Consider the following 43788-nt stretch of genomic DNA (forward strand, 5'->3'; position numbering starts at 1 on the left):
GACGGCACTTCGCCCGCCCGCCACATCTCGCTTCCCTCGCCGAGGTAGGTCAGTTGGTAGGGGAACTCGGCGCGGAGGCTGAGGGAATCGGCGACTGCATCCACCTGGGCAGCCGAGTAGAGGCGATGGAAGTCTTCGCGCGGGGTCACCGCATGCGGTTGTATACCCATGGCGGAGAGTAGATCGTCAGCCGTACGTGTCCGTCCAGCATGTGCTACGGCCTTTGGCTGAGTTCAACCGATCCACGGCCGGCCCCGTGGCACCCCCTGAACGGCCCCTGCGCGAGGCCGAACGCGACGCGCCAGCCCCCGTCCCCGCCTTCGCAAAGGGCCTACGCCTCGACTTTCAGGCCGTCACCGCCAGCCGCACCCTCCCCTGGAACTCAGACGTCCTGGAAGGGCACGTCAACCGCGTCAAGACCATCAAACGCGCCATATGCGGCCGGCGGCGGCCCCGGAGACCTCCGACCTGACGCTTCGGTCCGCGGCTGCCCGCCTGCGATCCTCCGCCCGCGGCAGGACCGCGCGGACGGTGCCGGACCTCGGTGGTTCCCGGGCCAGGCGCTCACCCGTCATGCAGCAGAGCGCGTAGCGGGTGGGCGGCAGCGTGCGCGGCCGGCCGCGACAGGTGCAGGGCGGTGTGGAAGCAGCCGTCGGTCTCCTTGCCTCGCGGGTCGTTGCCGGCTGCGTGCACGGCGGCGACGGCGCCCCGCTGTTCGTCGGCATCGGTGAAGCGCCGTTGTGGATAGGTGCGGCAGGTGTACTCCTGCGTGGTCAGACCGAACCGCCCCAAGCCCTCGGCGATCGCGCCGTAGGAGCCGGTGCGCAGGACGAAGGCGGCCACCCAAGGAGGGTCGAGCCTGCCCGCCAGCAGCGACTTGAAGGTCCGGGCAGACAGGAAGCTCGCCCCGCCGGTCACCGTGACCAGACGCACCCCGCGTGTGGCCCGGTACAGCGCCGGGCTCGGCGCACCGGTTTCCAGGTTCTCGGCGAACCCCGCCGCCAGCAGGCCGACGGCGCGCGCGTAGGCGAGGGCCGGAGCGGCGATGTCGAGGCCGACGACGCAGACGGCGTCCTCGCGGCGGCGTGCTGCGTAGTAGCGGCGGTCCGACTCGACCAGTTCCTCGGTCGTCATGCGGGCGACCGAGGGTGAGGTGTAGCGCTCGTGCAGCTCCTCCCACGTCACGTGGTGGTTGAGGAGGGCCGCGTTGATGCCGTACGAGCAACAGATGTCCAGGACCACGGCCTCGGTCTCATGATCCGTCGGGTGCTTGCGGTCGTCCGACGCGCCGGCGAACGGCAGAAGGCGGCGGAAGACACTCTGGGCGTGATGGGGCGTCTGATACCCCAGCGGCCCCAGAGCGACGAAGTACGACCGCGGATCCGGCCGAGTGTAGACCTCATCGAAACGCGTCATGCTCACTGGCACGTTGGGCCCGTGCCGACTGTCCTCAGCGCTCACTGGGGCTCCACCTCCAACAGAGGACACCTGCATACCGCACCACGCCACCGGCAAGAAGGGCGCCTCACGTTGACTCCGAGAACTTCTGGCCCACGGGGACGCCCTTGAGCTGGGTCACCACCTTCGTCCGCGACCAGCGGCGTCTTCGCTCGCGGCTCGGCGGCGAGTCGGGCATCGGTTACGTCACGACGGCTTCCCTGTGAGCGCGGTCCCGGCGTCTCGCCGCATTCGCCCACAGCGGCCTGCGGGGCTTCGACCAGGGCTTCGACCAGGGCCTCGACGAACCGACGGTGCGTGCCGTGGTCGACAAGCTCGTTACCATCAACACCGGGGATCCGTCTGGTGGTTGACGGCGAAGCGGACCGGACTTCAGCGCCGGGCCAGCGCCAGCACGCTCAGACCGAACATCAGCACGCCCAGCGGGAGATGGACCGACGGGACGTACGCGGTGCCGAGCGCGACCTGGGCCGAAGCGAGTACGAGGAAACCCGACGCGTGCCAGACGGGCCGGGGCGAGCCGCCGCCCGGCTTCCACGCCAGCACCGCCGCGAGCAGGTACAGCATCGACGCCCCGTACATCACGCGGGCTCCCACGCCGTGCAGCGTCTCGCCGTAGGAGGCGGTCAGCAGCAGTCCGGCGGAGACCGCCTGAAGGAAGATGGTCAGGGCCTGCAAGGCGAGCGCGACGTGCAGGAACGGGGTGCGGCGCGGTGCGTTCGACGTCGTCGTCCGGGTGGCCATGTCGTGGTCCCGCGCTGCACGGCCCGCCGGCGCCGCCCGCAGGCGAGCGCGTCCGAGACGAGACCCTGCTGGAGAGGGCCGAGCGCGCCGACAGCAGCTCGGAGCCGCTCCCGGACGCGCTGCACCGTTCCCTCTGTCGTTCCCTCTGCCGTTCCGGTTCAGTGGTGGTCTCCGCTCTGGTGTGGTTGAGGAGGGTCCGCAGGCGGGCGGGGCCTAGCTGCCGCCGGTGTCGTCCGTTTCTGGCCGCGAGGCATGACGGCACGCCAGGACATCAGCCGGTCGGTGGCGGACACCGACGGCCGCGTCCTGGACTTCGCCTCCGCCTGGCGGGCCGTGTGCTCTTTCTGGCCACCCCGACTGCCGGCCGTGCGGACGGTGCCCCATACCTCCGCCGCTGTACGGCGGGCGAAGGCCCCTTCGACGACATGGGGTTGATGCGCCGGCGGGAGGCGGGGATCCATGACGTGCAGATCGGGGGAGGGCGCGGCGGGTCTTCGGGCAGCCAGGAGAAGCGGAGCTGTAGGCACTGATGCCGGTGCTGCGAGTGGCGGTTGGTGCGGTGCGCGGCTCAGGCGAGGGGTCTTGTCGTACGTCCGCCGTAGGGTGGGAGGCGGCAGGATGTTTGGTTACCGTGACAAGGGAAACGCGAGGATCATGATGTCGTTCCTGAGCAAACTGAAGCGCCAGCGTGCCGAGTTGGTAGAACGGCGCCGTATGGAGGCCACCATGGCGGCGGGCTCTCGGGGTGCCGGCCTGGAGGAGGCCAAGCGCGCGGGCGACCGGGCGGCGCGGCGCAACTCCGACGCCGCGATCACCGCGTCGATCGCCTCCACCACGGCCTCGGGTGGCTGCTGACACCGGGCCCCTCACTCGCCCGTAGGGTTTCGTCCGTCGGACGCAGCGTCGATGCGAGCCAGTACCGCGGCGGTGCCGTCCTCAGTGGCGATGCGGCGCGCGAGTTCGGCCGCGCGCTGCCGGTGGGCCGGATCGGCCACGCAGGCGGTGATTGCCTCGGCGAGGGCTTCGGCGGTGAGCTCGTGGAACGGCAGCGGCCGCGGGGCGACTCCGAGCCGGTGCAGCCGGGCCGCCCAGAACGGTTGGTCGGCCATGACGGGTACCGGCACGGCGGGCACCCCGGCGCGCAGTCCGGCCGCGGTGGTGCCCGCCCCGGCGTGGTGGACGACGGCGGCCGTGCGGGGGAACAGCCAGTCGTGCGGGAGGTCGCCGATCGCCAGGACGTCATCGCCGACCGCGTTCAGGCTGGCCCACCCCGCCTGCACCACCGCGCGCACCCCCGCCCGGGCCACTGCCGCCGCCACCAGCTCGCCCAACCGTTCCCCCTGGCCCGGTGCCATGCTGCCGAACCCGATGAACACCGGGGGCGGACCGGCCTGGAGGAAGTCGACCAGCTCGGCCGGCGGCCGCCAACCGCGCGACCGGGCAGGCCACCAGTAACCCGTCACTTCGACCTCGGGCGGCCAGTCCGCCGGGCGCGGTACCACTCGTGGGCTGAACCCGTGGAAGACCGGCCGGATTCTTCCTGCCTGCGCCGACGCCGCGGCGTCGGGCAGCCCGAGCCGGGCGCGCAGCCGCGTCAGGACACCCTCCTGGAGCGCTCCGGCCTGCGCCAGCAGCGCCCGGCCCGTGGCGAGGTTGTCGTCCGGCCCCAGGTCGTCGGCGCTCGGCACGCCGGGCAGCGGGAACTCCCTCGTGGCAAAGGCCGGCGCGAGGTAGGTACCGATGACGGGGACTGCGAACGCCTCGCCGGCCGCCTGGCTGAGCGATGCGGGGCCGAACGCGGTGAGCACCAGGTCGGTGCCCTCCGCCACGGCCGCGACCACCCCCTCTGCCAACCGGTCCAAGAACGTCGAGGTCACCGTCCGCGCCTCCTCCGGTGACGTCGCCAGAGCGCGGGCGCGGATCAACTCCTGCGGATCTCCCGGCAGATGCCGGTGCTCGAGGCCGCACCCGGCTACGAGTCCGGCGAAGGGCGGGTGCGCGGCCACGGCGACCTGATGCCCGGCGTCCAGCAGACGCCGCCCCAGGCCCGTGAACGGTGCGACGTCCCCGCGCGAACCGGCGGTGACGATCAGAATCCGCATGTGATGATCCTCCTCGGCGAGTGCCGCCCCGGGCGGGCCGGAGGCGGCGGTCGCCGTGGACGCTAACGGCTCCTGCGCGGTGGAGGTTCAACCAACTGTGACGCACGGCACACAAGGTGAGGACACGGTGGGCATCGGCGAGTTGGCCGCACGCACCGGGCTGCCGGTGAAGACCATCCGCTACTACTCCGACATAGGGCTGCTGCCCGAGAGCGGACGCAGCCGAGGCGGCCACCGCAGGTACGCCGCGGACGCGCTGCCCCGGCTTCGACTGATTCAGCGCCTCCGCGCGCTCGACACCCCGATCGCCGCGATCGCCACGGTGATGACGGGAGAACACTCCCTGGCCGACCTCGTCACCCGCGAACTGGACACCGTCCAGGCACACCTGCGTGAGCTGACGTGGCGTCAGGGGATGCTGCGAACCCTGGACGACTGCCCCGAGCCGGAACGACTTCGCCGCCTCGCACTGCTCGCCGAGGTGGGCAAGCTCGACGAGGCCCACGACCGCCTGGTCCGATACTGGCACTGGGCGCTCCCAACCAGTTTGCCGCACCACTTGACCCAGGCAGTCATAGAAGGCGCGGTGCCCGTACCACCAGTCACCCCGAACAGCACGACCGCCCTCGCTTACGCCGAACTCCACGCCTTGACCAGCAAAGACGACCGGCGTCGCCAGCCGCAGAGCCACCAGGTCGGCGACGTCGCGTCGTTCTACTCCGGCATCATGGACGCCTGCACACTGGCCACCGAGGCCCTGGCCTCCGGCTGCCCGGCCCGACGCGCCGAGGCCATCGACCACTTCGTACGCACCTACGCCCGCATCAGCGGCCATGACGACACCCCGGCGTTCCGCGGACACCTCCGCAGCCAGTTCCGCCACGCAGCGCACGCCGGCTCGTTCCCGCTGCGCTACTGGCGACACGCCCTCGCCGTCACCAGTCACACCCCGCCTCAATCCAACGCCACCGGCCAAGGACACCTCGCCGCTTCCCTCGCCACCCTGCACCAGCAAGTCGCCGGCCTCCCCCTGGCCGCGGAGCACTGGGCCGACAACGACGGCAGCGCAGCAGCCCGGCCCGCCGAAGAGGCCGGAGGAACCGGGTGCCGTCACACCTCTGGTGGCGCCAGATCCGCACGTGGTGCCCGGTGAGCGATTCCAGTCTCCGCACACCGGCAGCACGTTGACGTTCGAAGGCCCGCGCTCATCTACGACGCTGGTTCCACGCGGGTGAGGTGGAGGCCGATGCCGTAGCCCTTGATCACCGTCAGGGTGTAGGCGTTGACGGGGACGTGGTCGGCGTCGTAGGCGATGCCGGTGATGGCCAGTGCGGGGTCACCGGGGGAGGCCCCGCAGCGTTCGGCGTCCTCGACGTCCAACAAGGCGGGTTCGACGCGTTGCAGGCTTTCGGCGACCCGTCTGCCTGCCAGCGTCAGCGCGTCGACGACGGTGGGGCTTGCCGCGAGCACGTCGGGAGTGATGCGGTCGGCCACGCCTTGGGGGACGATGTCCGTCGCAATGCCGTACGGAACGCTGCTGCGGAGCCTGGTGGCGCGGTAGCGCACCACGCGTGAGCCCACCGGGACCTTCAAGTGCGCGGCCAGAGCAGAGTCGGCGCGGAGCGTGTCTTGGACGCGATCGCGTTCGCGGACCTGGTGGGCTTCGTCGTCCAAGTCGTCGAGGAAGCCGGTGTAGACCGGCCCCGACTGTGGGGACAGCGGCTCTATGGGCAGCGGGTCGGCCACGTAGCTCCCCGAGCCACGGCGGCTGACGACGTACCCCGCGTCGCGCAGTTCGCTCAGTGCCTGGCGAACGGTGCTGCGGCTGGCTGCCATGGCCGCGGCGAGGTCGTCCTCGCTGGGCAGCCGCTGCCCGGGACGGTAGTGCCCGGCCAGAATACGGCCCTTGAGCGACATCGCGATGCGCACGTACAACGGGCGGTCCGGCCCTGGGGGGCGTGCCACGGTGAATTCCTCCTTCTAGGCAGTGCTGACCGCGCTCACATCGAAGTCGTTCACGGGCTGATCGCCTGGAGTTCACGGGCGATGGCGGTCTTGGTCGAGGCCGGGGCGTAGGAGGCACGCAGTGCGGTGGCCTGGGCGTCCAGCAATGCCTGGCGAGAGAACCCGTGCAGGTCATGAGCCGTCCGCAGCTCGTCGTTCAGCGTGGTCTGGAAGTAGGCGGGATCGTCGGTGTTGAGTGTCACCGCCAGCCCCGCGCGGGCCAGTTCGCCCAGCACGTGGCTCTCCGCGTCCTTCGCGATGCGCAGGGCCACGTTGGAGGTGGGTGCCACCTCCAGGGGGATCCGTCCCTCGGCAAGATGCGCGACGAGAGCCGGGTCGTCCAGGCAGCGGATGCCGTGCCCGATGCGATCTGCCTTGAGCACCCGCAAGGCACCCCAGATGCTCTCGGGGCCTGCGGTCTCTCCGGCGTGCGGGAGTGCAGCCAGTCCGTGGGCTTTGGCCTTGGCGAACGAGGAGGCGAACAGCTCGGGCGGAAAACCGTGTTCCACGCCGCCCAGCCCCAGTCCGACCACTGCTTCGGGAGCGGCCGGGCCCAGCAGGAAGTCGACCGTGCTGTGGGCGTCGGGGTCTTCGGCGTTGCGGACGATGTCGCAGATCCAGCCGATCTCCGCTCCGTGCTCGGCACGGGCGCGGCGACGTCCCTCGTCGAGCCCCGCGGCATACTCCGCCAACGCGATGCCGCGGTGCTGGTGCCCCATCGGGGAGGTGGTCACCTCCGCGTAGCGGACGTTCTGCGCCGCCAGTTCGGCGGCCAGCGCGACCGTGGCGTCCGCGAAGTCCTCCGCACTCCGCAACACCTTCAGCCCCGTCATGAAGAGCCGACCGAAGTCCTCGAAGCTGCCGAACTGGTACAGCTCGGTGAGCTCCTCGGCGCTGCCCGCCCGCAAAGTGACGCCGTTTCGCTCCGCCAGCGCGAACAGCGTCGCGGGCCGGAGCGAACCCTCGAGATGTACGTGCAGCTCCACCTTCGGCAGCTGCTGGATCCACTCGTTGATTTCCATGATCCCCCAATCTGTATGGCTCACGGTACAGATAATCTGTACCGTGAGCCATACAGATCGACGAACGGCGGCCTGCACGCCCACACCACGACGCCGCACGAAGCGCCAGCCATGTCGAGCACGCCTGCGTTACGCAACACAGAGCACCCGGTCCCGAACTGCGCGCCCCGTCGCCGTCTGAACAAGTGGCCTGGACGCCTCGCGGCAGCATGGGGGCTCGTGTTCGCGGTGCCCAGTTTCGTCTGGACGACGGGCAGCACCTTCGGTGCGCAGCCGACCGTACCTGTGGGGACCCTGGTTCATCGCCGGCGGCCTGGCGTTCGCCACGGCCACCGCGCTGTACGTTCGTCGGCATGACGACCGGCGCGAAGTGCGACTCTACGGTGCCACAGGCACGTTCGCGGCCCTGCTCCTGTCGCTGCTGTCGACAACCACCGGGATCGGTTAGGAACCATGGACCGACCACCGTCCGCCCTGCCATCGTCACGACGTTCATCAAGAAGTGGGCTGGCGCGGAGTGCGGAAGGAAGGCCGCGGACGGTTCGGGATCGAGGGCTGGGAAAGGGGTGGGCGCCGCGGTCGGCGCGGGTCCCTCCATCGCGCGGGCGGAACGAGCGGAGGCGCGGTACACCCACCTTCATTCCCGTCCACGGCCCCGGGAGCAACTCCTTCTACTCGGCAGCCCCTACCACGCGAACTGGGGCTGCGTAGCCACCGCGCCATCGCGGCCGACCTTCCAACGGGCGCACCACAACGGCCCCGTACTGCTGGTCGGCGGGAGCCTGGGCGGAACGCCCCTCAACGCGGTCGCCAACCCGGTGCCCGAACCGATCTCGCACCCGGTGGTCGGCGCGTAGGAACGTCAGCAATCCCTCCAACAAGGCAAGCCGTCGAGGCCGAACTGGTCGTCGATGAGCCGTCGGATCTGCTCGGTTTCGGGGTGAGGGGCGAGACGGCCCAGGTGAGTACAGACTCGGTGCTCTCACCCAGCTCCGCGTGGACGGCTTCGAGGGCCGCGATGAGGGCGTCGCCCGACTCCCACCGTTCCTGCGCCGCGACATCAACTTGTTGGGCCGCTAGGCCTTCCAACTTCCCGACCTGCCAGACCTGTCGGACCTACCCGGCGGCCTGCGGCCCCTGCGCGACAGGAACGCCACGGACGAGCCGCGACGGGGCGGTGCGAAGGCCGGCGTCGAACGGTGAGTCCGTGGCGCCGAGCGGATGGTCCACGTGGGCGGAAGATGCCGGGTGTCAGTGCGGGACGCCGAGGCCGTCCAGGACGATGCCCACAGCCCGGTCGAGTGCTTCGCCTTCGCTGAGGTCTGTGGCGTATGCGAGGGCGCGCAGGAGGAGGGAGATGTCGTCGCCCGTGACGTCGGGTCGCGCGGCGCCTGCGGCCTGGGCGCGGTGGAGCGCGCCGTCGAGGGCGGCACGGAAGGTGTCGGCAGCCTCGGTGACCGGCCGGGACAGGCCCTCTCCGTCGTCGTCGTGGGGTGGCAGCAGGTCCAGCAGGGTCATTTTCACCGGCCCGGCCGCCGCGAGGGTCTTCATCAGGGAGGCGAGGGCTTTGCCCGCGTCCGGGCTGTCGGCGAGCTGCAACGCCTCGACGGTCAGTTTCTCCAAGTGGCGCACCGCGGTGGCCTCGATCAGGTCCTGCTTGGTGGCGAAGTTCCGGAAGACGGTGGCGATGCTGACCCCGGCCCGCTGGGCGACCTCGTCGGTGGAGGCGGCGGCCCCCTTCTCGGCGAACACGTGCTCGGCGGCCAGCAGGACCTTCTCCCTGTTGGCGGCTCCATCGCGGCGCATACCGGACCCCTTGTGCAAACGTAGTGAGCACTACGTATGATGCGTAGTGAAGACTTCGCTTAAGGGTATGTCGCCACGCCCCCGTGCGCCAAACACGCCGAGCGGGCCGCCTCCGACGACCGTCACCGCGCGGCGCGGTGCGGCCGCGAGCACAAACCGCGGGCCTGCCCAGAACCTGCCCGGAACCAAAGCGCTAAGGAGCACCATCCATGTCCATAACGGACGAACACACCACCGTCGTGATCGTAGGCGCGGGTGTCGCCGGCCTCACTCTGGGCAACCTCCTCCTGCGCAGCGGGATCGACTGCGTCGTGTTGGAGAGGCGAAGCCGCGAGTACGTCGAGCAGCGCCAGCGCGCAGGGGTCATCGACTCCCGGGCCGCGCGCATGTTCCGCGAATGGGGCCTGGCGGACCGGGTTCTCGGAGGCGTCCCCTTCGAGCCGGCGCTGAACTTCCGCATCGACGGCGAGACGCGGCGCTTCACGTACGTGACGGACGACCACGGCGACGGACGCTTCTGCCCCCAACAGGTGCTCGTGCGCAACCTCATCGACGTGTTCGTCAGCGATGGCGGCGACCTCCGCTTCGAAGCCGACGACGTGGAGTTGGAGGACGTCACAGGCCCCCGACCGCGCGTGCGCTACCACGACAGCGCGGGCATGACACGCTCCATTACCTGCGACTTAATCGCCGGCTGCGACGGGGACCACGGTGTCACCCGGGCGAGCATCCCCGAGGAGGAGCTGACCCGCCACTCCCACGAGTACGGGTACGCCTGGCTGACCGTACTCGCCGAGGCCCCCGCCAACCACCAGTCCATGATGGCTATCCACGACCGAGGATTCGCCGGCCAGTTCGCCCGCGGCCCGCAGGCGAGCCGCTTCTACCTCCAGTGCCCCCTGGACACCTCCGTCGAGGAGTGGACGGACGGCCGTATCTGGGAGGAGATCGAGGCGCGCTTCGGCGAACCGGTCGCCGTGAAGGGACGGATCTCCAGCAAGACACTGGTGCCACTGCGCAGTGTCGTCCATGACCCGATGAGCCACGGCCGCCTGTACCTGCTCGGCGATGCCGCGCACATCGTGCCGCCCATGAGCGCCAAGGGCATGAACCTGGCCCTGCATGACGCCGACGTGTTCGCCGCGGCCGTCCTGAAGCAGGTCGAGGAGCAGGACGCGAGCCTGCTGGGGGCGTACTCCGCCACCTGTCTGAAGCATGTGTGGAACTACCAGGCGTTCGCCGCATGGTTCACCGACCTCATGCACGACGCGGGAGACGTCCTCTACCACGGTGAGTTCCGGCGTCGCCTGGCACGCGCCGAGTTCGAGCGCCTCTACGACTCGAAGACCGCCAACCGGTTCTTCGGCGAGTTCCTCACCGGCCTGAACTGAGACCGCCACCCTCGGAAGAGGGCAGGAACTGTGGGTCTGAGCAGTCGAAGTCTGCAGATCCTGCCGCCAGGGCCCGCAGGCCCGAACCGGTTTCCCCCCCGGCCCCCCCCGCGGGCTCTGCTCCCGAACACCGTGCCGTGACGGCTCGGCGCCGCCCGGCCCGCGCACCGCGGTGTGCTCGTCCAGAAGGGCACGGGCCTGGCCGTAGGAGAGGCGGGCCAGGCCGATGTCCTGCCACGCGTCGACCGGCAGTTCCTCCTCTATCAGCGCTGGTTGGCCGAACGGCTCGCCACCATTGAGGACCCCGAACACCGGCGGCTTCTCCAGCGCTTCGCAGCCTGGCACCAGATGCGGAGCCTACGGAGCAAGGCGGAGAAGGGACCGCTGGGAGGCTCCCAGACCAACCAGACCAACCAGACGAAGCGGAAGATCACTCAGGCCGGCGCCTTCCTCGCCCAACTCGCCGACCGGGGAGCAATGCTCAAGACCTGTGGATCGATTCTGGGAGGGACGCGGAGGGCGTACCTTCCCGAATGATCCTCTGAAGGTCATCGAGTGGGCCCGCGTTCGCAGCGCGGGTCGGGAAGGCGCGTCCATGCTCAGCGTAGTGACTGCCGATCGTTCTACCGAGTCCGGCTCCCTGATAGACGAGATCGTCCGCGAGGGAGCCCGGCGCCTGCTCGCCGCCGCGCTGGAGGCGGAAGTCAACCAGTACATAGCCGAGTTGACGGCCGAGACGGACGAACGGGGCCGCCGTCTGGTGGTCCGTAACGGTCACCACCGGCCCCGCACCGTGGTCACCGCCGCCGGACCGGTGGAGGTCACCGCGCCCCGGGTGAACGACCGCCGCGTGGACGAGGCGACCGGCGAGCGCATGCGTTTCTCCTCCAGGATCCTGGCGCCGTGGTGACGCAAGTCCCCGAAGGTCTCCGAGGTCCTGCCACTGCTCTATCTGCACGGACTGTCCTCCGGCGACTTCGTGCCCGCCCTGGAGCAGTTCCTCGGCGGCACCGCCGGCCTGTCCCCGGCGACCGTGACCCGGCTCACCAGGCAGTGGAGCGACGATCACGCCGCCTTCCAGGAGCGCGACCTGTCGGATCGCGACTTCGTCTACGTGTGGGCCGACGGGGTGCACCCCAAGGTCCGGCTCGGCCAGGCACACTCCTGTGTCCTGGTCCTGCTCGGGGTGCGGCTGGACGGCACCAAGGAGCTGATCGCCCTGGCCGAGGGGCTGCGGGAGAGCACCGAATCGTGGGCCGACCTGCTGCGCGACTGCCGCCGCCTGGGCATGCGCGACCCGGAGCTGGTCATCGGCGACGGCGCGATGGGCCTGTGGAAGGCCCCGGCCGAGGTGTTCCCCGCCACCCGACACCAGCGCTGCTGGGTCCATAAGGCCCGAAACGTCGCGAACTGCCTGCCGAAGTCCGCACAGCCGGGCGCGGCGAAGGCGCTGCAGGAGAGCTACAACGCCGAGGACCGCGCCCACGCGGAGAAAGCGATCGAGGCATTCGCGAGGACCTACGGGACGAAGTGGCCCAAGGCCGCCGCGAAGATCGTCGAGGACCAGGAGGAGCTGCTGGCGTTCTACGACTTCCCGGCCGAGCACTGGATCCACCTGCGGACCACGAACCCGATCGAGTCGACGTTCTCCACGGTCAAGCTAAGGACCAAAGGACCAAGGTCACCCGCGGGGCCGGAAAGCCCGGCAGCGGCACTGGCCATGGTGTTCAAGCTGGTGGAGTCCGCTCGGGCTCGATGGCGCGCGATCACCGGAGCCCACCTCGTCGCCTTGGTCCGCTCCGGCGCGAAGTTCGAGGGCGGCGTCCTGGTCGAGCGTTCTGAGAGAATCGCAGCATGACCGGCCAGCACCACGCCGCCGACGAATCCAGTCAGCCCGTTGCCGAACCGATCCGGCTCGACCTGTCCGATCCCGACACCGTGCGTCGTCTGTGGGACCTTCAGCGAGCCTCCTACACGGTTGAAGCCCGGCTCATCGGCTTCGACGGCATCCCGCCTCTGCACGAGTCCCTCGAACAGCTGCGTACATGCGGCGAATCCTTCCTCGGGGTTCACGAGGAGTCGGGGCTTGTCGGAGCAGTCGCCTGGGCCCGTCGGCCGGACGGTGCTCTGGAGATCTGCCGCCTCATGGTCCATCCCGTCGCGCATCGCCGGGGCGTCGCAACAGCACTGCTCGACTCCCTGGACCGGATCGAGCCCGCCGAACTGACCGTCGTCTCCACCGGAACCGCCAACCTGCCCGCAGTCGCGCTCTATCGTCGGCGTGGATTCATCCCTTTCGGCGAGCACCAGGTCGCGCCCGACGTCACGGTCACGCTGCTGGAACGCAAGAACACATCAGCATCTCAGCCAGCCCACAACTCTTGACATTTACTCCCGACCCCCGAGGCCCATCGAACACTGCCAACAAGCTGACCTCGACGCCTGGCACACCCAGCAACCAGTCCTGCCAGCACGTGCCCTACGCCAGCAGCAGAGGCTCCCAGTGGCTCTTCCCCGGCCGACAGCCCGGCCAGCCGATGAACCCGGTCAGTCTCCAAGTCCACCTGCGGGAGACCGGAGTCCCGCCGCAGCGCGGCAGGACCTCCGCGAGCCGCCAACTCGTCCTCCACGCCCCGGCCTCCGTCATCGGGTAGGCGCTCGGCTACCACGACAAGCCAGCCACTCGCCTGGTCACTGAAGCCGGAGGAACATGGAGCCGATACGCCCTGGCGACCACACACGGCGACACCAGGACCGACCTCGACGAGGAACAAGCTGAGCGTCGCCGTGCTGGCAGTGGACGCGGATGAGTACCGGGTGCTGGTCTCCTACGGCGAGATCGCCCCGGGTGCCGGCAACCGGGGCGCGGTCCTGGCCGTCGAGCAGGACGGGGCACCGCCGGCCCGACCCCAGCTGGTCGTGACCGGTGAGGTCAGCGGTGGGCGCGGCGTCAACGACGTCGTCGAGTTGGACGTCGTGTGCGTCGAGTCCACCGGCTAACTCCGAGCGACTTCAGCGGTGTGCGCGGGGGTGTAGCGCTCGCCCATGACCTGGTCGCTCAGCGGGTTCAGCGTGGCCAGCGCTTCGGCGTCCAGGGTGAGTTCCAGCGCGGCTGCGTTCTGTTCCAGCCGGGCCGGGCTGCGGGTGCCCGGGATGGTCGCCACCGCCACCCCGAGTCGCTCGGCCTGGGCGTACACCCAGGCCAGCGCCACCTGGGCCGGGGTGGCACCCAGCCGGTCGGCCACCTTGCGCACGGTCTGCGCGATCTTCTCGTTGGCCTCGCCCGCCTCGCCGGCGAAGCGGGGGTTGGTCCGCCGGAAGTCCTTCTCGCCCAGCGTGGAGCGGTCCAGGGCACCGGTCAGGAACCCCCGCCCCAGCGGCGAGTACGGCACCAGCCCGATCCCCAGCTCGGCCATCACCGGGGTGACCGCCTCGACGTCGCGGGTCCACAGCGAGTACTCGCTTTGCACCGCGGTGATCGGGTGCACCGCGTGCGCCCGGCGCAGCAGCTCGCCGTCGACCTCGGACAGGCCCAGATGGCGGACCTTGCCCGCCTCGACCAGCTCGGCCATCGCCCCGACGGTCTCCTCGATCTCCACGTCCTGGGGCGGGCGGTGGGCGTAGTACAGGTCGATCACCTCGACGCCCAGCCGCAGCAGCGAGGCGTCGCAGGAGCGCAGCACGTAGTCCCGGGCACCGCGGATGCGGCGTGCCCGGTCGCCGGCGCTGCGGTCGATGCCGAACTTGGTGGCCAGCTGCACCTGGTCCCGGCGGCCGTGGATGGCCCGGCCCACCAGCACCTCGTTGTGCCCGGTGCCGTAGGCGTCGGCGGTGTCCAGGAACGTGATGCCCAGCTCCAGGGCCCGGTCGATGGTGGCCAGGCCGCCGTCCCAGTCGGCGGCGCCGTAGCTCTCGCTCATCCCCATGCACCCCAGGCCCATCGCGCTGACGGTGAGACCGGGCGAGCCGAGCGTGGTTCGGGTGATCATGCGCGGATACTCCTCCTGCCCGGCGGACCGGGCGGTACCTCGAGGGCTGACGAACGCTTTCGAAACTAGGACTTGGAGCGCGCTCGAAGTCAAGCCGGAAGACCGGCCCCCGACGGCGGGTCAGGGTGAGAGTGAGGGGGAAACGGCCGACCGGCAACAGGTGGCCATAAGGCCCGGACACCGCGTAGACGGATCACTGATGTCCAGTTGCTCAGCCCGGTACTCCACCGGCTCCGGCGGCACCCCATCGAGCGGATCGTCGGAGAACCCGCCCGTGCAACGGACCGTTGCCAGCTGCACCGCGAACCCCGGCTTGTGACGTCCTGGACGACGGCCAGCAGGTCCACCTCCGGCTCGGAGACCCGCCCTCGCCCGTGCCCGAGCCCGTCGCTGATCTCGTTCGGGACTACCTTCGGTCACTCCCGGCCCACACACCCGCGGTGAACCTCTCCACCACCTGGCTCTTCCCCGGCCGCCGTCCGGGCCAGCCGATGAACCCGACCACCTTGCTCCGCCCCCTCCGCGACCTCGGTGTCCCGGCCCAACGAGCCCGCACCTCCGCCATCCGGCACCTCGTCCTCCAGGCCCCCGCGCCGGTCCTCGCCAAGGCCCTCGGCTACCACGACAAGACCGCCACCCGGCTCGTCACCGAGGCTGGTGGCACCTGGATCCGATACGCCCCCGGCGACCACGCACGGTGACACCACCATCGCCACCCATCAGGAATATGCGACACCTCAACCTGCGCGCCTACCAGTCTCAACCCCCGGGTACGCGAAGGTCCCTGCGCCGGCTGGCCGTTGCCGGCCCCAGACCAGCACTCGACGCCGCTCCTACCGACCGCGTCCGTCGCGTTGCCGGCCGCAGGGCCCGCCGCGACGGGCGTTGCGCCGCCTCGCTTCCAGTGAGCGTCAGCGTCGCGGTCCGGCGGGGGCTCGGGTTTCTGGGAGAGGCCGTGGTAGCTCGATCAAGCGAAGCGCGGGCCAAGTTGGTGGCCACCAACGTCAGATCGATCAAGAAAATCGCGCAAGGTGCCAGCGCGTCGCTGCCTGCCCGTCAGACGTCGAAACGGCCGCGTGCACTCTCGATGTGACCGAGGTGCTCGTGGGTCCAGCCGCAGAGGGCGTCGACCGCGGTGCGCAGGCCCCGGCCCGGCTCGGTGAGGGTGTACTCGACTCGCGGCGGCACGGTGGGGTGCACCTCACGGTCGACCAGGCCGTTGCGCTCCAGCATGCGCAGGTTCTGGGTGAGCATCTTGTGGCTGACGCCCTCGACCTCGTTCCGCAGCTCGCTGAAGCGCAGGGTGCGCTCGCCGAGCGCCTCGATGATCAGGAGCGCCCACTTGTTGGCGACGTCCGAGAAGATCTCCCGCGCCAGGGAGTCCGCGCGCCTCAGATCTGCGTCCTCGGGCAGACCCTTGAGCAGCTGCTTGGTCACCATGAGGTTCCCCAGTCACCGAAAAGTGCGTTCTTCCAGGTCAAGCGTCACTCTCCTACAGTTCCCGAGTAACTACAAGAGAGCAAACCGGAAGGGCGAGCACCGTGGCCACCATCGAAGTCTTCAACTACAACGTGCCGGCCGAGAGCGACTTCGGCTACTCACAGGCGATCAAGTCCGGCGAGCTGATCCACGTCTCTGGCCAGCTCTCGTTCGATGAGGCAGGCGAGTTCCGCTACGCGGGCGACTTCGTCGCCCAACTCAGGCAGACCTACGCCAACATGGACAAGGTCCTGGACCACTACGGCGCCACCCGGAACCAGGTCGTCTCGCAGACCCTGTACGTGGTGAACCTGCGGCAGAATGCCGGGGCGACGGCGGAGGGCAACCTGGGGTACTTCGGCGACCATCGCCCGGCCAGCACGGTCTTGGGCATCACCGAACTGACCCTGCCCGGCCAGGTCATCGAAATCAGCTTCGTCATCGACACGAAACTGCCCGCCTGACGTCTCCTCCTCGAACGTCCCACGGTCCCGAATGGCGGCAGCCTCTGCCGGAGATTCCGGTCATCCGGTAATGGATGCCGACCTCGCGAACTGAGCACGTTTATCCGGTGATTGGGCACGTTCACGTGCTCGGTGAGCCCCCCAAGATGGGCGGGTCAGCGGAAGGAGACGAAGCCCTTTGACTGGTCGAGATGGAATGGCGAGCCGGGGCTCTCAGGCAGCCATCCGTTGCGGCGAGCGGTGCGGATGCTGTCGGCCTTCCGCGAACCCTCCATCGGTAGGCGGTGTCGTCAACGGTGATGCGTCGCGACCCCTTCTTCACCAGTGCCATGCCCACGCCCTTTCTCAGGACGACGACAGTCAACAGCTCCTCGTCATGTCGCTCCGGTTTCCTCGGCTGTGTCGAGCCTCAGCATCTGCGCATCGGAGCCACGTCCGGGCGGGGCTGGCGGGGTAGTGCTGGGCACGAGCCTGGGGATCCGCGCCATTGTGTCGACCCGCGAGCGTCGGGACGCAACTTCGGGGAGGCGGACCCGGCGGCGCACGGCCCGCTGGTGGTGATCGGGCCCTGAGCGGCCGCTATTCGGCGATTCCGGCGGCTCGCAGGCTTTCCAGGTCCTTGAGGGCGTCCTTGAAGTACTTCGAGCGGGTCGGGGCCACAATCACGATCGTCGGGTACGGGGATGTGCGGGCCTTGGCGAGGTAGGAGCGCGCGCTGGGGGAGAAGCTCTGGGAGTCCGCTGCCTCTGCTCGGTCCCGGTGGAGGAGGAACTGGGTCTGGGGGTCGCGGCGGACCAGGTGGCCGGGGATGCCGGAGAACTCGGCATCGGAGAACTTCGCTGCGGTGATGTCCAGTGCCCAGTCGACCGTGGCGTAGAAGCGCTCGGCGCCCTCGCGGAAGGCTTCCTGGACCTTGGTCGGGAGGGCGGAGTGGGCATCGCGCACCATCAGCTGCGGGATGCGCCCGGAGAGCGTGACGTGTCGGAAGACGCAGCCGAACGGCGATATCCGGCGGCCGGATGCGAGGTTGTGCACCGAGACGTCGCTGAACTGCACGCCGTGCAGTACGCCGCCGGCCCGGCAGTCGCGCAGGGAGAGATCGTGCACTCTCAGCCCGAACTCCGGGTCCTCGTCCTGCGACAGAGTTCCGCCCTGGAAAGTGCAGCGGACGAGATCGGCACCGCCCAGCGAGCGCGGTGAGCCGATCAACTTCTCGTGGGGAAACACCTTGTCCATGATGACCGTGCGCGTCATAGCCCCGCCCCTCTGCCGCCTGTGCGCCTGCTCGTTGGTGTCACCGTACACAGGGGGTCCGACACCGGTAGTGCGGTGCGCGACCGCTCCTGGCCGCGCGCCTGCTCACCCGAACCTGGCGTGCCGGGACTCGGTCTCCGGGCCGTTGAAGTCGGCCTCGTTGCGCTGCCCTCGCCGGGTCGCAGTGCTCATGGGGTGGTACGGAACGGCCCGTCTGCACCCCGCGAGCACCGTCACCATCGACCTGATGCGTGTCCGCGGCGCCTCGTGCGTTACGGCTCGACGTGCTGCTCGTCGGTCGGGGACAGCTGTCACGCCGAGACGGCCGGCGGCGCGGGCCAGCAGGCGCTGGTTACGGTGCTGGGCTTGGCCGGCCGCGGCTACCCGAGGGCAGTCGGTAGTCGAGGAAGCAGCCGGCTGACCAATTGCCGCAGCTGTGGCTGTGACGCAACGGGCGGCTGCCGGGCCGCCGTTCACCCCGGCGAGCCCCGACCATCGCCGGGGTACGGCCACGGCCGGACGCCGCTGTGCTGGATGGGCGCCAACCACGAGACCAATTCAACGGGCTGTTGCGATGAGGCGTCGCAGTGCCGCGTGGGTGGGTGGGCCACTGCGGTAGGGGAGTTGAGGCTCGATGACCCTGCGCGGAGGAGCTGGAGTTCGCCGCCCTCTCCTACAACCGCTCCAGGTACGTGGGTGGCACTCAGCTGTGTCGTGCGCGCGGGAGTTGCCAGTTGCCGCCGCGGTCCTCCGTCGACCAGCGTGCGACGAGGTCGGGGATGTGCAGGAAGCAAGCCAGTGCGGTGATGGCCTGGAAGGCGTTAATGGCGCGTTGGGTCATCGGTATGCCCAGGCGCAACAGTCGCGGATTGACCTCGGCCTGGATGTGGTTGACGAAGGGGCGCAGCGCGTTGTCGTAGTTCGCCAGTGCGGTCGGCAGGTCGTCCGGGTGTCGATTGATCTCGTCGGCCAGGACGTGGGCGCCGACCAGTCCGCCGGAGGTGCCCATGCCGCTGTAGGGGGAGGGGCAGTGCGCGGCGTCCCCGGCCAGGACCACGCGGCCCTTGGACCAGGTGTCGGTGCGTACCTGAGCGATCTCCTGGGAGTAGAAGAAGGGGCTGGTCTTCATGCCCTCGATGAAGCGCTCGGTCCGCCATCCGGCATCGCGGAACCTGCTCGCCCAGAACTCCTGTTGACGCTCGACGGGTTCCCGGTGGATCGCCGAGGCTTCCTCGGATTCTTCTCGCATCACGAAGTAGACCTGGGTCTCGGTCGCATTGTGGCTGCGGCGCATGATCTGACGGCCGCCTGGGGCCATGTAGGTGTCGCGGATGTTGCTGTCGGAGTCGATGCGTGGGACGAACCAGTACGCCATGTGGATGCCGACCCGCCAATACGCCTCGAAGCCCTCCGGGAGGATCGCTCGGCGGATGCGTGATCCCTGTCCGTCCGCGCCGACCAGGAGGTCGAACGCGCCGGACGACCCGTCGGAGAAGTGCGCGACGACGTTGTGCTCGTCCTGCTCGAAACCGTCCACGCTCTTGCCGAAGACGTATTCGGTGTCGTGCTTGGTCGCATCGTTGAGGATGCGTACCAGGTCGCCGCGCATGATCTCGTACTCGGAGGTCAGTGCCTGGCGGCCCTGCCCGGAGGTGTTGGCCATGATCGTCGCTTTGGCCTTGCCGTGGGCGTCGACGAAGGCGACGCCCTTCTCGTCCACGAGCTTCGCCCGGACGTCGTCGAGGAGTCCCATGCGGCGGACGGCTTCGATGCCTTGACCTCGGAGGTCGACCTGGGCGCCGGTGGCCCGCAGCGCGGGGAAGCGTTCGGCGACGGTCACCCGGTGGCCGCCGCGCGTCAGCCAGAAGGCCAGTGCCTGCCCCGCGACTCCGCCGCCGGCGATGAGGACTCGTAAGGATCGCGGTCCCGAACCCTGTGTCATGTCCACCACCTCAAAATCTATCAGTGAATGATTTCATTTCAGAGTCATCTGTCAGCGATAGATTGTCAACGTGACGAAGATGAACCGCGAGACCGTGGTCGCCGAGGCGCTCAAGCTGCTCGACGAGGTCGGCCTGGATGCCGTCAGCACACGGAAACTGGCGAAGCGACTGGGCGTCGAGCAGCCCTCGCTGTACTGGTACTTCCGCACCAAGAAGGACCTCCTGGCCGCCATGGCGCAGGCCGCGATGGCGCCCCATGCGAACGCACCACTGCCGACGCCTGAGGACGACTGGCGCGAATGGTTCCTGGACAACACCCGCAGCTTCCGGCGCACCCTGCTGATGCGTCGCGACGGCGCACGCCTGCATGCCGGCTCCACGCCCACCGCGGACCTCGACCGGATCCGCCACAAGATGTCTTTCCTCGTCGACTCCGGCGTGCCCGAGCGCGACGCACAGGTGGCGATGCTGACGGCCAGCCGCTTCACGGTCGGCAGCGTCCTGGAAGAACAGGCGGACTCCAGCCCCGGCGACGCCCCGGACCTACCGGCCGACAGCCCACTCATCGATCCCGAATCGGCGTTCGAGGCGGGACTTTCCCTCATCGTCGACGGCCTGACACCGCACATCACGGCATAGAAGCCGGACAGCCGGACCTGCCTGTCTACCGCGTCCTGCCCGGGCGAGCCCGCCGTACCTCCGCGGATCGCCCGGAGACCATCACCGCACACGGGTCACCGCGGAAACCGCTCGGAGGCCCCCGGCCCCGCAGCAGACCGGAACCCCTTGGCGGGAATGTCAACAACGCTCGTGGCCAATACGGCCAATACGGCTAGTAGTGCGGTAAGGCCGCTGGTTCGGTGCCGGCCTCGCGTTCCTTCGGTGACCGTTCGCGGCTGATCTTCTCCGAGTTACCGGGTGCGGCGCGTGATCAGAGCCTCCAGGCCGTCGAGGATGCGCTCCAGGCCGAAGTCCAGTGCCTGGTCTCGGCCGTCCTGTGAAGCCAGGGCCGTCGCGAGCGCGGGGAAGCGGTCGGCGTGCTGGTGCACCAGGGGGGTGAGGACGGCCAGGAGCTCCGCCTCCGGTGAGCCGTCCGGCCGGGTCGCGCGAGCCTGCTCGGCGATGCCCCGGACGTGCCCGGCCAACAGCACCGCGGCGTCCATCCGCTCGGAGCCGGTCAACCCGTGCCCGTCCAGGGCCGCAACCACCCGCTCCAGCCAGTCGAGTTCCTTGGGTCCCATCACCCGCGGTCCGACGGTGGCGTCGAGCAGCCACGGATGTTCGGTGAACGACCTCGTCAACTGCTCTGCCCAGGCTCTTAGTTGCTCACGCCACCCGAACTCGTCCCCGGTCGGCGGCGGTTCGCCGATCGAGGTCTCCACCATGAGCGCGACCAGTTCCGCCTTGCCAGGCACGTAGCGGTAGAGCGACATCTTGGTGAAGTCGAGCAGCCCGGCCACCTTCTGCATCGAGACGGCGCCGAGGCCCTCGGCGTCCGCGATCTCGACGCCCGCTGCGGCGATCCGCGCCAGGCTAAGTGTGGGCTTCGGCCCCCGGGACGGCTTGGCGGGCGGTCCCCAGAGCAGCCGCACCGCTCCGTTTGCTTCCTGGCTCACTTCCCGCTCCGTCCCGTGTTTCCGGCTGCTCCTTGCGGGGCGACCTAACTGCGTCTACCGTACACAGCAATAAATAGTGTCCACTGGACACAGTTGCTCGACAGTCTCGGATGGAGTGGTTCACGTGAGCACGAAGGTCCTGATCTCGGGCGCAAGCATCGCCGGCCCCGCACTGGCCTACTGGCTGGGGCAGTACGGCTTCGAGACCACTGTCGTCGAGCTGGCCCCCGCCCTGCGCGGCGGCGGCCAGGCGGTCGACTTCCGCGGCGAGACCCACCTGACTGTGCTGGAGCGGATGGGCGTGCTCGACGAACTGCGCGCGCTCGACACCGGCGGCAGCCCGATAACCTTCGTCGACCGGCGCGGCCGTCAACTCCTCCACCTGCCGGCCGACTTCGCGGGCGGGGACGTCGAGGTCCCGCGCGGCGAACTCGCCCAGGTGCTGTACCAGCGCACCCTCCCGCGCACCGAGTACCTCTTCGATGACTCGATTACCGCCTTGGAGGAGACACCCACAGGCGTCCGCGTGGCCTTCCGGCACGGCGTGCCACGCGAGTTCGACCTGGTGATCGGCGCCGACGGGCTGCACTCCAACGTCCGTCGACTCGCCTTCGGCCCGGAGGAGCACTACGTCCGCCACCTCGGCTACTACGCGGCCACCTGGCAGCTGCCCAACCATGCGGGCCTGCCGCCCGGTTCTGTCGGTCTCAACGTTCCCGGCCGGCTCGCCGCGGTCGGCGCCGATCACCGTGACCCGACCCGGGCGGGTGCCTTCTTCGTCTTCGCCTCGACCGAACTCCGTTACGACCGCCACGACGTGGCACAGCAGAAGACGCTGATCCGGGACGCCTTCGCGGGCCTCGGTTGGGAGGTGCCCCGGCTGCTGGAGAGCCTGGGGGAGGCCCCCGAGCTGTACTTCGACTCGATCAGTCGGGCCGACGTCCCCACCTGGTCCACCGGCCGGATCGCCCTGCTCGGCGACGCCGCCTGCGGGGCCACCATCGGCGGGATGGGCACCGGCACCGCAGTGGTGGCGGCGTACGTCCTGGCCGGCGAGCTGGCCCGGGCCCGCGGCGACCACCGCACCGCCTTCGCCCGCTACGAGCACACCCTGCGTGCCTACGTCCAGGGCTGCCAGAAGGGCGGCGACCGCACCGGCCCGTTCCTGGCGCCCGGCACCGCGACCGGGCTGCGGGTACGCAACGGGCTGCTGAACCGGCGCTGGATCCTGAACAAGATGCTGGACATGGGCAAGCAGATCAGCAGCATCGACCTACCCGACTACGCGGCTGAACTGCCCACGCCGCTGCGTTCAGGGTCGTGAGTGGACGGGTCGGCCCTCGGGGAGCACGCCGCTGGCGGTGACCGCCTAACTGCGGGGCGGCGCAGGGCGACGGCGAAGCTGTTCACCATCGATCTGGCCGCACAGGGCGCTCTCGGTACTCGCCTACGAAGCCACCCGCTGGCCCCAACGTGGGCGGGGAGGAACGGAGCTGACGGTCGGCTGCCGCCGCACGGACGACGCATACGGCACCGGACTGGCTCGGCCCCGACTGGTCGGCAAGGTCGTCAAGGGGCATCAGCGGGTGGCGAGGTCGACGTGGGTCGCCATCGAAGAAGTCACCCGCGTCAGCGCCTGGGCCGAGCGGCTCACCGACACGCCCGCCCCGGGTAGCCGTTGTTCCGGCAGTTCCCCAGCATCGAACACAAGGGGGCCATGACCTTGCTGCGGCAGTGAGGTGCCTTGGCCGCCGGACGACGCATGCGGCTGGAGCCGATCCCCGACGAGCCGGTGCACCCCGCCGCCTGCGGAGAACGCCGTCTGTCGAGATGGCCGCCCGCCCCGGCGGCCTGCCGACCACCAAGGTGCACTTCAAGCACCTGCAGTTGGCCGCCAGCGAGAGATAAGCCAGCCGACCGGGCGGCGTCCAGGCCTTCTCCCCCCACGAGTGGAAGAAGGAGGAGGCTGAGAGGTCCTAACAAAGGCGTCGGACCGCATTGCCGCAGATCAGGGTACTCCCGCGTGCGTGGGGGAGTTCCGAGGGTGCGGGCCCGCGCGCTGGAGTGGGAGCACATCCGCGCCACGCGTCTTGGGCTTGGTAGAAGGTGCGTCGTGCTGCGGTGGCGTCGCCCGCGGCGCCGTGAATCGCACCCTGCCGCGCCAACCCGAGAGAGGCGAACAGCGGGTCGTGGCGGCTGAGGTTGAGGCCGCGCGCAACGTCATTGGCGGCTCGGGCCTGCGCGGGCTGCTTGCGTGACGTTCACGCGTGCCGTCGGCGGCGCTGTCCTTGGCGACTACGTGGCAGACGGTGGCAACCGGGGGCGCCGCCTTGTTCTTGCCCGAGGTGGTGATGAGCTTGCGCCCGCCCCCGCCTGCTGCGTGAGGCGGGACGGCGCGAAGAGGTCGTCACGCGTGGACCCGGAACGGCTGTGCGCGGGCGGGTGGGGCGGGTGACGGGGGTCAGTCGTGGGGCAGGAGAAGGCGGGAGAGGGTGGCGGTGGCGAGGAGGAGGGTTGCGACGGCGAGGAGGCAGAGGCGCATTCCTGGGAGTGAGAAGCCGCCGCCGGGGCCGGAGAGCAGGCTGCCGAAGAGGGCGACGGCGAGCGCACCGCCGGTCTGGCGCAGGGAGTTGAGCAGCCCTGACGCGGTCCCCGCACGCTCCCCTGGAACGGCGTCGATCAGCAGCGCGGTGAGCGCGGGTACCGCGAGTGCCCCGCCGGTGCTCAGTGGCAGCAGCAGGAGCAGCACCAGCCACACCGGGGTGCGTGCGGTCAGTGGCAGCATGGCCAGCATGGCCGCGGTGAAGACCAGCTGACCTGCGACGATCACTGGCCGTCGCCCGATCCGCTCCGACAGGCGTGGTGAGAGAAGGTTGGTCGCCGTCACTACCGCCGACATCGGGACGAACATCAGCCCGGCCGCTATCCCCGACATTCCGCGCAGCTGCTGATAGTACAGCCCGAGGAGGAAAATCCCGCCGTAGAAGGCGGCGTTGACGGCGAAGCCGACCGCAAGGGGGACGGACACCTGACGTACCCTCAGCATGGCCAGGGGGACCACAGGTTGGAGATGTCGGGACTCCACCACGCGGAAGGCGAACCCGGAGGCGACGGCGAGCACCGCGGCGATCAGCACGGGGAGACTGGTCCAGCCCAGGCGACCGCCTTCGATCACCGCGAAAGTCAGCCCGGCCAGGGCCAGTACGGCGGTGAGCTGGCCGCCGCTGTCCAGCGCGGCGGGGCGGCGCGGGGAGCGCGGCACGCGTACCAGCAGGCCGAGAATCACCGCGCCGACTGGGAGGTTGAGCAGGAAGACCGCTCGCCAGCCGGCCGACTCGGTCAGGAGCCCGCCCAGCACCGGTCCTGCGGCCATCGCCACCGAGCCGCCGACCGTCCACAGCGCGATGGCGCGGGCGCGCTTCTGGGCGTCCTCATATGCGTGCCGGATCAGAGCCAGCGAGGCCGGCATCACGACCGCGGCTGCGCCGCCCTGCGCCAGGCGCGCGGCGACCAGCACGCCGATACCGGGCGCGAGTGCGCAGCCGAGGGAGGTGAGGGTGAACAGGGCCACGCCCCAGGCGTAGGCGCGGCGGGCGCCTGCGCGGTCGGCGATGGCGCCGGCGGAGAGCATCAAGGCCGCGAACATGAGGGTGTACGCGTCCACCACCCACTGCTGGCCGGCCATCCCGCCGTTGAGGGAGTACCGGATCGCGGGCAGTGCGATGTTCACGGCCGACACGTCGATGGTGATCACTGTGAACCCGAGGAGCGAAGCAACCAACGCGACGCCTGCCCGCCGCGGCGGAGCAGGGGCGCTGGCGGGCGGCGCGGTGGGGCGGACTCGGTTCGGTCGGCGTCGCCGCAGCCGGGGAGCCGACAACTCGGGGCCGTGCCCGTGGGCGGAGGCGGTGGATGGTGAGGGGGAAGGGGTGCCCGGCATAGTGATCTCCTGGACGAGGCAGGCTGGGTGACGGCGTCCATCAGGGACGATCGGACGGGCGGCCGCAGGCCGTCGGGGCCGCGGTCCGGTGTCTTGCACCCCCTGGGCCCCGGCGGCCGGGCCGCCCGCTCCGGGATCAACTCTCCGCCCGCCCGTGGATCGCCCGGCAGACCGCGCTGTACCCGGGGTGCAGCGTTCCAGGCCCTGACACGGCCCCCCACAGCCCCCGCCTGCCTGCCACAATGAGCCGAATGGCAGCAGCAACGGACGTGCGGGGCACCGAACTCGGCAGATATCTGAAAGCCCGCAGGGCACAGGTGCGCCCGGAGGACGTCGGCCTCCCGGCCGGCGCGGGGCTGCGCCGCACTCCCGGACTGCGCCGGGAGGAGCTGGCCGCGCTGGCCGGGGTGAGTGTGGACTACTACATCCGCCTCGAGCGCGGCCGGGAGACCAACCCCTCGACCGCTGTTGTGGACGCCCTCGGCCGAGCCCTGCGACTACGCGGCGACGCTTACGAACGCCTTCACGAACTCGCGGAGCTGGCCTCCGGCCGGGTCTCCGAGCCGCCGGCCTGCTCGGACCACACCGTCCGCGACTCGATACTGCGGATGCTGGAGTCGGTACGCCCACTGCCTGCTTATGTGGTGAGCCGATACAACCGCGTACTTGCCGCGAACCCACCTGGCCGACGGCTGCTGCCCGGACTGTGGGACTGGCCGGAGCGCCAGCGCAACGTGACCCGCTATCTCTTTCTCCACCCGGTCGGGCGGACGCTCTACGAGCCGTGGGAGGACACGGCCGCGCTCTCGGTTGGGCACCTGCGGGCGGTTGCCGGCGCCGACCCGGACGACCCTGAGTTGACCACGCTCGTCGGCGAACTGGTGTTGAAGTCACCGCAGTTCGCTCGACTCTGGGAGCGGTACGACGTCTGCGAGCGCGGCGGGGGACAGAAGTTCTTCCGGCATCCGAAGGTCGGACCGATGACCCTGACCTACGAGGTCATGCGACTGGCCCGGACAGGCGACCAGCGGATGGTCGTCTACCAGGCAGCCCCCGGCACCCTGGACGAGCAAGCCATGCTCCGCCTGGAGTCCGCGGATAGCCGACCGGAGCCGACGCCCGTGAGCCACCCGGATCCAGTCTCCGAGCCCCGCCCCGCTCGGTTGCCGTCCCCAGCCCCCGCAAGCTGATACCCGCGCCGTCGTCCTCACACCTTTGGTCGCCTCAGCCCCGGCGACCACTCAGTGACAGTGACAGTGACTCCTGCATGAGCGGCGCGATCGTGGCGGGCACGGTCTACTTCACCTCGTCCGGCACATCAGACATAGCCAATTTGCGGTTGGTGAACGAAAAGGAGCCCGGGGCACAAGACGGGGCCCGGACAGTTGAACGGCGAATCCGCTCTCCCTCGTCGAGCGGGCAACCAAGTAGGGAACGCGAGCAGCCCTGGGGATTTTCAGAGATCCCCATCAGGGCTTGGTCGAAGGTGCGTCGTGCTGCGGTGGCGTCGCCCGCGATGCCGTGAATCGCACCCTGCCGCGCCAACCCGAGAGAGGTGAACAACGGGTCGTGGCGGGTGAGGTTCAGGCCGCGCGCAACGTCATTGGCGGCTCGGCCTGCGCGGGCTGCTTGCGCGTTCCCCGAGTGCCATCCGGGCAGCCAGCGCGCGGCCGGGGGCGCAGGCCCAGGGCGGGTGGGGTGCGATCTGCACGGAGAGCCGCTGGAGCTGGCGCCTCAGGACAGTGGTCACCGCGGGGTTCTCCCTCGCGGCGAGCGGCCGGTAGGCCCTCCCGGACACAAGAAACCTCCACCGCACAGCGCCGGTGGACGACGGTCGCGGTGAGCACCGCGAAGCCTGAGCGGCGAGCGCACGGGAGACCGACGACCGGACCGCCACCCGCACCCACACCCAATACGGGACGGGGAGAGACGGAGGGTTGTCGGGGCGCTCACCGTGCTCTCCATGACAGGTCAGTGCGGGGAGCAAAGGGTCCGTAAAGCGTCCTGTAGGGAGTCCTGTACCGCGTCCTGTAGGGAGTCCTCTATGGAGTCCTCTATGGAGTGTCGAGGCACCCCCGATGTCGGTCGCGTAACGCCCGCAGCGCGTCCTGGAGCAGAACTGGGATGCTTCGGCCCCGGCTTGAGGGGATCGACGGGGTGCTGCACGAGTTGACGACCGGGCCGGGTGTCAAGGAGGACGTCACCGTCCTGATCCGTGCCATCGACGTAGACGAGCGCGCCGACAGGGCTTGAGGGTTCGACGAGAGGCTCGGCCGTGCCCCAACATCCGGCCGCCGTGCGCGTGGTGTCCGGCGGGAGCCCGCCGGGGAACCTGTATCTCGGTAGGTATCGAAGGTCTGAGGCGGGAGATGCGCATGGCGGTGTTATTGACCGGGGGGACGGGCTTTGTGGGATCGAGGCTCTGTGCCGAGCTGCTTCGTCGTACCGACGGGGCGGTGGTGTGTCTGGTCCGGGCCGAGGACGTGGCGGGGGCCGAGCAGCGGGTTCGGTCGGCACTGAAGGGTGTGGACGAGGACGAGGACGTGGCCGTTTCGCCGCGGTTGCGGGCGGTGCCCGCGGACCTGTCGGCCGACAGGTTCGGTCTGAGCGAACACACTTACCGGCAGTTGGCCGACGAGGTCGACGCCGTCTACCACTGTGCGGCCTCGGTGCACTTGGCGGCGTCCTACGAGCGCGTGGCGCCGGTCAATGTCGGCGGTACTCGGCGAGCGATCGAGTTCTGTACGACGGGTACACCGAAGCATCTTCACCACGTGTCGACCCTGGGGGTGTTCCTCGCCGCCCGCGAGGCAGGTCTGCCACGTGTGATCGAGTCGACCGAGCCCACCTTTCGGACCTGCGGCTCCTTCGGCTACCTGCGCACCAAGGTCGGCGCCGAACGGGCGGTGATGACAGCCGCAGCCGACAACGGCCTTGCGGCCACCATGTACCGGCCGGGACTGGTCCTGGCCGACTCGCGCGACGGCGCCGCCCCCGTGAACGACTTCACCACCTGCGTCCTCGCCGCGGCCATTGTCACCGGCTGTTACCCCACCGCCCTGGGGTCGCTGCCGGCCTCCACCGTCGACCACACCGCCCAGGCGATCGCCGCCCTGTCCCTGGCGCCCGGAGCCGCCGGCAGCGTCTTCCACGTCATGCGACCGAAGCCACTGCCCATGCGGGAGCTGTTCGAGCGAGCCTGCGAACACGGACACCGGCTGCGGGAGGTCACCGCACAGCAGTGGAGAGACGCTCTGCACGCGCACCGCGCAAACCCCTGGGCACGAGCCGCCCACACCTTGGAAATCTGCACCTACACCCTTGGCCTCACACTCGAGTGCCGACCACCCGAGGTGGACGGTGACGTCACTGCCCTCGCAGCCGCAGCGGCAGGAGTGGTGGTACCGGAAACTGACGCGACCTACTTCCGCCGCCTGCTGACCCGCCTGCAGCAGGACCACCGCGAGTCACTTTCCAACCCCTGACGCCCGCTCAGCACTTCCCTCCCACGGAGATCCTCGTTGCGGTGGGGCCGGTGACCACCTCATGCCACATGGCGAGAAGCGATCACGTGACGAGTTCGTCCCCACGCGTCGACTGGCACGTCGATGACCGGCAGGCGACTGCTTCTCGGAGAAGATCTCCACCCGCGCCACCAAGCGTCCCGAACTGGAGGCCGCTGCGAAGCCCGCCGGGGAGATCCGCTCCTCCCGCGCCGCCGTCACCCTCGTCGTCCACGAACACAACGACTCGGCCGCGGCATCGAACTCGCCATGCTCGCCGAGGAACTGAAAGCCAGCGATGTCGGCCTGGAGTTCCTCACCGGCGAGCTGAAGGGCTCACACGACCAGGGATGATCACCGGTTCAGCCTCCGGGGACAGTCGGGCGTATCTCACTGGCCCGGGCAGCGACACTCCATCCAGCACTGGCGACCGGGCCGGCGCCGCGCCGAGGCTGATCAGGATTCGCGTGCCATCGGGGAAGCCGGCGGTGATCGTCGTCCCGTCGACGGCGCACCGCACGGCCGGCGGTGTGGGATCCGCGTCCCGGCCGGTGAGGCCGACCAGGGCGACGTGCACGGTCCGCGCCGTTGTGCGCCGGCTGGTGGCGTACGGGATGGCCGTGTGCCGGGCGAAGGCGCTGGTGCCCTCCGCGGCCGCCACCAAGAGGTCGGTGTGGCCGATGATGGAGACGAAAGTGCTGGTGAGGCTGTCGGCGCTGAGGGCTTGTGCCTGGCGGCCGATGATCCGGATGTGGGGTGGCCGATCGGCCGAGATCTGCCAACCGCTGTCGTGCAGCGGCAGACCCGGGGGAGCGTCCACCAGGTGGGCACGCAGTTCGAACGCTCTCCAAACCGCGCTCGCGGTGAAGATCCAGGAGTGGTACTGCCAGGGCTTGGGCGCGTCCCGGCCCAGCCAGCGACGCACGGTGGAGGCCGAGACGAAGGTGACAATGCCTCGCGCCATGGCCTCGCGGGCCAGCTCCGGGGCTGACCAGCGGGACAGCGGTACCCCCCCCGACTCGGCGGGAGGTTGGCAGGCCGGCGTCTTGACCTGGGTAGCTTGCAGCGAGCTGAAGGCGGGTGACCGGCTGCTTCGGCTGCGGTCGGCCAGGCTCGGTAGTCCGTGCTCGGCGAACCGGCTCCGCCAGCAGCGCACAGTGTCCACGTGCAGGCCGATCTCGCGGGCGATACGCGCGTTGGACCGTCCGCGCGCCGCATTCAGGGCGATCTGCGCGCGCACCCGCAGGGGGCGCCCGGTCTTGTGTCCGTAGGCCATCTTCTTCAGCTGCTTGCGCCCGACGGCTGCCGGGACTATCCGGTGGGTTCCAGCAACTTGCTCGGATCGAGGGCCGATTGGGAGAAGCGGATCATGACGAGCCGTAGCCTGCCGTACTCGGTCCCCGCCCTCGCAGGCAGGATGAGCTGCCCCTCGTCAAGAAGCCCACCCGTGCCGGAGCCCGCCGATAGCCCTCCGTCACAGGCTCTTGACGGCGAACAGTTCGGAGGCGAGCTCGTCCAGGGTGGTGATGTCCCGCAGCGGGTATCGCGCCGCGATGGGGCGGAAGAGGTCGAAGCCGTGGTGCTGGGCGAGACCGAGCGCCTGGCGATACAGGGCCGAGCCCAGCGCCTGGCGGGGAAAATCCGCGCAGTCCGGCCAGTTGGCGGCGTCCAGAAAGACGCGCAGCAGGGCCTGGTCGCACCCGAAAGTGTCACGGTGCACTTGGCCCAGTTCGTAGTGCCGGTCGGTCACCAGCGCATCACCCCAGTCGATGATCCCGGTGATGCGGCCGTCGACAACGTAGATGTGGTTGGCCACGAGGTCGCCGTGCACGAAGACCTCGTCGAGGGGGGCGAGCCGGGTGAGGTAGCCGTCCACCTGCTCGACCAGGTGGGGTGGCAGCGAACTGTTCCGCGCGGCCCCCACCACGTCCACCGCAGGCCAGTCCGCAGGTGTCGCGGCGCCGCGGTGCCCGAGTGCGTGCACGCGCCGTACTTGTTCGCCCAACTGCGCGGCAACTGAGAGGTGCTCTTGCCGTGACAACTCGGCGTGCCTTAAGGGGACTCCGGCAATCCGGGTGGTGACCAGATATGGCCAGGATGCGTCGTCGTCCTCGAACAGGTACCCCGACGCGAGCAGCCGGGGGGCGGCGATCTCCGGATCGCCGGCCACAAGGGCCAGTGCTGCGCGTTCGGCGGCAAAGCCCTCGCGCCAGGCACGGATGTTTCCGAACAGCTTCACCACGACATCGCCGTAGAGGAAAGTGGGGTAGGTGGTGTTGAACCCGGCCACCGGTTCCTTCCCAGCGCCGACCATGTCGTGCCTGCTCAGTATCGCGGTGACGTACGGCTCCCAGACGGCGACGTCATTCAGGCGTGCGACGTGCTGTTGGACCGGTGCATGAGGGGGAGGGGTGATCATTCAGGAAGTATTGCGGATCGATCAGTTAGGACTCGGTCCGCTCAGGACGGCCACGGGGGATTGCGCCATTAAGTGCTGGCAGGAATCATCGGCCTTCGTACTGGAAGGGCACCGATGGCCATGGGCGGGTTATGAGGATCTGTTTCATCACGCCAGAGGACCGACATCCGCTTGTGGCAGCCACGAGTGAGCTGCTGTCGCGTCGCCACCAGGTGGAGACACTGGATCCTCGTCGGGGCGTCAGAGCCCCGGCGGACCTTGCTGATGTCTACCTACTGAAAGCGCTCGGCGACACCTGGGACAGCGCCGTCGCCTTGGCCCGGGAACTGGAGGCACACGGCGCCACGGTAGTGAACTCGGCTTCGGCGACCGAACTCACTCTGGACCGGGCGACCATGGCGGAGCGCGCGCTCGGCGCCGGGTTGCCCTTTGCTGCCACCCGGGCTTTCCCCACGGTGACTGCGGTCAGAGAACACCTGGACTACCCTGCCGTCGTCAAAAACCGCCAGGCATGGCGGCACGACATCATGGCCAGGGTCGACAGGTTCGCCGAACTCGATGGGCTGCCCGCCGGTTCGATGAGTGAGCCAGTAGTGGTCCAACCGTTCGCCCCGAACAACGGCTGGGATCACAAGCTGTGGGTCATCGCCGACCAGGTCTTCACCGCACTACGGCCCTCCGTACTGTCCACGACCACCCACAGCGCGAGCAGGCAGCTCACGGCGGACACTCTGCCCGCCGGCTGGGCAAGCCTCGCTCGTCGCGTCGGCGAGGTCTTCGGCCTTGAGATCTACGGAGTGGACATCATCGCCACCGGCGACGGTGCCCCACTGATCGTGGATGTCAACGCTTTCCCCGGAGGCATGCGCAGCCAACCCGGAGGGCTGGAGGCACTGGCCACGCTCGCCCTCCGAAGAGCGGCGCGACGAAAGATCGTCACGTCCCGTTCCCTCTCTGACACCATCGGGTGAATTCCCCCCGACTACTTGGCAAGTTGGTGAGGTTGGACAGGCATCGCCGCAGTCGGAGGCCTGCGGCAGCACCTGGACGCGGCCCCTGGTGAAGCGGGCCACGATCCGGCCCCGCGCAGCGACCGTGACGAACAGGGATGCGTCAGCGCGCGCCCATACCAGGTGGCGTAGACACGGACGAGGCTGTCCGGGTCGGGGCAGCTCACCCCGCCGTCTCCCCGACGGCGTGATCACCTCCGAGGGACCTTCGCCGAGCACGCCCGTGCTGCTGGACCTGGTCCATCCGGGCAGCGGGTATCGACTTCGAAAGGGAAAATGACGAATGGCCTGCCGTGTGTGGACACCGGCGCTGGCGCGATCACGATGGAAGGATGGGGCACGCCAGTCGACCTGACCACAGATGTCGGTAGGAGGACGCCACATGCCGACCGTCGGCCCGCCTTTCCGCAGTCATGTGGAGAAGCATCTCGACGTCCTGCGGGGGCACCCTGAGCGGGTAGTTCTCGTCCACGGGAAGCGGCACGTCACGGCTGGGCGGTTTCACGCTCTGGTGCACAAGATGGCGTGGGCTCTGCACGGTCGTGGCATCGCGCGCGGACAGACCGTGACGTTGCTGAGCGGCAACTCGCCGGAGCTCTTCGCCGCGCGCTACGCCGCCCACCTGTTGGGCTGCCGGGTCACTCACCTGTACGGCGAACTCTCCGCGAGCGCCCAGGCCGCCATCGTTCGCGACGTCGAAACCGCGGCTCTCGTCGTCGATCCGCGGCTTGCCGCTCGTGCCGTCGAGGTCGTCGCGCTCGTCCCCGTGGACGAATTCCTCGTGCTCGGCGACGCGAAGGATGGACGGGACCTGCTGGAACTGGCCGAGGGCCAGAGCGACGAGCCGTTCGCCAGCCGTGCCCGGCCCGAAGACGTGTGCACGATCCGTTACACCAGTGGCACGACCGGGCACTCGAAGGGCATCTGCACGACGTTCAAGCAGGCGCACGATGACTTTGACCAGCACCAACTGTGGCAGCTGATGGGCAAGGCCGGTGCTCTCCGTCAGCTGGTCTGTACCACTCTGGCGCAATCGGCCGCTGTCCTTGCCGACGGCACGTTGCGCGCGGGTGGGACTGTCGTGCTGCTCGACCGCTTCGACGCGGGCGAGGTCCTTGCGGCGATCGAACGCGAGCACATCACCCACTTCTATCTCCTTCCGCCGCTGCTGTGTCAGTTGCTGGATCACCCCGATGCGGCCCGGGCTGACCTGTCCAGCCTGCGACTGCTTATCTACAGCGGCGGCCGGTCGTCCCCTGCCCGCGTCGCCGATGCGCTGCATCGGTTCGGGCCGGTGCTGATGCAGGTCTACGGCCAGGGCGAGGCAGGCGCCATCAGCATGCTTTCCCCTGCGGACCACACGAGTGAGCGCCGTGACCTGATGCGGACGGCCGGCAAGGTGCTGCCCGGTGTCGAGGTCGAGGTGCGCGACGCGCAGGGCGAGCCGGTACCAGTGGGGGAGCCGGGCGAGATCTGCGTCCGCTCGCCTGAGGTCATGCAGGGCTACTGGAAGCAGCCCGAGTTGACCGCCCAGGTGTTGCGGGACGGGTGGGTGCGTACCGGTGATGTCGGCCGCCTGGCCGCCGACGGCTACCTGACGATCACCGACCGCGTCAAAGACGTGATCGCCCTGATGGACGGCGATGTGTACACCACGGAGCTGGAGGACCTGTTCGACTCCCACCCCCAGGTCCTCGAAAGCGCCGTCTTCGGGGTCCGCGACGAGGACCAGACGGAGCGCGTGCACGCCGTCGTCGTGCTCGTCCCCGGGGCAACCATCGGCGCGCAAGGGCTGCGGGAGATGGTGCGTCGGGAGAAGGGTGTGATGTACGAGCCGGCACGCATCTTCTTCGCGGCTTCGCTGGTGCTGACCGAGACGGGTAAGCCGGACAAGCGGGAGATGCGGCGACGGTTCGGCCACGTCGCAGCCGGCTGAGCATCGTCGTGGGCGGAGCAACTGCCGCGTGGCGGGCCGCCGGTCACGGGATTCGCCCGCAAGGCCGCGCGACGTGCTCTTCCGACGTGGTCTTCTTCGGCCCATGGGATTGACGAGGCGTGAAAGGTTGGCTGATGAGAGTTCTCTCGACGGTTACGGGCTCCCAAGGTCATGCGCGCGGTACTGCCGGTGGTTCGCGCACTGGTCCAGGCCGGTCACGAAGTGCTGGTGGTACTGCCCACCCATCTGACGACGGTGTTCGACGGCTCCGGCGCGCGGGTGGAGCCGGCAATGCCGAACCTGGTGGATGCCATGGTGGCAGAAGCGGCCAAGCTCCCCGCCACCGCAGGCGACGGAACGCTCAGTCCCGAGGACTTCACCGCCCCGCGGGTCAAGATGATGGACTTCGTCGCGGGCCCGCACCTGTGCGGCACCTACCAGGCCGTGCTGCCGCTGGCGCAGGACTTCCGGCCCGACCTCGTGCTGCGCGACGGTGGTGAACTCTGCGGCGTCCTGGTGGCCGAGAAGCTGGGCATCCCGCACATCTCCGCACCGTCCGGCACCGGCAACATCATCGATCCCGAGAGTGCCAACGAGCTACTCAACCAGCGACGCAAGGAGGTCGGCCTCCGCGAACGCGCCGACGTCTGGTCCCTCTACGCGCACGGCAGGCTCGACTGCGTTCCGCACGCGTACTCGTTCGCCGAGTACCCGGTGCCCCCGGCCTTCACCTACCGGCAGCCGACGCCGGGCCCCGGCCAGCACGTCCTGCCCGCCGAACTCGCCGCCCTCAGCGGCGACAAGCCCATCGTCCCGGCGTCGGTGGGCAGTTCGCTGCCGGTGCTGCTGGAGATGCAGGCCCGCGGCCTGGACCTGCCCGACGACATGCTCGAACCGGCCGAGACCTTCCACGCGATCGTCAAGGCGCTGTCCTCGGTGGACTGCCACGTGGTGGTCTCCACCGGCGGCGTCCACATCGACACCGCCGAACTCGGCCCGAACATCCGCCTCATGGACTTCGTTCCCCAGCCGCTCCTCCTACAGCACACCCAACTCTTCCTCACCCACTGCGGCTACAACAGCATCCGCGAAGCCATCCGGGCCGGCACCCCGATGGCGGCACTGCCGCAGTTCGGCGACCAGCACCACAACGCCAACCGACTGGCCGAGATGGGCCTGGGAGAATGGATCACCGACGTGAGCCCGTCAGGCGTCGCCACGGTCGTCGAACAGGTCCTGCACGACAAGAAGATCCGCCAGAACGTGCGCACCGCACAGCGCGCGATGCTGGACCTGCCCGACATCGAAACCGCCGTCACGCACCTGGAGTGCCTGGCAGCCCGCACCACAGCGCCCCGATCCTGACACCGGCCCCGGCCCCGGACCCGCGGATCTTCCTCCAGGATCCGATCAAGAAGAAGCCCGGGGCAGTCTTGGCGAGTTAGCGGACGGGCTTTCGCTCCATTCCGACAGGTGCGACGGACGCACGCCGTCAGACGGCGACCGGCGGCCCTGCCGTCGATCAGGCGGAACGTCGCCTCACAGCTGCCCCGATCGTCACGCTTCGGGTTTGTCGCGGCCGCTTCCTCGTGGCGCGCGCGTTCACCGAGTCGATGGCGGACCGTGCCCAGTCCAGATCACCGTCCGCGTCGAGTTCGGCAAGGACGAGGAGCTGGAGTTCGTCCCACACCCGTGCCTGGCTCCATTCGGTGAAGCGCCGGTGCACCGTCGCCCGGGACGGCCCGAAGTCCTCCGGGGTCTGCCGCCAGGTGCAGCCGGAGGTGGCCACGAAGAAGATCGCGGCCAGCACCTCCCGGTCGCCGTAGCGGCGCCGTCCACCGACTTGGGCGGCCAGCGGCGCCACCGATGCGACGCGCTGAAACAGTTCCCAGAGCCCGTCCGGGACCAGGCGCTCCACGATCATCACGCCCGAACCGTACGCGGAAGGCCACCTGTCGGCGACGCCTTCGTGGCCCATCGAGCCATGGCGACGTCCACGAAAGCCGTGGCGGCGCTGCCGCGGGCCGCGGTCATGGCGAGCCGGCTCCCTCCCGTCCGATCCGGGCACCCCTGGTCAGACCGGTCACACGGCTGGGAATCCCGGTACGCCCCGCCACCTCGCCCGGCTTATTGCACATATATTGCAGTTGAGAATCTGTCGCAAAAGGAGGGGCCGTGAGGACACCGGTAGTACTCGGCATCGAGTCATCGTGTGACGAGACCGGCGCGGGGATCGTGCGGGACGGGAAGCTGCTCGCGCACGTGGTGGCGTCGAGCATGGACGAGCACGCACGGTTCGGTGGCGTGGTGCCCGAGATCGCCGCCCGCGCGCACCTGCACTCCTTCAACCCGGTCGTCCGGCAGGCCCTCGACCAGGCCGGGCTGCGGGTCGGTCAGATCGACGCGGTCGCCGTCACCACCGGGCCCGGTCTGTCCGGTGCCCTCCAGGTGGGCCTCGCCGGCGCGAAGTCCCTGGCCTACGCGGCCGGCGTCCCGCTCTACGGGGTGCATCACCTGGCCGGGCACGTCGCCGCGGACACCCTTGAGCACGGCCCGCTGCCCGAGCCGTGCGTGGTGCTGATCGTCTCCGGCGGCCACACCTCCCTGCTCCTGGTCCGGGATCTGGTCCGCGAGCCGATCCTCCACTTGGGCGACACCCTCGACGACGCGGCCGGCGAGTGCTTCGACAAGGTCGCCCGGATCCTCGGCCTGCCCTATCCCGGCGGGCCCGCCATCGACCGGGCGGCGCGGGACGGCGACGCGAAGGCGGTGGCCTTCCCCAGGCCGTTGACGCGCCCCGGCAACGACCCCTTCGCCTTCTCCTTCTCCGGCCTGAAGACGGCCGCGGCCCGCTGGGTCGAGCAGCACCGCCTGCGCGGCGAGGAGCCGTCCGTGGCGGACGGCGCCGCCGCCCTCCAGGAAGCCGTCGCGGACGTGCTGACCCGCAAGGCGCTCGCCGCCTGCCGCGCCCACGACGTGCGGACGCTGATCGTCGTCGGCGGCGTGGCCGCGAACTCCCGCGTGCGCGCCCTGGCGGAGGAGCGGTGCGCTGCCGCCGGCGTCGAACTCCGCGTGCCACCGATGACGTTGTGCACCGACAACGGCGCCATGATCGCGGCCGTCGGCGACCTGCTGGTGCGCTCCGGAGCCGAACCCGCGCCGCTGAACGTGTCCATCGACCCGTCCGCACCGCTGGAGTACGCGTCCCTGACCCCGCTGCCCGCGCCCACGGCACGAGCCGTCTGATGGTCACCGTCGTCGAACCGGTCTCCGCACGCCGCCTGCTGGCGTGCGCGCAGGACGTGCGCGCCGTGTACCTGGACGCGTTCTCAGGCGCGCCGTGGGCGGAGGGGCCGGCGCACGCCGATGCCTACCTGCGGCGGCTCGCCGCGGACGTCGACCGGCCCGGATTCACCGCGGCGCTCGCGGTGGACGGCAACGCGGTCGTCGGCTGGGCGACCGCCTGGACGACCCCCCGCCCGTTCCCCACCGATCGTTGCCACCCGCGGATATCCGCGGCACTGGGCGAGCAACGTACCGCCGAGTGGCTGTGCGGCGCCCGCGAGGTGGACGAACTGGCCGTCGCCGCCCATGCCCGCGATGCCGGTCTGGGCGGCCGGCTGCTGCACGCGGTGACCGCGGACCGGAGCGACGGCCGGTGCTGGCTGCTGACCTCGGTCCGCGCCACCGGCGCCCTGGCCTTCTACGAGCGCGCCGGCTGGACGCAGGCCACGCACCCCGCCCCCGCAGGAGCCGGCCACGCGGCCTTCCTGGGTCCCCGGCACCCGGCCCGCACGGCCGTCTTCCCGCCCGGGAGGCGAGCCTGAACGCTTCGCAGCCGGTCAAGCAGCTCCTCGGCGGCCGCGGCGGCGGCTCCCCGGAAGTCGCCCAGGGCGGCGGGCTGAGCACAGCCGGCATCTCCGACGTCCTCTCGGCGCTGCCGGCCGTGATCGCCGCCCGCTGACGCTGCCGGCCGTGATCGCCGCCCGCTGACGCAGCCGGCCGTGATCGCCGCCCGCTGACGCAGCCGGCCGTGATCGCCGCCCGCTGACGCAGCCGCTCACCGCCCCGTGCGGCGCGCCAGCCCATAGAGCCTGTGCCCCGGTCCGAGGACGACGGGGAGCATCGGCTCCCCTTCCCCGGCCGGCGGAAGCTGGTGTCGTGCTCGCGACGGCGTCGAGGTCGCGGTGGCCCGCCACGCTGGGTTCAGGACCGACCGGCGGTGGAGTCCCGGACGTTCAGCGCCCAGTCGTGGCGACGTACGACGCCGGGCTCGGCCGTCCCGGCCAGCAGCTCGCTCAACAGGGCGGCGCACGCCCGCCCGTACTCGGCAGCCCGCAGGTCGACCGCCGTCACCCGCGGGCTCGAACCGCGCGCCGCGGCGCCGTCCACACACGCGGCCACCAGCAGGCCGGTCCCCGTCCGCAGGCCCGCTTGCACCGCGGCCGCGAGCACCCCGGGCACCGCGCCGTCAGGGGCGCACACCACCGCGTCCAGATTCGGGTTCCCGGCGATGAGGTCTGCGGTGGCGGCCTCGGCCTCGGCCGGTGTGGCCGCGAACGGGACCGTCCGCACGACCATCTCGATGCCCTCGCGCCGGCTCCAGGTGTCCGCGGCTGCGCGCAGTGCCGCAGCCCAGTCGGAGCCCGGGCCGGGAACGAGCAGGGCGGGGCGGCGGGCGCCGCGCTCGGCGAGGTGGTCCAGCAGGGCGGCCAGCGAAGCTGCGTTGTCGCACACCACGGCGCCACTGGGCGTGACACCCGCGCCGAGATAGCGCTCGCCGGTGACCACCGGCACGCCCGCGCCCAGCAGGTCCGGGACGGACGGGTCGTCGAGCTCGGGGTCGATCACCAGCAGGCCGTCCACCCGGGAGGCGAGCGCCCCGCCGGACGCCGTGCCGGGGGCAAGCAGGACCAGGTCCAACCCGTCCTCCCGGGCACGCTCCACCGCACCGAACGCCAAGTTCATGTAGTAGTCCAGGCGGGTCCCCGTGCGCGGCAGGTACAGGCCGATCGCTCCGGTACTGGACCGGCGCAGGCTGCGCGCCGCGGTGTTCGGCCGGTAACCGAGTTCCCGGGCCACGTCCTGGATGCGCTCGCGCGTGCTCTCGGACACCCGGCCGGAACCGCCGAGCGCGTTGGAGGCAGTGCTCTTGGACACTCCGGCCGCCCGGGCCACGTCTATCAGGGTCACGGAGCGGCTGGTCACAGCCCGGAGTCTAGACGCAGCCCTGCACCGACCTCCCACGCCCGTCGTCCGCACCCTTGCTGGAACGTTCCAGCATTGCTTAGGGTGGACGTGCTGGAACGTTCCAGCACCAGCTGTCGATCTTTGCACCGATCGGTGCGGCCGGAAGCTCCCCGGCCGCACCGATCGGCCCGACGTTCGGCGGTTCCGCCCGGCCCGACCCACCCCTCAGGAGGCACCCGCATGACGTGCGGATTCGACGTTGTGGAGACCGGCATCGCCGACCTGCGCGCGGCGCTGGAGAAGGGCGAGACCACCGCGGTCGAGCTGCTCGACGCCTACCTCGCGCGGATCGACGCCTACGACCGGCCCGGGACGGCCACCGCGCTCAACGCGATGGTCGTGCTGAACCCGAACGCCCGCGCCGAGGCCGAGGCCGCCGACGCGCGCCGCGCGCGCGGCGAGACCCTCGGCCCGCTGGACGGCATCCCGTACACCGCGAAGGACAGCTACCTCGCCAAGGGGCTGACGGCGGCGGCCGGTTCACCGGCCTTCGAGCAGCTCATCGCGCAACGCGACGCCTTCGCCGTCGAGCGGCTGCGCGCCGGCGGGGCCGTCCTCATCGGCCTGACCAACATGCCGCCGATGGCGAACGGAGGCATGCAACGCGGTGTGTACGGCCGCGCGGAGAGCCCGTACAGCGCCGACTGGCTGACCAGCGCCTACGGCTCCGGCTCCTCCAACGGTTCGGGCACCGCGACGGCGGCCTCCTTCGGCGCCTTCGGGCTCGGTGAGGAGACCTGGTCCTCGGGCCGGGCGCCCGCCTCGAACAACGCGCTGTGCGCCTACACGCCGAGCCGCGGCGTGATCTCGGTCCGCGGCAACTGGCCGCTGGTGCCGACCATGGACGTCGTCGTCCCGCACACCCGCACCATGGCCGACCTGCTCGAACTGCTCGACGTCGTCGTCGCCGACGACCCGCAGACCCGGGGCGACCTCTGGCGCGCCCAGCCGTGGGTGACGCTGCCGGCGGCCTCGCAGGTGCGCCCGCCCTCGTACCCGGCGCTCGCGCCCGCCGACGCCACGGCGGCGCGCGGCGCCCTGGCCGGCAAGCGGGTCGGCGTCCCGAAGATGTACGTCAACGCCGACCCCGAGGCCGGAACGAACCCCGAGGGCGGCATCGGCGGCCAGACCGGGCAGCGGATCGACACCCGCCGCTCGGTGATCGCCCTGTGGGAAGCCGCCCGCCGCGACCTGGAGGCGGCCGGAGCCGAGGTGGTCGAGGTCGACTTCCCCGTCGTCACGAACTACGAGTCCGACCGCCCCGGCACGCCCTCGCTGCTCACCCGCGGGCTGGTCAGCCGTGACTTCCTCAAGGTCGAGATCGAGGACCTGTCCGCCTGGGCATGGGACGACTTCCTGCGCGCCAACGGCGACCCGGAGCTCAGCACCCTGACCGAGGTCGACGGCGACCGCATCTGGCCCAAGCACACGGGCGAACTCCCCGACCGCTACGCCGGTTTCGACGACACCGTCCCCGACTACCCGCGCTTCGTGCGCGAGCGGCCCTACGCCTCCTTCACCGACATGCCGCACCTCGAAGCGGGACTGCGCGGACTGGAGGAGACCCGCCGGATCGACCTGGAACTGTGGCTGGACGAACTGCGCCTGGATGCGGTGGTGTTCCCCGCCGTCGCCGACGTGGGGCCCGCGGACATGGACGTCTCCGAGGCGTCCGCCGACCTCGGCTGGCGCAACGGCGTCTGGGTCGCCAACGGCAACCTCGTCCCCCGCCACCTGGGCATCCCCACGGTGACCGTGCCCATGGGCACCATGACGGACACCGGCATGCCCGTCGGCATGACCTTCGCGGGCCGCGCCTACGAGGACAACGCCCTGCTCACCCTCGCGGCGGCTTTCGAGGCGACCGGCACCCGCCGGACGGAGCCACCGCGCACACCCCGACTCACGACCGGGTGACCTGACAGCATCATGCCGAGCGGAGGCCGGCCGACGACTGGGCGGGCTCGGCCCTTGGCACAGGGCAACGAACCGTCCGTTCGCCGACCTGCACTGCCACGCCGGCAAGTTCACCGCCGCGCAACCCGAGTTGTACGCCCTCGCTCCCATCGGCCGTCGCCGCCGGCCGCGTGGGCTGTGCTGGGCCGGCTAGGAGCGTGGGTCAGTAACGGCTTGGCTGCAGCCCGAAGCTGGAGCGCGGGGCCTCGGCTGGGTCTTGGGCTGGCTAGGCTGCCGGTCATGAATCCGGCCATGACCAGCGGTATGAACACTGAGCCCGCCATCCTTGACGCCCAGGAGCTGACTTCCGATCCGGAGCTGGAGGCCCGGTTTGCGGAGTCGGCCCACCAGATCCTGGCGGACCTGGTCGGTGGAGGAGCCGCGCTGGGCTGGGTCGGACCGCCCTCGCGGGATGAGGTGGCGGAACTTCTCGGCCACGTCGTCGCTGCAGCGCAGGCGGGGGACGCGGCCCTGCGTGCCGCTTACCTCGACCGTCGGCTGGTCGGGTTGGGGTACTGGCTGCGCTACGCCCGACCGACCCATCGGCCACACGCCGATCTGGAGAAGATCGCGGTAGCTGCTGCTGCCCATGGTCGTGGCGTCGGCCGGGCACTGACCACCGCCTTGATCGCTGACGCCCGAGAGGCGGGTATCGAGGTCCTCACCCTGGACGCCCGTGGCGACAACACCAATGCCCTGCACCTCTACCGGTCGCTGGGCTTCACTGAATACGGTCTCCTCCCCGACTTCGTCGCCGTCGGCAAACACCGCTACGACAAGGTCTTCTACATGCTGGATCTCCGCCGGCAAAGCTGACCACTGCCACACACGAAGGCCCGGCGGCGCACCGCGAGCTTCCACCGGCGTCCGCTCCTCGCGGGCATCGAGCGCAAGTGCACCGACGACGTTGCGTTACAGTTCCTTGCCGCCGACCAGGCCCCCTACTTCCGCTCGATCGCCTGGTTCCGCCGCCGTCACCTGGACGCACTCGCCGACCTCTGTACCCAGTCGCTGCACCTCGCGCAGAAGCTCGACATGGTCAAGATGGGCCGTGTCGCCCTGGACGGCACGAAACTGGAGGTCAATACCTCCAGGCACAAGGCGATGAGCTACGGCCGCCCGGTCGAAAAGGAGGAGCGGATCGAGGCCGAGATCGCCGAACTGGTGGCCGAGGCCGCCGCTCTGACCGGAAACCGGGTCGACGCGCTCGTCCTGCAGAGCATCGTCCGGACGAGGGGATCGGCCGTTCTCGCGGCGGTCTCACGACGAAGATTCACCTGGCGAGCGATGGCGGATGCCGTCCGCTGGCCATCCTGGTCACGCCCGAACAGTGGGGTGACGCGCCGCAGTTGATCCCGGTGCTGGACCGCATCCGTGTCCCGCGTCCAGCCGGCGGTCACCCACGGACGCGTCCGGATCACATGTGCGGCGACAAGGCGTACAGCTCGCGTCGAAACCGCCGTTACCTGCGGCGACGGCAAATCCGGCACACGATTCCCGAGCGCCGGGACCAGCGAGCCAACCGCCGACGGCGCGGCAGTCGGGGCGGTCGCCCCGCTGGTTTCGACCGGGCACTGTATGCCCGCCGGAACGAAGTCGAGCGGACCCTCAACGCCCTCAAGGGCTTCCGGGCCGTGGCGACCCGGTACGACAAGAGAGCGTACGTCTTTCACGGAACGATCACCCTCGCCGCGATCCGGATGTGGGTTCGTTGATGGTCCGCCGCACGGTCCTTGGTCCCTCAGTTCACCGGACGAGCCCGATGGCTTCAATCTCGATCATCCACTCGGGGTCGGCGAGTGAGGAGACCTCTACGAACGACTCGGCAAGGTGGGGCTCGTTGGGGAAGTGTTCCGCGCGCAGCTTGGCGAAGATGTCCTGCCGTGCAATGTCGGTGACGAACACGGTCGCCTTGACCACGTCGGCGAGGCTGGAGCCCGCGTTCGTCAATACCGTCGATAGGTTCGCGAGTGCCTGGCGGGCCTGCGCCTCGAAGTCCCCGGCGCCGACCGTGGCCCCCTGGGCGTCGATCGGGGCCTGGCCCGAGGTGAAGACCAGATTCCCGACGCGGATGCCGAGCGATATGCCGGCTGACTCGTACCAGTCGGGCTCCGCGGAAACGCGTACACGCTCAGCGGCGGGCGGTGTCACGGACATGGTGCTGACACTCCTTCAAAACTGTTTGTGTGTAGCCGAGTGGCGGCAGCCGCCAGCTCGATGGTGATCCATGCAGGACAGCCACGGAATGCCGTGATCCATTCCCGAGGGCCCCGTGGGGTCGCTTCTGGGACAGATCGCGTGTGAGCGCGCGGTGACGGTTGTCCAAGTACGCGAGGGCGCGCCACACCTCGGACATGATTCATCGGACGGGCCTTAGACGTCGTCTCATTTGGTTCGGTAGGGTGCTGGTCGTGGTTTCGATCGTGGAGCGGCTGGTGCCGGATGAGTTGTGGGAGTTGTTCCAGCGGGTGGTGCCGGAGGTGCCGATGCGGCCTCAGGGTG

The 43788-nt window shown here is 69.9% G+C and carries 36 protein-coding genes and 7 pseudogenes; 23 read left to right on the plus strand and 20 right to left on the minus strand.

Annotated elements, in window-relative coordinates; genetic code table 11:
- Positions 1-564 precede the first annotated feature (564 nt).
- Both ABD385_RS36670 and ABD385_RS36675 read right to left on the minus strand, forming a co-directional pair.
- Positions 565-1416: a hypothetical protein gene (locus ABD385_RS36670; RefSeq protein ID WP_344584018.1), complete on the minus strand. Its 852-nt coding sequence runs from the start codon at positions 1414-1416 to the stop codon at positions 565-567.
- Positions 1417-1830: 414 nt separating this feature from the next.
- Positions 1831-2202 carry a hypothetical protein gene (locus ABD385_RS36675; protein WP_344584020.1) on the minus strand — a complete coding sequence of 124 codons (372 nt, stop codon included), beginning with the start codon at positions 2200-2202 and terminating at the stop codon, positions 1831-1833.
- Positions 2203-2856: 654 nt separating this feature from the next.
- Between ABD385_RS36675 and ABD385_RS36680 the strand changes: the two genes are divergently transcribed.
- Complete coding sequence (locus ABD385_RS36680; protein ID WP_344584022.1) at positions 2857-3057, plus strand: hypothetical protein; 201 nt, start codon at positions 2857-2859, stop codon at positions 3055-3057.
- Between the two features lie 11 nt (positions 3058-3068).
- Here ABD385_RS36680 and ABD385_RS36685 read toward each other — a convergent pair whose 3' ends face one another.
- On the minus strand, positions 3069-4304 hold the full coding sequence (locus ABD385_RS36685; RefSeq protein ID WP_344584023.1) for a glycosyltransferase: 1236 nt from the start codon (positions 4302-4304) through the stop codon (positions 3069-3071).
- 97 nt (positions 4305-4401) lie between these two features.
- Between ABD385_RS36685 and ABD385_RS36690 the strand changes: the two genes are divergently transcribed.
- Entirely contained in the window at positions 4402-5457 is a 1056-nt protein-coding gene (locus tag ABD385_RS36690) for a helix-turn-helix domain-containing protein (RefSeq protein ID WP_344584025.1), read from the plus strand.
- A 56-nt stretch (positions 5458-5513) separates the two neighbouring features.
- Here the strand turns inward: ABD385_RS36690 and ABD385_RS36695 are convergent, their stop codons facing one another.
- A complete protein-coding gene (locus ABD385_RS36695; RefSeq protein WP_344584026.1) occupies positions 5514-6269 on the minus strand; it encodes a GntR family transcriptional regulator in 756 nt (251 codons plus the stop codon).
- Between the two features lie 50 nt (positions 6270-6319).
- A complete protein-coding gene (gene add, locus ABD385_RS36700) occupies positions 6320-7330 on the minus strand; it encodes an adenosine deaminase (protein WP_344584027.1) in 1011 nt (336 codons plus the stop codon).
- A 966-nt stretch (positions 7331-8296) separates the two neighbouring features.
- On the opposite strand from add, the pseudogene ABD385_RS36705 reads away from it, so the two are divergent.
- Positions 8297-8533, plus strand: a pseudogene (locus ABD385_RS36705) (hypothetical protein); the annotation flags it as partial.
- A gap of 48 nt (positions 8534-8581) precedes the next feature.
- Here the strand turns inward: ABD385_RS36705 and ABD385_RS36710 are convergent.
- Entirely contained in the window at positions 8582-9136 is a 555-nt protein-coding gene (locus ABD385_RS36710; RefSeq protein WP_344584029.1) for a TetR/AcrR family transcriptional regulator, read from the minus strand.
- 209 nt (positions 9137-9345) lie between these two features.
- Between ABD385_RS36710 and ABD385_RS36715 the strand changes: the two genes are divergently transcribed.
- Positions 9346-10527 (plus strand): 4-hydroxybenzoate 3-monooxygenase, encoded by a 1182-nt coding sequence (locus ABD385_RS36715; RefSeq protein WP_344584031.1) that lies wholly within the window; start codon positions 9346-9348, stop codon positions 10525-10527.
- Between the two features lie 153 nt (positions 10528-10680).
- On the opposite strand, the pseudogene ABD385_RS36720 reads toward ABD385_RS36715, so the two are convergent.
- A pseudogene (locus ABD385_RS36720) lies at positions 10681-10761 on the minus strand (site-specific integrase); the annotation flags it as partial.
- 361 nt (positions 10762-11122) lie between these two features.
- Between ABD385_RS36720 and ABD385_RS36725 the strand changes: the two are divergent.
- The 3 genes and pseudogenes from ABD385_RS36725 to ABD385_RS36735 all read left to right on the plus strand — a co-directional run bounded on the left by ABD385_RS36725 (position 11123) and on the right by ABD385_RS36735 (position 13527).
- Positions 11123-12385 (plus strand): annotated as a pseudogene (locus ABD385_RS36725) (IS256 family transposase).
- Positions 12382-12912, plus strand: a complete 531-nt coding sequence (locus tag ABD385_RS36730) for a GNAT family N-acetyltransferase (RefSeq protein ID WP_344584033.1) — start codon at positions 12382-12384, stop codon at positions 12910-12912. Before ABD385_RS36725 ends, ABD385_RS36730 begins: the two are co-directional and overlap by 4 nt.
- 402 nt (positions 12913-13314) lie before the next feature.
- Complete coding sequence (locus ABD385_RS36735; protein WP_344584034.1) at positions 13315-13527, plus strand: hypothetical protein; 213 nt, start codon at positions 13315-13317, stop codon at positions 13525-13527.
- Here the strand turns inward: ABD385_RS36735 and ABD385_RS36740 are convergent.
- Complete coding sequence (locus ABD385_RS36740; protein ID WP_344584036.1) at positions 13524-14516, minus strand: aldo/keto reductase; 993 nt, start codon at positions 14514-14516, stop codon at positions 13524-13526. The genes ABD385_RS36735 and ABD385_RS36740 overlap by 4 nt on opposite strands.
- A 440-nt stretch (positions 14517-14956) precedes the next feature.
- On the opposite strand from ABD385_RS36740, the gene ABD385_RS36745 reads away from it, so the two are divergent.
- A complete protein-coding gene (locus tag ABD385_RS36745; RefSeq protein WP_344584038.1) occupies positions 14957-15217 on the plus strand; it encodes a hypothetical protein in 261 nt (86 codons plus the stop codon).
- 355 nt (positions 15218-15572) lie between these two features.
- Here ABD385_RS36745 and ABD385_RS36750 read toward each other — a convergent pair whose 3' ends face one another.
- Positions 15573-15956 carry a winged helix-turn-helix transcriptional regulator gene (locus ABD385_RS36750; protein ID WP_344584040.1) on the minus strand — a complete coding sequence of 128 codons (384 nt, stop codon included), beginning with the start codon at positions 15954-15956 and terminating at the stop codon, positions 15573-15575.
- A gap of 101 nt (positions 15957-16057) precedes the next feature.
- Here ABD385_RS36750 and ABD385_RS36755 point away from each other — a divergent pair, with 101 nt between their 5' ends.
- A complete protein-coding gene (locus ABD385_RS36755) occupies positions 16058-16459 on the plus strand; it encodes a RidA family protein (protein WP_344584042.1) in 402 nt (133 codons plus the stop codon).
- Between the two features lie 579 nt (positions 16460-17038).
- Here the strand turns inward: ABD385_RS36755 and ABD385_RS36760 are convergent.
- Both ABD385_RS36760 and ABD385_RS36765 read right to left on the minus strand, forming a co-directional pair.
- Positions 17039-17713 carry a hypothetical protein gene (locus tag ABD385_RS36760; RefSeq protein ID WP_344584044.1) on the minus strand — a complete coding sequence of 225 codons (675 nt, stop codon included), beginning with the start codon at positions 17711-17713 and terminating at the stop codon, positions 17039-17041.
- A 703-nt stretch (positions 17714-18416) separates the two neighbouring features.
- A complete protein-coding gene (locus ABD385_RS36765; protein WP_344584046.1) occupies positions 18417-19655 on the minus strand; it encodes an FAD-dependent monooxygenase in 1239 nt (412 codons plus the stop codon).
- A 79-nt stretch (positions 19656-19734) separates the two neighbouring features.
- Here ABD385_RS36765 and ABD385_RS36770 point away from each other — a divergent pair, with 79 nt between their 5' ends.
- Positions 19735-20295 carry a TetR/AcrR family transcriptional regulator C-terminal domain-containing protein gene (locus ABD385_RS36770; RefSeq protein WP_344584078.1) on the plus strand — a complete coding sequence of 187 codons (561 nt, stop codon included), beginning with the start codon at positions 19735-19737 and terminating at the stop codon, positions 20293-20295.
- Positions 20296-20567: 272 nt separating this feature from the next.
- Here ABD385_RS36770 and ABD385_RS36775 read toward each other — a convergent pair whose 3' ends face one another.
- A complete protein-coding gene (locus ABD385_RS36775) occupies positions 20568-21272 on the minus strand; it encodes a TetR/AcrR family transcriptional regulator (protein ID WP_344584048.1) in 705 nt (234 codons plus the stop codon).
- Positions 21273-21396: 124 nt separating this feature from the next.
- Here ABD385_RS36775 and ABD385_RS36780 point away from each other — a divergent pair, with 124 nt between their 5' ends.
- Positions 21397-22596 carry an FAD-dependent monooxygenase gene (locus ABD385_RS36780; protein WP_344584050.1) on the plus strand — a complete coding sequence of 400 codons (1200 nt, stop codon included), beginning with the start codon at positions 21397-21399 and terminating at the stop codon, positions 22594-22596.
- 730 nt (positions 22597-23326) lie between these two features.
- On the opposite strand, the pseudogene ABD385_RS36785 reads toward ABD385_RS36780, so the two are convergent.
- Positions 23327-23521, minus strand: a pseudogene (locus ABD385_RS36785) (XRE family transcriptional regulator); the annotation flags it as partial.
- 212 nt (positions 23522-23733) lie between these two features.
- Positions 23734-25212 carry an MFS transporter gene (locus ABD385_RS36790; RefSeq protein ID WP_344584052.1) on the minus strand — a complete coding sequence of 493 codons (1479 nt, stop codon included), beginning with the start codon at positions 25210-25212 and terminating at the stop codon, positions 23734-23736.
- A gap of 251 nt (positions 25213-25463) precedes the next feature.
- On the opposite strand from ABD385_RS36790, the gene ABD385_RS36795 reads away from it, so the two are divergent.
- Positions 25464-26402 (plus strand): helix-turn-helix domain-containing protein, encoded by a 939-nt coding sequence (locus ABD385_RS36795; protein ID WP_344584053.1) that lies wholly within the window; start codon positions 25464-25466, stop codon positions 26400-26402.
- A 283-nt stretch (positions 26403-26685) separates the two neighbouring features.
- Here ABD385_RS36795 and ABD385_RS41570 read toward each other — a convergent pair.
- Positions 26686-26823: pseudogene (locus ABD385_RS41570) on the minus strand (XRE family transcriptional regulator); the annotation flags it as partial.
- A gap of 513 nt (positions 26824-27336) precedes the next feature.
- Here ABD385_RS41570 and ABD385_RS36800 point away from each other — a divergent pair.
- A complete protein-coding gene (locus tag ABD385_RS36800) occupies positions 27337-27465 on the plus strand; it encodes a hypothetical protein (protein WP_344584055.1) in 129 nt (42 codons plus the stop codon).
- A gap of 116 nt (positions 27466-27581) precedes the next feature.
- Positions 27582-28697 carry an SDR family oxidoreductase gene (locus tag ABD385_RS36805; RefSeq protein WP_344584057.1) on the plus strand — a complete coding sequence of 372 codons (1116 nt, stop codon included), beginning with the start codon at positions 27582-27584 and terminating at the stop codon, positions 28695-28697.
- 334 nt (positions 28698-29031) lie between these two features.
- Here ABD385_RS36805 and ABD385_RS36810 read toward each other — a convergent pair whose 3' ends face one another.
- Positions 29032-29991 (minus strand): helix-turn-helix domain-containing protein, encoded by a 960-nt coding sequence (locus tag ABD385_RS36810; protein ID WP_344584058.1) that lies wholly within the window; start codon positions 29989-29991, stop codon positions 29032-29034.
- Positions 29992-30189: 198 nt separating this feature from the next.
- On the minus strand, positions 30190-31134 hold the full coding sequence (locus ABD385_RS36815) for a phosphotransferase family protein (protein ID WP_344584059.1): 945 nt from the start codon (positions 31132-31134) through the stop codon (positions 30190-30192).
- Positions 31135-31307: 173 nt separating this feature from the next.
- On the opposite strand from ABD385_RS36815, the gene ABD385_RS36820 reads away from it, so the two are divergent.
- The 3 genes from ABD385_RS36820 (at position 31308) to ABD385_RS36830 (ending at position 35445) form a co-directional block, all read left to right on the plus strand.
- Complete coding sequence (locus ABD385_RS36820) at positions 31308-32105, plus strand: ATP-grasp domain-containing protein (protein ID WP_344584060.1); 798 nt, start codon at positions 31308-31310, stop codon at positions 32103-32105.
- Between the two features lie 421 nt (positions 32106-32526).
- Positions 32527-34080, plus strand: coding sequence for an AMP-binding protein (locus tag ABD385_RS36825; protein WP_344584062.1), 1554 nt, complete (start codon positions 32527-32529; stop codon positions 34078-34080).
- Positions 34081-34251: 171 nt separating this feature from the next.
- A complete protein-coding gene (locus tag ABD385_RS36830; RefSeq protein WP_344584064.1) occupies positions 34252-35445 on the plus strand; it encodes a glycosyltransferase in 1194 nt (397 codons plus the stop codon).
- 157 nt (positions 35446-35602) lie between these two features.
- On the opposite strand, the gene ABD385_RS36835 is transcribed toward ABD385_RS36830, so the two are convergent.
- The gene (locus tag ABD385_RS36835; protein ID WP_425585564.1) at positions 35603-36004 is read right to left on the minus strand and encodes a transposase; all 402 of its coding nucleotides are present in this window, start codon (positions 36002-36004) and stop codon (positions 35603-35605) included.
- 251 nt (positions 36005-36255) lie between these two features.
- On the opposite strand from ABD385_RS36835, the gene tsaD reads away from it, so the two are divergent.
- The gene (tsaD, locus tag ABD385_RS36840; protein ID WP_344584066.1) at positions 36256-37326 is read left to right on the plus strand and encodes a tRNA (adenosine(37)-N6)-threonylcarbamoyltransferase complex transferase subunit TsaD; all 1071 of its coding nucleotides are present in this window, start codon (positions 36256-36258) and stop codon (positions 37324-37326) included.
- Positions 37326-37907 carry a GNAT family N-acetyltransferase gene (locus ABD385_RS36845; protein WP_344584068.1) on the plus strand — a complete coding sequence of 194 codons (582 nt, stop codon included), beginning with the start codon at positions 37326-37328 and terminating at the stop codon, positions 37905-37907. The genes tsaD and ABD385_RS36845 overlap by 1 nt, the downstream gene beginning before the upstream one ends.
- A gap of 379 nt (positions 37908-38286) precedes the next feature.
- Here the strand turns inward: ABD385_RS36845 and ABD385_RS36850 are convergent, their stop codons facing one another.
- Positions 38287-39288, minus strand: coding sequence for a LacI family DNA-binding transcriptional regulator (locus ABD385_RS36850; protein WP_344584070.1), 1002 nt, complete (start codon positions 39286-39288; stop codon positions 38287-38289).
- Positions 39289-39510: 222 nt separating this feature from the next.
- On the opposite strand from ABD385_RS36850, the gene ABD385_RS36855 reads away from it, so the two are divergent.
- The 4 genes and pseudogenes from ABD385_RS36855 to ABD385_RS36870 all read left to right on the plus strand — a co-directional run.
- Entirely contained in the window at positions 39511-41247 is a 1737-nt protein-coding gene (locus tag ABD385_RS36855) for an amidase (RefSeq protein WP_344584071.1), read from the plus strand.
- Between the two features lie 279 nt (positions 41248-41526).
- Positions 41527-42102 carry a GNAT family N-acetyltransferase gene (locus tag ABD385_RS36860; RefSeq protein WP_425585563.1) on the plus strand — a complete coding sequence of 192 codons (576 nt, stop codon included), beginning with the start codon at positions 41527-41529 and terminating at the stop codon, positions 42100-42102.
- 40 nt (positions 42103-42142) lie between these two features.
- Positions 42143-42471, plus strand: a pseudogene (locus tag ABD385_RS36865) (transposase); the annotation flags it as partial.
- Between the two features lie 2 nt (positions 42472-42473).
- Positions 42474-43001 (plus strand): annotated as a pseudogene (locus ABD385_RS36870) (IS5 family transposase); the annotation flags it as partial.
- A 31-nt stretch (positions 43002-43032) separates the two neighbouring features.
- Here ABD385_RS36870 and ABD385_RS36875 read toward each other — a convergent pair.
- Positions 43033-43443 carry a RidA family protein gene (locus ABD385_RS36875; RefSeq protein ID WP_067344297.1) on the minus strand — a complete coding sequence of 137 codons (411 nt, stop codon included), beginning with the start codon at positions 43441-43443 and terminating at the stop codon, positions 43033-43035.
- Positions 43444-43788: the final 345 nt, after the last annotated feature.

The organism is Streptomyces lunalinharesii (assembly GCF_039532155.1).
Taxonomy (GTDB): Bacteria; Actinomycetota; Actinomycetes; order Streptomycetales; family Streptomycetaceae; genus Streptomyces; species Streptomyces lunalinharesii.

Excerpts from the sequence above, each read along its gene's own strand:
- ABD385_RS36805 (WP_344584057.1), top strand. The coding sequence starts at position 27,582 with ATGCGCATGGCGGTGTTATTGACCGGGGGGACGGGCTTTGTGGGATCG.
- ABD385_RS36825 (WP_344584062.1), top strand. The coding sequence starts at position 32,527 with ATGCCGACCGTCGGCCCGCCTTTCCGCAGTCATGTGGAGAAGCATCTC.
- ABD385_RS36670 (WP_344584018.1), bottom strand. The coding sequence starts at position 1,416 with ATGACGCGTTTCGATGAGGTCTACACTCGGCCGGATCCGCGGTCGTAC.
- ABD385_RS36800 (WP_344584055.1), top strand. The coding sequence starts at position 27,337 with ATGCTTCGGCCCCGGCTTGAGGGGATCGACGGGGTGCTGCACGAGTTG.
- ABD385_RS36715 (WP_344584031.1), top strand. The coding sequence starts at position 9,346 with ATGTCCATAACGGACGAACACACCACCGTCGTGATCGTAGGCGCGGGT.
- ABD385_RS36855 (WP_344584071.1), top strand. The coding sequence starts at position 39,511 with ATGACGTGCGGATTCGACGTTGTGGAGACCGGCATCGCCGACCTGCGC.
- ABD385_RS36750 (WP_344584040.1), bottom strand. The coding sequence starts at position 15,956 with ATGGTGACCAAGCAGCTGCTCAAGGGTCTGCCCGAGGACGCAGATCTG.
- ABD385_RS36795 (WP_344584053.1), top strand. The coding sequence starts at position 25,464 with ATGGCAGCAGCAACGGACGTGCGGGGCACCGAACTCGGCAGATATCTG.
- ABD385_RS36685 (WP_344584023.1), bottom strand. The coding sequence starts at position 4,304 with ATGCGGATTCTGATCGTCACCGCCGGTTCGCGCGGGGACGTCGCACCG.
- add (WP_344584027.1), bottom strand. The coding sequence starts at position 7,330 with ATGGAAATCAACGAGTGGATCCAGCAGCTGCCGAAGGTGGAGCTGCAC.
- ABD385_RS36770 (WP_344584078.1), top strand. The coding sequence starts at position 19,735 with ATGAACCGCGAGACCGTGGTCGCCGAGGCGCTCAAGCTGCTCGACGAG.
- ABD385_RS36680 (WP_344584022.1), top strand. The coding sequence starts at position 2,857 with ATGATGTCGTTCCTGAGCAAACTGAAGCGCCAGCGTGCCGAGTTGGTA.
- ABD385_RS36835 (WP_425585564.1), bottom strand. The coding sequence starts at position 36,004 with ATGATCGTGGAGCGCCTGGTCCCGGACGGGCTCTGGGAACTGTTTCAG.
- ABD385_RS36710 (WP_344584029.1), bottom strand. The coding sequence starts at position 9,136 with ATGCGCCGCGATGGAGCCGCCAACAGGGAGAAGGTCCTGCTGGCCGCC.
- ABD385_RS36740 (WP_344584036.1), bottom strand. The coding sequence starts at position 14,516 with ATGATCACCCGAACCACGCTCGGCTCGCCCGGTCTCACCGTCAGCGCG.
- ABD385_RS36860 (WP_425585563.1), top strand. The coding sequence starts at position 41,527 with ATGAATCCGGCCATGACCAGCGGTATGAACACTGAGCCCGCCATCCTT.
- ABD385_RS36815 (WP_344584059.1), bottom strand. The coding sequence starts at position 31,134 with ATGATCACCCCTCCCCCTCATGCACCGGTCCAACAGCACGTCGCACGC.
- ABD385_RS36730 (WP_344584033.1), top strand. The coding sequence starts at position 12,382 with ATGACCGGCCAGCACCACGCCGCCGACGAATCCAGTCAGCCCGTTGCC.
- ABD385_RS36790 (WP_344584052.1), bottom strand. The coding sequence starts at position 25,212 with ATGCCGGGCACCCCTTCCCCCTCACCATCCACCGCCTCCGCCCACGGG.
- ABD385_RS36830 (WP_344584064.1), top strand. The coding sequence starts at position 34,252 with ATGCGCGCGGTACTGCCGGTGGTTCGCGCACTGGTCCAGGCCGGTCAC.
- ABD385_RS36875 (WP_067344297.1), bottom strand. The coding sequence starts at position 43,443 with ATGTCCGTGACACCGCCCGCCGCTGAGCGTGTACGCGTTTCCGCGGAG.
- ABD385_RS36845 (WP_344584068.1), top strand. The coding sequence starts at position 37,326 with ATGGTCACCGTCGTCGAACCGGTCTCCGCACGCCGCCTGCTGGCGTGC.
- ABD385_RS36675 (WP_344584020.1), bottom strand. The coding sequence starts at position 2,202 with ATGGCCACCCGGACGACGACGTCGAACGCACCGCGCCGCACCCCGTTC.
- ABD385_RS36760 (WP_344584044.1), bottom strand. The coding sequence starts at position 17,713 with ATGACGCGCACGGTCATCATGGACAAGGTGTTTCCCCACGAGAAGTTG.
- ABD385_RS36810 (WP_344584058.1), bottom strand. The coding sequence starts at position 29,991 with ATGGCCTACGGACACAAGACCGGGCGCCCCCTGCGGGTGCGCGCGCAG.
- ABD385_RS36765 (WP_344584046.1), bottom strand. The coding sequence starts at position 19,655 with ATGACACAGGGTTCGGGACCGCGATCCTTACGAGTCCTCATCGCCGGC.